We start from the raw sequence: 57060 nt of genomic DNA, 5'->3' as shown, positions 1-57060 counted from the left end.
GTGACCGCCACCTCGTCGGTCGCGATGTTGCCGGCGCCGTCGTGCGCGACCGCCCGCAGCACGTACTCACCGTTCGGAAGGAGCGCCGGGTTCCAAGCCGCCGTGTACGGCGTCGCGGTGAGCTGGGCGATCGCGTAGGTCTTCCCCTTCCAGTCGTCGGCGGTCACCATCACCTTCGACACGAGCCGATCGTCCGCCGCCGCGACCTCGACCGTGGTGCTCTCCGCCAGCACCCCGCCGGCCGCAGGCGCAACGATCTCCACCGTCGGCGGCGCGCCGTCCGCGGTGCCGCCCCCCACCTCGAAGACGAGGTCGTCCCGGTCGTCGAAGCCGCCCGAGGTGCAGACCGCCGCCGCGTCCCCGCCGCGACGGAAGGCCGCGCGGACCGCCTGCGTGCCGCCCGCGGAGAGCGTGTACCAGGCCGTGAGCGTCTGCGGGCCGGAGGCCACCGGCGTCAGCGTGATGAGGTGGCGCCACGAGGGCGGGCTCACCGCCGGCGACGCGTACAGGTCCAGGGAGTCACCCAGCTCGCCGCCGACGATCGCGTCCACCTCCAGCTTCACGTTTCCGCCGACCACGAGCGGCTTCCCGTCGTCGGAGGAGATCCGGAGCTGCTCGATCGACTCGTCCAGCTGGTACACCCCGAGCTCGCCGTCGTGGCAGACACAGCCCGCGGGATCTGCGTCGCACCCGCCGCGGAGCACGCTCGGGGCGTACCGCTCCGGGCCGAGCGCCGCGCGCCCGCGGACCAGGTCCCGCGAGTCGCAGGAGGCGGCGAGCGTCTCGCACCGCGCGATCCGCAGCCCCGGGTCGAGGTGGGCGACGCCCGGGTTGCTCACCGTGACAGAGATCGCCGTCGAGTCGGTCGCGTGGCCGGCCGAGTCGTACGCCCGGACCACGAGGGAGTGCGCGCCGTCGAGCGACGTGGAGGTGTCCCAGGCGATCTCGAACGAGCTCGAGTCGCTGCTGCCTCGCCAGCGCCCGTCGACGAGCAGCTCGATGCGCGTGAGCCCGTGGTCGTCGCTCGCCGTGCCGGTGACGTTCACGGCGCCCGTGAGGGCGTCGCCTTCCACGGGCGCCGTGACGGCCACCGTCGGAGCGGCGTCGTCGGCGGTGGGCGTGAGCTCCACACCTCGCGTGTAGACGAGCCGATCGGGCGTGAACCCGGGCGCGCCCGCCGGAGCGCGGGTCGCGCTCGCGACGAGCACCCGGACGACGTCCTGCGGGGTCGCCGCCGGGTTCCGCGAGAGGAGGAGGGCCACCGCGCCGGTGACGTGCGGCGCCGCCATCGACGTGCCGGAGAGCGGCAGGTCGGCGACCGCCGTCGTGTTCCACGCAGAGACGATCCCGGCGCCGGGCGCGACGAAGTCCACGCAGTCGCCGACGTTCGAGAAGGGCGCGAGCTCGTCCACCGGCGCTCCACCGACCACCGGAGGCGTCCGCTGCTGCAGGGCGGCGACGGTCAGCGCGCCGGGCGCGCGCGCCGGAGAGACGTCGCAGGCGTCCTTGCCACCGTCGCCCGCGGCCACCACGACCACGATGCCGCTCGCGGTCGCCGCCTCCACAGCCGCGTCGATCGCCGAGGATGGGCTGGCGAAGAGGCTGAGGTTCGCGACGGACGGCCGGGAGTGGTTCGCGATCACCCAGTCGAGCCCCGCGACGACGCTCGAGGCGCTGCCGTTCCCGCTGCAGTCGAGGACGCGCACCGACCGGATGCTGGCGCCCTTCGCGACGCCGTAGGGCCCTCCGGCGATGGTCCCCGCGACGTGGGTGCCGTGACCGCTGCAGTCCCCGACGACGCCCTCGCCGAGGGCGTCGAACGCGAAGGAGGCCCGCCCGCCGAACGCGGCGTGTGACGTGAGCACGCCGGTGTCCAGCACGAACGCGTCCACGCCTACTCCGGTCCACCGATCGTCCCAGCCGTACCTGTCGTCGAGCGCGGCGCCGCGCTGGTCGACGCGGTCCAGACCCCAGGTCGGACCGTACTGCCAGGCGACGGCGGCCGCCCGGGCGACGCCGTCCTGCTCGACGCGCTCCACGCGCGGATCGAGCGCGACGGCGCCGGCGGCGGCGAGCCCGGCGCGCATGGAGAAGCCGCGCAGCGCGTGCTGGTAGACGTTCAGCACGGTGGCGCCGTGATCGTTCGCGACGCTCGCCGCGACCGCGGCCACGTCCGCTGCGCCGTCGCCAGCCGCGAGGACGACGAGGTACTGATCCGGGATCGGCTGCTCCACGCGCGCGATCCGCTCGGCTCCGGCGGGGGCGGCCTCCGAGGACCTACCTCGGCTCGAGCAGCCGCCACCGGCGGCGAGCGCCAGCGCGAGAGCTGCCGTTAGACTCACCGTTGAATGCCTGGACATGTCCTCTCCCCGAGGGCCGCCCGCGAAGACCGGCGCCCGTCCCTGCGTACGAGCCGATGGCGCCGCTCGGCGCCCGCCTGCCTACATCCCGGCGATCGCCTTCTCGTCGACCTTCATCGCGGCGTCCCTCACCGCCGCTTCCACGACTTCCCTGCGCGCCCCGGAGCGCCGCTCCGACGTCAGCCGCTGTCGGAGCACCTCCTTCAGGTCGTCGAACGACGGCCGCTGCTCTCGCTCCCGGACGACGAGCTTCACGACGTGCAGCGCGCTCGCCGTCTCGACCACGCGCGGGAGGATCGCCCCGGCCTCGGTCAGCTCGAACGCGGCGGCGGACAGCTCGGGCCCGTACAGCGACGTGAGCTCCTCGCGGCTCATCGGCGGCAGCTCGCCGTTGAGCGCCCGGGTGCGCGGGTCCTCCGAGCGGAGCCGCGCGAGGTTTCCGAACGCGAGCGGGTCGAGCGGGCGCTGCTGCGCCGCCGCCAGCGCGGCCTGGGCCGCGCCCAGCTTCCGCGCCCGCGCGGCGGCGTCCGGAGCCTCGAAGGCGATGACCGCGAGCCGGACCCGCTCCGGCCGCTGAAGCTCCATCTCGTGCTCCGCGAACCAGGCCCGCACCTCATCGTCGCTCAACGGCCGGCCGGCGGCTGACTCCTCGACCTTCTTCTCGACGAAGGCGCTCGACAGCTCCTGCGCGTAGCTCCGCGCGAACTCGCCCGTGCGGTGGAAGCCCTCCGCCTCGGCTCGACGCGCGAGCAGGAGCGTCCGCGTCCAGCCCTCGACGAACTCCTTTCGCGCCGCAGGGTCCGTGAGCTGCGCGCGAAGTGGACCATCCTTCGGCCCGGCGAGCGCCTCGATCTCGTCGGCGGTCACCTTCTCACCGTCGAACCGCGCGAGGACGGCGCCGCTCGACGGGCGGCCGTCGAGCGGGCTGCCGCCACCGCCAGCGTGGCCGATGAAATAGCCCGCGACACCGGCGATCACCGCCGCGATGACGGCGGTCACGACCTGTCGCCTGGAGCTGGTGAGTCCTGCAGGAGTCTCGTTGTCGCTCACTCGATCACCGTTTCTGGCCAGCTAGACCCGCGGTCAATGTGGCGTTGCGGCTGATAATTGCCCGACCGCGATGCCATGACCGCTCCACGACGGGCTCTCATTACTCTCGGTCGGGATGCCTCATTCTCCTTCTCAGGGTCGCAATACCTAGATCGAGCACCACCGCGAGACCCAGTGACACGACCGGGACCCACAGGCGTTGCCCTGGCGCCGAGTGACCACCATTGAGTGCGCGCGCTATTTCTCCGATGCCCCACGTCACGGCGCTGAACAACAAGGACACGACATTCAAAAGACCGCGAACCCCGCGATCGTCATACCGCGTTCCCAGAGCATCGCCCAACCACTGCAACACCAGCCCGAACGCGACATAACTCGTCACGATACGTCGACTGATCAATCCGATCGTTGACGCCACTATCGTCACCTTGCCCTCCCCTGCGGCACGGGGACACCGGGCTGGGCTCCCCCTCCCTGACCGGCTCCGTTAGGCGCAAACGACGCCCTTGGGACTGGGCGGTCGTAACCCGGCGTGCTTACCGGCAGCACCGGAGGCGCAACGCCGGCCGCCTCCAGCAGGCCGGAGACGTAGGAGTTCGAATTGAATCCATCATCGGCCACGAACATGCTTCTATTTGCCGGGTTGGCCTCAGGAAACAGGTCGTAATCCAGGTCGTCGGCGTAGTTGGCGTCGAGTGTCAGGAGTCTATCAATGAACTGATCCTCGCCCACTGGATCTCCTGGCCCGAGCGGCCCGGCCTTCACGTCCGCAGGATTCGGGACCACAATCCCGCCCTGATGAGGCCGTGCGTCCCGCGTCCGATTGTGCTCACTCACGAGACTGCCGTTGATCGCAGGTACGGGCCCAGCTCCGAGGGTCATGAATACACGACCCTGCTCGTCTCGAAGTGGCTGACCTGTCGCCGGATCGCGAAAACGCGGATCGTTCGCCCACCGCGCCTGATTTTCCGGCGTGATGCGAACAAGCGAGTGAAAAGACCCCCGAGCCACTTCATGAAAGTCGACGCGCACCTCGTTGCCGTCAGGGTCCTGGAGAACAACGGGACTCGCGTGGGCGTAGAGGTAGAGAGACAGGTTCTCCGTTCTGAAGATCCCTCCACGCCCAGGAAGGGATTCGCCAACTTCTTGGCCAGGAAGATAGGAAGCCAGCATCGGATCACTGCTCGCCCACCTCGCCCTCACCGGATCCAGGTACCGCGCGCCGAAGTAGTAGAGCCCCGTCTCCTCATCCATTTCCTTGGACGAGAAGAGGAACTGCTGCCGATGCACGGGGTCGCCGTCGGAGTCGTACCGTGCGTCGCGCCAGACCTCGCCGTACGGGAAGTACTCGACGTGCTCGTGGACGCGGCCGTTCTGATCGGTCACCCACGACGTCGAGCCGAGGTGATCCGAGTGGTAGTAGTAGGTCGCCGGCTTGATCTTCGTCGTGTCCGGACGGCGGTCGATGACGGGGTTCGCCGCCGGATCGATCGGGCACTTCTGCGGCTGGTAGGTGCTCGGATCGCACCCGCTGATCGTCTCCGCCGTTCCGGCCAGGATCGGCCCGGAGACCGCCGTCCCCTCGCTCCAGCTCGGCTCCCAGCCCGGCGACGGCAGCAGCTTCGAGGCGACGCGCGTCTCCCCGACGAAGACGTGCTTCGTCGCCGCCTTGCGCCCCTTCAGCGCGAAGAACTGGCCGATCGTGATCGACTCGCCTCCGCGCCCCAGCTTCACGATCCGCTGGCCGCCGGCGTCGTAGATGAAGCGCGTGATGTTCCAGCCGCCGCCGTCGATGACGGCGTTCAGCTCGTTCTCCTCCCCCCAGAAGTACCGGCGCAGCTTGTCGGAGTTCGCCTGGCAGGCCGTGTCGCCGTGGTCGCGGCACTCGCGCAGCGTGTTGCCGTTCGCGTCGTAGACGAGGTTACGGTCCCCGATCTTCGTCGCCTGGTGCGGCCCGGCATCGCCGTAGGCGTAGTCGAAGTCGTGGTTCGTGTGCGGCGGGTGCGCCGTCTCGTCGTCGGGGTCGTTCGCGGTGGTGAGCCAGTGCCTCTGCTCGAGCCGCGTCATGTTGTGAATCTCGTCGCCGAACTCGTAGGCCGTCTTGAACCTGTCGACGACGCCCGGACGCGACAGCGCGGTCCCGGTCGCGGTGGTGAGCCGGTAGAGGTCGTCGTAGTCGTACGTGTACGAGACGGCCCCGGAGCGCCGGCCGGTCGCCTCGCCCAGCGCGTTCGTGAGCGTCTTCACGTTGCCCACGAGGTCGTACGTGTACGTCAGCGCCTGGAGCGTGCGCCCCTGCGACGTGGTGTCCACGTGCTTCAGCCGCTGCGTGTCGGGCTCGTACGTCCAGTTCGTCGTCGCGCCGTTCCCGAGGGCCGCGTGGCGGCGCGCCCCGAACTCGTCGTAGGTGAGCGTGGTGAGGTAGACCTCGGTGGCCTCCTCCCAGTGCTTTGTGGCGGGCCGGTGTCCCTCCGCGTGGTTCACGAGCCCGGCGGCGTCGTACGTGTACGTGAGCTCCTCGCCGTCCGGATACCAGAGCCGAAGCATCCGGCCGAAGGAGTCGAACTCGAACCGCGTCTCGAAGGTCTGGGGCGAGTCGTTCGGCTTCAGCGGCTTCACCGTCCGAGTGGAACGGATCGCCTCTCCGAGCTTCCCGTAGCCGCGCGTCTCGGCGCCGGCGTCGTCGACCACCCGCACGATCCTGCCCGCGCCGTTCTCGGGAGCTCCCGGCGGCCCGTACTCGTACTTCACGTCGGTGCCGAAGGGCTTGTTGACCGCGATGAGCTGGTCGAGGTCGTACTCGTAGAACACGAAGGCCTGGTCTGCGGGCAGCTTGCCACCCTTGGCGGCCTGGACGAGGTTCCCGTCCTGGCGCGACACGAGGTTTCCCATGTCGTCGTAGGCGAAGTCCGTCGTCCCTGCGTCGGGGCTGACGAGCTGCCTCCGCCGGCCGAGCCGGTCGTACTCGACGCGCGTCTCGTTCCCCCTCGCGTCGATCACGGCGCGCAGGTCGCCCAGGGGATCGTACTGATACCGCGTGGTGTGGACGAGCGAGTCGATGTGCTCCTCCACCGCGGAGATCTTTTCGTCGAGGCGCCGGTACATGACCCGCGTCTTGCGGAGCGGGTCAACCACCGTGGCCCGCCGGCGAAGGAAGGGATCCTTCGCCGCGCGCGCGAGGTCGTAGGTCAGCTCGTAGACGCCGCCGTTCGGCTCGACGGTCCGGGTCTTCCGGCCCAGCACGTCGTAGGTCGTGGTGGTCTCGTAGACGGGCGCGTCCTCGCGGAACCCCGGGTCCCGGCCGCCGATGAAGTAGGGGATCCCCTGCTCCGTGACGCGTCCCATGACGTCGAAGCGCTGGCGCCCCGACGCGGTCACGCCCAGCCCCTTGCCGTGGGCCAGCACGGTCTTCTGCGTCTGGAGGGTGCGCCCCAGCCCGTCCGTGTACACGAACGTGTCGAGCCAGCCGCCGTTCCTCGGCAGCAGGTTGTGCGTCGCCGCGCGCGCCGGGCTCGCGTCCGGCGCGTACTCGACGCGGACCGCAGGGATCGTGCTGTCGTAGGGCCCGAACACCTGGAAGATGCGGCCGTTCGCGTCGAGGACGCGGCGCGTGAGGTTGCCGTTGAGGTCGGTCGCCGTCTCGACCTCGCCGAAGCGCTCGTCATACACGGCCGAGGACGCGTACCCGTGCGCGTCCTCGACGCGGGTCGGGAAGTTCCGGGTCACGCCGCTCGTGTCGTAGAGATAGCGGACCCAGTACCGGCCGCTCTTCACCCTGGGCTGGTGCACCTCGAACAGCTTTCCGTCGGCGTTCCAGGCCAGGTCCACCTGCACGTACCTCGTGGCGTCGACGAAGGACTGGAGGTCCTTGAGGTTTCCCCTCGCGTCGTAGTGGCCGATCCGCTTGCGGAGGAAGGCGTCGTCGGCGTCGGTCGCGTGCGCCTTCACCAGCAGCAGCTCCGGGCGCGCGATCGAGTAGAAGGCCCTCGCCGCCTCGTCGTCGGCGTAGTTGACCGTCGCGTGGACGTCGTCGCCCGTGTCGAGGGGATCCGCGTCACCCAGGTCGGTGAAGGTCAGCACGTTCCCGTTCGAGCGGTCGTACGTGTAGCTCTGGTAGGTGACGAGCTTGGCGTTGGGGTCGCCGGTCGTCTCGTGGAGCTCCTGCGTGACGCTGTCGAGCGTGATGACGTGCGAGCCGCACCACTCGTCGAGCGTCGGCCTCAGGAAGAACGGCGCCGCCTCCCGGCACGGGTCGACGGCCGGCGCGGGCCTCGCCTCGGTGTCCGCGAAGCGTGACGGCGCGGACCAGGCGTTGGTCGTCGTGGTCAGCACCCGCCCCGAGACGTCCGAGAGCGTCTCCGTCACGACGAGGCCCTTCCTCAGGACCGAGTCGTTCCAGTAGGTGCGCACGACCTTCGCTCCGTCGCCGCGGGTCTCGGTCGTCGCGTCGAACCCGAGGAAGTCGCGCTCGTAGCGGTGGTAGCGGCCGTCGCCGTAGTCGAACGAGGTGGCGAGGTCGTGACCGGGGGTGCCGTCCGCGCGCCCGTCGTGGACGACGACGCTGGACAGGACCCAGCGGCTCTCCGGCATCGCGACGCTGTTCCCCTTGCGCGCGTAGTCGAGCTCGAAGCTCCCGCCGAGCGGCCGCGAGACCGCCTTGAGCAGGTTCCCCTTCCGCAGCTGGTTGAGCCGGACCCAGACCGCCTCGTTGTCACCGCCCGGGTTCTTCTCCGCCTTGAGGACGTGATCGGCGAGGCCGTCGCCGTCCATGTCCTGGAGCCCCAGCGCGAAGCCGGAGACGCGCTTGAAGGTCTTGTCGCCCCCCACGGAGAAGTGGAGCCAGGGGGTCATCGCGGGCGACAGCGGCCCGACACCCCAGGAGACGACGAAGCCGATGGACGGCAGCTCGCCGTACGTCCCGCTCGCCTCGACGGCGTCCACGCTGGGCGTGTCACCGTTCACCAGCCGGAGCACCTTGTTGACGCCGGCGGCGAGCCCGGTGTCGCGCAGCCACGGCTTCGTCACCGAGGCCGGCCACGGCTGCACTGGGAGCTGCACCTCGTCGTCGAACCCGAAGCCGTTGTTCAGCCGGACGGTGAAGTGGCTCGTCCCGGTGGTCTTTCGGACGTAGTCCGGCAGGCCGTCGCCGTTGACGTCCGCGAGCGAGATGCCGGTCGCCGCGACGCTCGAGTCCCAGTTCACCGAGGCGCCGTAGTTCTCGTAGAGCGTGAAGCCGGCGTTGGCGTTGAGGCTGATCGAGGTGGTCTTGCGCACCCGCTCCGGCGACACGATCTCGTCCGGGAGGGCGCTCCTGAGGCTCCCGATGAGCTCGTCGAGGTTCCCCTCGCTCCAGCTGCCCACCGGGATGCGGTCCGCGGACGCCGCGAAGTGCGAGCCGAGGTTCAGGCGGACCAGGAAGTAGCCGCCGTCCCGGGAGACCTCGTCGGGAAGGCCGTCGCCGTTGACGTCGGCCAGCTCACGCTCCGTCGAGCTGAAGTTGACGCCGATGCCGCCGCCGACGGACGGGTACATGGCGACGAGCGCCTTGACGACGCCGTCGTCGGACATGCGTCGCCACGGGTCGGAGACGCCGAGCCCGAGGCTCGCCGAGCCGTCCTTGCTCACGCGCAGCCGGAAGCCCTCGGTGCCCCTCTGGATGCCGGGCCTGCCCGGATCGCGGATGTCGGTCACGCGAACGGCCGTTCCGTCGTCGGCGCGAGAGACGACGTCGACAACGCGGTCGCCGTTCATGTCGAGGACGTCCGTCTTCTGATAGCTCGCGCCCGTCGCCACGTTGAGGCTCACGCCGACCGGGCCCACCGAAACCCCCGCCGAGAGCGACGTGGAATCGCCTTCGCTCTGCCGGAGCGCCGGCCCCAGCGCGAACATCGCCATGAGCGAGGTGGTCTCCCCCGCCCCGCCGCCCTGCTGGACGAACTCCCCTTCGCGGGAGGCGTGCCAGATCCCCGCCGAGATGAAGGTGGTCCCCTCCCTGCTCACGAAGGACGGGACGCGCGGCGCGAGCCCCGGCTCCGCCTGCGAGACCCAGGTCCCGAGCCGCCTCGGCACGAGGGGCGACGCGACCTCGGTCGTGTCCTTCACGTCCGGGTCCTGGTGCTCGACGTCCACTTCCCCCTGCTCGTAGGCGTCCACCTTCTTGTAGAGCCGCCGGGGATCGAGGTCCTGGTCGTTCGCGGCGCGCCAGGTGCCGTAGTGGAAGAGGTGATGGCCGCCGCCGAAGCGCGAGCGGACCGCGTAGGTGTTCGAGCCGCTCCGGTACGATGAGTACCGCTCGTTGACCTTCACGCTCTCGGTCGACGACAGGCCCGTCGCGTCCCGCACGAACGTGACGACCGGCGTCCACGTCGCGTCGAACTGGGCGTCGGAGAAGATCTCGAAGAAGACCCGCTCTCCGGCGTCGACGTGCAGCTCCTGGATGATGGACTCGTACGGCGAGCCGTAGAGCTGGTCGAAGCGCCGCTTCACGATCAGGGACTTCGCCGTTCGAGCCGCGACGTAGAGCGCGTCGGACGCGTGGTCTCCGACCCGGAGCGCCGGGATGTACCCGCGTGGATCTCGCGGATCCGGGTACTTCGGGTTGACGAAGACCCGGATGGTGCCGGGCTCCGGCGCCACCCACGGCTCGATCGGGCGATCGTCGGGCGCCGCCGAGACGTCGGCGTTCGGGAGGAGGTACCAGCGCGGCGAGATCGCGTTGTGCACCGGGAACCAGGCGTCGCCCGTGAACGACATCGCCTCGGCGAGCTCGGGCGGCGGCGCCTCGCAGCCGTTCGGTCCCAGGCCGCCGGCCGTCTCCATCCGGCCGCCGATCGTCCAGTCGACGACCGCCGGATCGACGGGCAGGTCCGTCTGGATCCGGAACACCAGCTTCTCGCCGGCGAGGACCGAGGCGGTGGCCGCCAGGTCCCACTTCCCGACGGCGTCCGCGGGCAGGATCTCGTCGATGAGGGTGTCGAACCCCCCGTCCTTCTCCTCGCAGCGGAGGTCCTTCACCTCGGCCTTCTGCGCGAAGCGCTGGACGCAGACGCGGACGTCGTCGGTCGACTCCTTCTTCACGAGCGAGGTCTCGATCCGGAGGGCCCCGGTGGCCGGGATCGCGACGGAAGGCGCGGGCTGGCCGGCGATCCTGAAGTCACTGGCCTGGTCGAACTGGAACGTCGCGGCGCCGCTCGGGTCGACGCGGCCCTGCTCCTCGTCGCTCAGGGGACGGCACGCCCCGACACTGCACGGGCCCAGGTGCGAGTAGGAGATCGTCGGCGAGAAGTGGACGTCCTCGAGGGGCGACGGAACGGCCCGATCCACGGGGAAGTCCGCGAGCGTCGAGAGCACGAAGAAGACGCGCAACCCGGGGAACACGTCCAGGTTCGCGATGCCCACCGGGGTCGGCACGCCCGCGTCCGCGAGCGTCTTCACGCGCTCGAAGACCTTCACCGCAGCGTGATCGCGGCTTCCGTCCCAGACGAACGCCTGGATGCGGACTCCGTCCCGCTCCGCCGGGAGGGGGGAAGGCTGGGCGTGATCGACGAAGAAGAGGTTCCCGGCGACGTCGACGCGTCCCGTGAACGGCGCGATCCACTCCAGGACGGCGTCGGAGGGCTTGAGCTGCTCGCGGATGCTCTGCTCGAGCGCCTCCTGGTCCGGGTTGGCGCCGGTGGGCGTCGACGCCAGGCTCGTGCCGGTGACCATCGGCGCGAAGGCGAACGCCTTCGCGGTGCCCGATCGGTGCTGGTTCAGGAGGACACCGGACTCCTGCACGACGTCCACGAGACCGTCCCCGTCGGCGTCTCCCAGGAACTCCGTCGTCTTGGACGAGAAGTGCGAGTAGCCGGCGTTGACCGAGACCGGGCCGTACGACGCCTGCCCCGCCGTGTTCCACCCCTTGCCCTCCTCCTTGCCCAGGGTCGGGAGCGGCACGGACGCCACCTCGCCGTCGCCCGGATCCCCGGCCGGCAGCGCGCGCCGCAGCTCGCGCGACCCGGAGACGAGAGAGCCGCTGTTGAACCGGACGTCGTAGCTTCCGCCTCGGCCCGTGACGCGGTCCGGCAGCCCGTCGCCGTTCACGTCGAGCAAGAGGCTGTTCGTCACCGACCGGTGCTGCGTGCGGCCGACGCGGGCGCCGACGGTGCCGGTGATCTTGTCGTAGGTGAAGCCGATCCCTCCGTAGCCGTGGATCGACCAGCCGCTCTCCTCGGCGTGCGAGAGCGAGAGGTCGTCCGGCGCCTCCTTGAAGCTCCAGGCGACGGGCGCAGCGAAGGAGTTCCTGTAGTCGGCGTCGAACCAGGAGAACGCGTGGGTGTGGAAGAGCTTCCGCGCGGTCCCCTCTCCCGCTCCGAAGACCTCGACCTTCGTCAGGCGCGACTTCCAGAAGCTCTCCGCCTTCCGCTCGTAGGAGAACCGGTACTCCCGGATGGTGTCGGTCCTGCCGTCCCGGTCGAGCTGGACGAGGATCGACTTGAGGCGGCCCGGAGCACCGTCTTGAAGCCGAGCCGGCCCGAGGTGATCTCGTCGGGACGATCGAGGTAACGGCCGCGCGTGTCCTGCTCGCTCCGCAGCTCGACGTGGTAGTGGCCGATCTCCGCCGTCCCGAAGGGATCCCGCGCCCCGTCGTACGCGCGCCCCGTGTACTGGATGCTGCTCAGGTAGAGCTGCCGGAAGTCCTCCTCGTGCGTGGCCGCCGTCTGCTGCGGGTGCCGGACGGTGGGACGCGCCTTCGCGTCCGTGTCGTAGACGAACTGCGTCAGGTTCCCGTTGGTGTCGACGACACGCTCCAGGTACCACGCGCCGATGTTGGCCAGCCCCTCGTAGCTGGTGAGGCGCGCCGCGCCGCTCCTGCCGTAGACGTACAGGTTCCCCTGCTTGTCCTGGACCTGGAACCAGTGGTCGGTCGGGCCGGTCCCGCAGCGGAGGATCCTGCGGAAGCTCTTCTCCACCCGGGCGCGATAGCGCGTCCCCGCCGAGCCGTCCTCGCACCTCGGCGACTCGCTCGTCGGCACGAGCTGCTCGCCGTCGAGGAGGTAGCGGGGCTCGCTGGCGCCGTACTCCGGCGCCCCGAAGCGCGTGTCGATCTGGACGCTCGACGACGGGAGCTCCCAGCCGACGCCGAGCCAGCCGTTGGACCCGCCGGAGTCGTACGCGAGGCGCAGCTCCGGCTGGTAGCCGCCGCGACCCGCCGGCAGGCGGATCGGGAACGCGAGCTGGGCGGTCCCCAGGTTGTTGACGCCGGGGGGCGCGATGAGGTCGATCGCGGCCGACGGATCCGAGGCCTTCAGATCCTTGATGGAGTTCGGGTTGAACGACGACGGCCCCGGGTGCTCGGGGAGCACGAGCACAGCGTTGATCATGAACGTGAAGTGCGTCGTCTCGCTGACGACGCGGTTCGTCGAGCGCTGCAGCTCGGCGCGCGGGAGCGCCGTCCACTGCTCGGCCGCCTCGTCGTAGAACCACGTCTGGATCTCCTCGGGGGCGATCCCCTCCGGGAGGAGCGACGGGTCGTAGGGGAGCCCGACGCGCACGGGCTTCGCGAACTTCTGCCCCTTCGGCAGGAACCGGTACGCGCCGTTGGCCGGCGCCGTCACGTTCACCATCCCCGCGTCGAGCGGCGGGATGAACTCGGGCCCCTTCCGCGTGATGCCTACGTTCGTACGCTTTCCGACGGCGCCCGGCCCCGCCTCGAAGGTGACGTCGGTCCCGAGCATCACCTTCCCTCCGGCGTCGGGATCGATGGTACCCCAGCCGGTCTGGTTCTCCTGCCCGAAGCGCGCGGCATCGGAGAGCAGCGCCGCGCTCCCCGAGGCGCCGGTCAGCAGCTCCGCGGCGCCGTCCCGCTCGAGGACCACCGTGCGCACCACCGTCGTCCCGTCGGGGAACGTGGCCTTGACGTCCACCGTCCACGGGGTCGGTGCCGCCGCGGGGCGGTCGAGCGCGACCCCGAACACTCCCGCGACGCCCACCTCCGCGCCCCCGATCTCCACGCGCCCGACGCCGGCGGGCGACTCCGCCCAGCCGGCGATCCACGCGCGATCGCCGAAGCGCTCACCCACCTCGCGTCCCCCCTCGAACGTGAGGTGGGGCGCGGTCAGGACGATGCGGGCGGCGCCGACCCTCGGACCGACGCCGCTGCCCGCCACCGAGATCTCCGCCACGCTGGCCGCCGGCACGTCGGCGCGCGCGGACGACGGGAAGACGAGCCGCAGCGCGCTCGCCTCGCGCCCCGCCACGGGCAGCGTGCTCGACTCCGTCGCGAGCTCCACGTCCGGCACCCGATCCCAGCCGCTCGCGTCCCGCAGCTCGAGCGCCGCGAGCGTCAACGGCGCCGATCCGAGCCGGACGGAGCCGTCGTCGAGCGCGATCGGACGATCCAGCGTGAGCTCCACGGTCCCGGAGACCGGCGACGGCGTCGCCTCACCGTCCACCGCGTCCGCCTGCTTCAGGTGCGTCTCTCGATCGAAGACATCGAGCCCGTCGTCCGACACCACGAGCAGGCGGAGCCCCGCCACCTGCACCTTCCCCGTCGCGTCGGGTGGCACGCAGAGGGTGACCCCGCTCGCCGTCCCCAGCCGCTCCGGGTCGAGCTCGTCGACGAGCGTCCTCGGCGTCGCGACGTTCCCCACCCAGAATCCGCCCGTCACCGCGTCGCCGTCGAGGATCCGCTCGAGCGCGAAGGCGCGCGGGACGTTTGCCTCGTAGGCGAGGTACGCCCGCCGTGCGCCGGCCACCTCGACCCTGGGGAAGGTGGCCTTCAGGCACCGGGCGCCGCCGTTGCTCTCGGTGGGATCGAGCGTCGCCGCGGCAGGCGTGGCGCCGAGGACGCGCACGTCCTCGAAGGCGGTCGCGTCGGCGCGGGTCGCCTCCGCCATCGCCGCGACGCTCCGCGGCGAGCGCTTCCGACCGGCGCCCCAGACCTCGAGCTCCTGGAGGATCGCCGCGGTCCCCGCGCCGCTCACGCGAACGGTCAGCTCCTTGGCCACGACGGGCGCGGGGAACGAGATCGCCCCCCAGCTGCCCGTGAGCGGGAGCTCGCCCTGCCCCGGGACGGCTACGGAGAGGCCGTCGCCGCGCACCTTCACGGCCCGGATCTCGACGGCGTGGTCGAAGCGCACCACGACGTCGAGCAGCCCGCTGACGGGCGTCCCCGTCGTCGTGTCCCGGTCCGCGACGGCGAAGAGATCGGTCCCCGCGCCGCCCTGCACGCTGACGGGCGACAGGCGCATCGTCGGACCGACGATGTGCTCCGGGGCTGACGACCGGCTGCAGCCGGCGAAGGCGGCGAGGGCGATGAGGCACGCGGCCGGGAGATTTCGATTCGTGCGGACCATGCTTCCATGCCCCCGATTCACGGCGCGGCGAAGCGCGCCGGGGTGTAGCTGTTCTCGGATGCGGAGACGCGCGTCGGCGGAGGACCCGCCGTGACGTCGAAGTCGGCCGCCGCGACGTAGACCTCGTAGGTGAGCCCCGAGGTGAACGTGCCGGCCAGGAAATCCGCGGACGTGCCCGTCACCCACTGCCCGGCGACGTAGGAGCTCCCGAGCCACACGGAAGCGAAGTAGCTCTGGGCGCCCGGGACGCGGGCCCAGGTCACGTGGGCGCCGCCCTTCACGTCGCCGCTGGCGGACACGCCCTCGGGGAGCGGCAGCGGGAGCGGCGGCGCGATGGCGAACTGCGTCGTGATCGACTCGACCCCGTCGCTCGCGACCAGCGTGTAGAGCCCGGGGGTCGGCGGCAGGCCGTAGGCCCAGACCAGCCGCTTCGTGAAGTTGACCGGCAGCTCGAAGCGCAGGGGATCCGACTCCGGCAGGTCGGGACCGGTCACGGTGATCGACCAGACGCCCCCGTCCGGCGCTTCGTCCGGCGCCGAGAGACCGACCCAGATCGCCAGCCCGGGGACGAGGCCGTAGTCGATGCGCCCGCCGGCGGCGCGAAGCACGAGCGGCGCTCCAGAGGCACGCAGGAGCAACCCCAGCCGTGCCTGCGAGACGCGGAAGCTCCGCGGCATCGCTGGAGCGACTCCAGGCGCCAGCGCCGTCGGATCGGCGCCGAGCGCCTGGATCGACGCGAGGTAAGAGCCGTCGGGGAGCGCCGAGACGTCGCAGCCGGCAGCCGCCGAGACCTGCTGCTCCTGGATCGCCCCGTTCGCGGTCAGGACGCACGCGTACGCCTCCGCGCCGGCGACGTCGCCCCACTCCAGGCGCGTCCCGTCGAGAGAGAGCGCGGCGCCGGGCACCGCGAGCGGGATCGCGTCAGCCAGCGTCGCGGCCGTCGCCAGCGTCTGCCCGCCGCTGGATGCGACGATCTGGAAGGCCGCACCTTCGACCGGCGCGACGTCCGGCCAGAGGGAGACCGCGTAGCCGGCGCCGGCTGCGTACGCGGCGGGCCTCCCGAGCGCCGCACCGTCGCGCCCGAGCTCGAGCAGCCAGTCCGATTCCGGCCCCGCGCCCGTGTCGCTCCGGATCGTGGTGAGCACCGCGAGGCCGAGACGCCCCGACCCGTCCTCGTAGGCGCCGAGCGCCGCCGTCGCGGTGTACGGCACGGACTCGCGCGTCGAGCCGCCGCTGCACGCCGCGGCGACGATGCCGCCGAGGACGATCAGGTACCCACGCGTTGCGCGAACCATGCCCACCCCTGAAATCGCATCCGGGGGTGCGCGATCACGCACTCACCGGCATTCGGTCGGCCCTGGGACCGCGTGGGTCCGGGCTTTTGCCTGCTCGCCTTTCGACGAGGTCGCTATTGTCGTGCCGTCGGGGAATAGACTGCGCGCTCATTTCACTCGATGTCAACGCCGGATTCGATCTTCATCGCAACCGGTTGGATCACCCTGGGTTCCAGTCACTCCCGGTGCGCGGCACTCGTCTGACGCTCGACCAGGGGCGCAAACGCACACCGGCGCACAGCTCGCATTGCACGACGAGTCAACGCGCCGAGATCACTGGAGGTGCAGCTCGGCCTTCCACGCGGGCGCGCCGAAGGGTCGCGCCTACCCCTGTGCGATGTGCACGCACGGCGGCGCCCGCTATGCTCGTCGCCGATGCACGGCTTCGCCTCCCCTCCCCCGCCTCCTCGTACGCGCACCGCGCCAGCCGTCACCTGGGCGCTCGCGGCGGTGAATGCCGCCCTCTTCGCGCTCGTCCTGTCGCGCGGCGACCCGAGCGACCCCGCGCTGCTCGTCCGCCTCGGCGCGCTGGAGCGGAGCCGCGTGTGGGCGGGCGAGGCGTGGCGGCTCGTGACCGCCGGGTTCCTGCACGGCGGCTGGCAGCACCTCGCCATGAACCTGGGCGCGCTCCTCCTCGCCGGTCCCATCGTCGAGCGGCGGCTCGGGCGGGTGCGCTTCCTCGCCCTCTATCTCGCGAGCCTCGTCGCCGCCTCGGCCGCTTCGCTCCTCGGCCACGACGCGGTCGTGGCGGGCGCTTCCGGCGGGGTGTTCGGGATGGTCGGCGCCCTGCTCGTGCTGGAGCTGCGCCGGGCAGGGAGCGTGCGGCGCTTCCTCGCCGCGCCGCACGTCGTGCTCGTCCTGGGCGCGCTCGCGCTCGGCTTCGTCGCCTCGCGGCTCTACCCGGGACGCCTCCCGGCGGACGACTTCGCTCACGCCGGCGGGCTCGCCGCCGGGGTCGCGGCCGCGTGGCTCCTCACGCGGCCCGCCTCGAGCGGCGCCTGGCCGTGGCCGGCGCTCGGCCTCGCCCTCGTGGCGCTGGTGCTCCTCGCCGTCTGGCCACGATCCGGGACCACCCAGTTCCAGGCCGAGGAGCTCGAGCGCGAGGTCCACGCGGCGCTCGGGCGCGAGGACGGCGCCGAGGCGCGCCGCCTCCTCTCGATCGCGGAGGCACGCGGCCAGCGCTCGCCCACGCTCGCCTACTTCCGCGCGCTCGTCCGGGCGCACGAGGGAGATCTCGAGGGGGCGCTGCAGGCGCTGCGAGAGCTCGCGACCTCGGCGGGCGCGCCGCTCCGCGACGACGTCCGCCGCTCCGCTGCCCGCGTCGCGCGGATGCTCGGTTACCGCCACGCCACCGGCGACGGCCGTCCGGCGGACGCCGCCCGCGGCCTCGCCTACCTCGAGGAGTCGTGCGCGCTCGGCGAGGAGCAGAGCTGCCGGGACGCGGCCGGGATCCGGGCGGAGGGCCGGTGAGCGACGCGATCGCCGGCCACACCGCCCGATCGCGTGCGACCGCGCGCCTCGAACGGGGATCCGTCCCGCTCGGTCATCGGGTGAATCCCGGAGGCGCCGGCGGAGCGGCGAGGCGCCGGTCCCGCACTCACGGGTGAGGCGCTCGCGGTACTTGTCCGTCGCCGCGCGGCGCGAGATCGTCGGTCCACCGGAGGCGATCATGTCCGCGGACTGGACGCCAGAGCTCACGGTGAACCACACCCAGCTCGACGAGGAGCACGTCGAGATCTTCCGCCGGCTGGAGGACGCCGCGCGATCGCTCGCCGGCACGCGCGAGGGCGCCGAGCGCGCCGTGAGCCGGCTCGCCGACGCCATCGTGGAGAACCTCGCATCGGAGGAGCGGCTCATGGACGAGACGCTCTACCCGGATCGCTCCCGCCACCGGGCCGCGCACGAGCTGTTCATGGCGGACTTCGCGAGCATGCGCGACGAGCTCCGCGAGAAGGGCCCGACGCCCCTCGTCGCGGTCTGGCTCGGCACGCGCCTCCCGGAGTGGCTGCGCTTCCACATCCGCGTGAACGACTCGAAGCTCGCCGTGCACCTGGCGCGGCGCCGCCCCGGCGAGCCGGGGGTCGCGCGCTGGCACCGCACCGGCACGCACCACGTCTCCTGAGCGCTCCCCCGCTCAAGCGGGCGCGGGCACGCCGAGGAGCTCGTCCACCTCCGCGCGCAGGAGCCAGTCCTCCGTGAACGCCGCCGCGGCCTCGCGGATCTCCGCGAGCCGCTCGCGTGACGGCGCGCCCGCCTCCCGCAGGCGCCGCACCTCGGCGTAGAGCGCGGCGAGCGGCGCAGGGAGCGCCTCGGCCTTCCGCGCGCGCGCCCGCGCCTCGCCCTCTCCCTCGGTGAACGACGCCAGCTCGCCGAACCAGCGGTCCCACGTGCCCGGATCCGCGGGGCCGCCCGCGACCGAGCTGAGGTCCTCCGAGACGAAGAGGAGCGACCACGAGGGCAGGTCGAGCGGCCGCCCCGCGATCGCGCCGCGCAGGTTCACCACCTCGCCGCCGCCGACCGCGAACCCCTGGAGCGAGAGGCCGGAGGGGAAGGTCACGCCGAACGCCCCGCGCTCCGGGAGCTCCGCGCGCCCGAAGGCGACCACGACGTCGCCGGGCCAGGGCTTCCCCTGCGCGATGCCGCCCCGCGACACGAGCACCGGGCCGTCGAGCCGCGCGAGCGCGCTGCGGAGGCCGGGCCCGACCCTCGCGAGCGCCTCGACGCGCCCCACCACCCGACCCGACAGCTCGCGCCCACCGGAGAGGACGAGGTGGTTCACGGAGCGGGCGCGCCGCGCCTCCTCGAGGCCGTGATCGCCGCCGCGCCGCCACGAGAGCGTCTTCGAGAACTCGTCGAGCACCTCGAAGAGCTGGTCGAAGTCGCGCGCCACGAAGAGCTGGGGCTGCATGCGCGTGATGTCGTAGGCGACGTCGGCGCACGCCGCCGTGAGCGGGACCTTCTTCACCGCGGGCGTGAGACAGTGGACGGCCTCGCCGATCGAGGAGAGGAGGCCGGCGCCGTAGAGCCGCGGGGCGTCGAGCGCCCCGACGAGCCCGTACTCGGCGGTCCACCAGTACAGGCGGCTCGCCCGCGTGGACTCGGACACGTAGCGGACGCTCGCCGCGGCCTCCGCCAGCCGCCGCTCGGCGAGGGCGACCTCCTCCGGCCCCGCCGTCGGGTCCTCCTTCACGACGGAGAGGTTCCGGATCGCCTCGAACACCGCCTGGTCCTCGACCGAGGCGATCGCGCGGAAGCCCACCTCGCCGCAGCGCTGCAGGTACTCGGCGTAGGTCGGGTCCGCGACGAAGGGGGCGTGGCCGGCGCTCTCGTGCACGATGTCCGGCGCCGGCGTGTACTCGATGTGCTCGTGGGTGCGGACGTCCGCGGCGATGGCGAGGACGCGCCGGCTCTGGAGCTCGGTGAACACCGCCGGCGGGATGAACCCGCGCACCGCCACCGCCGACCAGCCCACCCGCTCGAGCTTCACGTTCATCTCGTCGAGCCTGGGGATGCGCTCCACCTCGATGCCGGTGGCGTCGAGCCCCGCGAGGTAGCGCGGGTGGGCGCGCTCGCGGAGGTGGGCCGTGAGCCGGCGCAGGACGTGGCGCCAGACGGCGTGGTCCCGCGGCGTGTACGCGTCGTACTCCTGCGAGACGACGAACCGGCGCAGGTGCGGCGGGAGGCTCGCGATGGCGCGCTCGCTGGGGGTCATGGTCTCGCTCCCGTGGAAACGTTGCGACTGCAGCCCCCTCGCCGGTAGGGCGCACGGGCCACGCGCGGCGCCTCTCGATTAACGGGCGGACCGCCGGGCGCCAGGTCCTCCCGCGCGAGAACCTCCCCGGAATCGGCCCGACGCGATGCGCCAAACGTCGCGACCCCCGTTCGAGCGCTCCGGAGGAGCCGCGATTCTGCTGTGCTGCCCCGGCAGGCACGGCGCGAGAGACCGGAGACCAGAGCCCATGGCCCACCACGCATCGCGATCCGTCTACGAGCGCCTCACGGAGCGGCTGAACCGCTCCCCGCAGGGGGCGCCGCCCTCTCGGAGCCTCTTCGAGATCCTGAGGCTCCTGTTCAGCGAGCGGGAGGCGGAGCTCGTGTCCGTCCTCCCCCTGAAGCCGTTCACCGTGGCGAAGGCCGCGGCCGTCTGGAAGACCACCGAGGCGGAGGCGCGCAAGGTCCTCGAGGCGCTCGCGGCGCGCGCGCTGCTCGTGGACATCGAGGGCAAGGACGGCTTCCGCTACGTGCTGCCCCCGCCGATGGCGGGGTTCTTCGAGTTCTCGATGATGCGCGTGCGGGGCGACCTGGACCAGAAGGCGCTCGCGGAGCTCTTCTACCAGTACCTCAACGTGGAGGAGGACTTCGTCCGGGCGCTGTTCGCCGGCGGCGAGACGCAGCTCGGGCGGACGTTCGTGAACGAGGAGGCGGTCGCGGAGGACGACGCCCTGCACGTGCTCGACTACGAGCGCGCGAGCGAGGTGATCCGGACCGCGAGGCACCGCGCCGTCGGCCTCTGTTACTGCCGCCACAAGATGCAGCACCTCGGCCGCGCCTGCGACGCGCCGCAGGACATCTGCATGACGTTCAACGTCTCCGCGGCCTCGCTCGTCCGGCACGGCCACGCCCGGGCCGTGGACGTGGCGGAGGGGCTCGACCTCCTCCAGCAGGCCCGCGACCGCGGCCTCGTGCAGTTCGGCGAGAACGTGCGCGAGTCGGTGAACTTCATCTGCAACTGCTGCGGCTGCTGCTGCGAGGCGATGATCGCAGCGCGGAAGTTCGCGGTGATGCACCCCATCCACACGACCGCGTTCCTCCCGGCCGTGGACGAGCGGGCCTGCAACGGCTGCGAGAAATGCGTCCGCGCCTGCCCGGTGGAGGCGCTCTCGGCGGTGTCGGCGAACGACGCGCGCCACCCGAAGCGGACGGTGGCGCGGCTCGACGAGGAGCGCTGCCTCGGCTGCGGCGTGTGCGTCCGCGCCTGCACTCCCGGGGCCATCGCGCTGCGCCCGCGCGCCCGCCGGCGGCTCACGCCGCTCAACGGCGCGCACCGCGCGGTCCTCATGGCAATCGAGCGCGGCAAGCTGCAGGAGCTCGTCTTCGACGACCGGGTGCTCTTCAGCCACCGGGCCCTCGCCGCGCTCCTCGGCGTGGTCCTCCGACTCCCTCCCGCGAAGCGCCTCCTCGCGACCGAGCAGGTGCGGTCGCGCTACCTCGAGGCGCTCTGCCGCCGCGCCTGAGCGGCCCCTCCCCGGCGCGCTACTCCGGCGCGACCCGTCCTCCCGCGATGCGCCACCGCTCCGCTCGCGCGTCCGCGCCCGGCGCGCCGGCGCGCTCGCCCAGCACGCGCGCCGCGAACGCGTCGTCGTGCGTGACGAGCAGGATGGCGCCCGGGTACGCCTCGAGCGCGGCCTCGAGCCGCTCCACGGTGGGCAGGTCGAGGTGGTTGGTCGGCTCGTCGAGCACGAGCGCCCAGGCGTGCCGCCCGAGCCCGAGCGCGAGGAGGAGCTTGCGCGCCTCGCCCGGCGACGGATCGCGCGACGCGAGGAGCCGCGCCGGGTCGCTCCCGAGCGCGGCGACGAGCGAGAGCACCCTCCCCTTCGGCTCCGGCGCGAGCGCGCGGACCTCCTCGAGGAGGCGCGCCCGCGCGCCGGGAGGGAGCTCCTGCGGCAGGTGGAGGAGCTTCTCCGGCGGGAGCGTCGAGCCGGTGAGGAGCGCCTCGACGAGCGTCGTCTTGCCGGCGCCGTTCGGCCCTTCGACGCGAACGCGCGCCTCGCGCCGGAGCCGCACGTGCACGTCGCGCAGCACGGGCGCGGGCCCGGCCCGCACGACGTCCGCGTCGAGCGCGAGGAGCACCGGGCGCGGCGCTCGCTCGAACCCGAGGGAGATCGCCCCGCCGAGCACCGCGGCGCCCGGCGCGTCCGGGACGGCCGCGTCCGCGCGCTCCGCCGCCGAGCGGAGCCGGTTCACGTGGGCGCCGAGCCCGTCCTCCGCCCACGCGCGCCGCGTCTTCGCGCCGAGCGTGCGCGCGTCGCGATCCTTCGGATCGCGCCCTCTCCCGCTCATCGCGCGCTCCGCCGCCTCGCGCTCCCGGCGCGCCTCGTCGAGCTTCCGCGCGCCCCTCCGCGCCGCCTCCTGCGCCGCGCCGCGGCGGTCCCAGGCCGCGCGGAGCTCCTCCTCCCACCCTGCGCGCGCCGCGCCGTACGGGAGCGGCCACAGCCGCGCCTCGCCGCGGTGGAGCCGGAGCGTGCGCGGCGCGATCGCCTCGAGGAGCGCGCGATCGTGCGAGACGACCACGCCCACTCCGCGGAAGCGCCGGAGCGCCGCGACGAGGAGCGCGCGGGCGTCCGCGTCCGCGTGGTTCGTCGGCTCGTCGAGGAGCAGCACGTCGGGCTCCGCCGCGAGGGCACCGGCGACCTGCCAGCGCTTGCGCTCGCCGGGCGAGAGCGATCCCCAGCGCCCGAGCTCCTCCGGGGCCAGCGCGAGCGACGCGCGCAGCCGGCGGGACTCGCCGTCGTCGCGCCCGGCGAGCGCGAGGACCGCCTCGCCCGGCAGGTGCACCTCCTGCGGGCAGAGCGCGACGAGCGCACCCTCCGGGTCCGCGCGCACGCGGCCCTGGCCCGGCGCGAGCGCGCCGGCGAGGAGCGCGAGCAGCGTGGACTTCCCCGCGCCGTTCTCGCCCACGAGGGCGGTGAAGCCGGACGGCAGCAGCAGATCGACGTCGGAGAGGATGGGGCTCGAGTCCGCGTAGGCGAACGAGAGCCGCTCGAGGCGGACGGAGGGCATGATCGTGCTCCAGGAGGGACCGGGGCGCGCGGGGGTGACCGCGTCGCGGGGAGGAGAGAGGCCTCGGGTTCCGGAGCTAGGCGAGCATGGACGCGCCGCGCGAGCGGCGCGCGCCATTCGTAGCCCGGCGAACGGGCGCGCGCAAGCGGGCGCAGCCGCGGCGACGCCCGCGTGCGCACGTTCGAGGCATGACCGAGCTCGACATCCGCCACCTCACCCCGCCGGGCCCCGGCGCGCGGCTCCTCGCCTTCGGGACCTTCGCCGGCGCGACCGCAGCGGTGTCGGCGCTCGGCGCGGCAGCGACGCGGCGCTCCGTGCAGAGCCGTTGGTACCGGCGCCTCGAGAAGCCGCGGTACCAGCCGCCCTCTGCCGCCTTCCCGCCGGTCTGGACCGCGCTCTACGCGCTCATGGCGACGTCCGGGTACCGCGTGTGGCGGAGCAGGTCGCCCGTCCGCCGCCGCGCCCTCGCGCTGTGGAGCGCGCAGCTCGCGCTGAACGGGGCATGGTCGCCGGTCTTCTTCGGCGCGCGCCGGCCGCGCGCGGCGCTGGGGGTGCTCGCCGCGCTCCTCCCGGTCGTCGGCGCGTACGCCTGGAAGGCGCGCCGCGTCGACCGGGCCGCCGCGGTGCTGATGCTGCCGTACCTCGGCTGGTCCGGCTTCGCGCTCGTCCTCAACGCGAGCATCGTCCGGCGAAACGCCCCGTAGCCGGCGCTCGCCCGGCGGGGTGAGCCCCGCGATCCTGGGACCTCGTCGAGCTTGCCCCTCGCGGGGGCGAGCGTTATCCAACCGGGCGAGCGGATGAGCCCCGAGCCAGCCAGGATCCTCGTCGTCGACGACAGCGCCGCCCTGCGCGAGAACCTGCAGGAGTGCCTCGAGCTCGAGGGCTACCTCGTCACGCTGGCCGAGGACGGCGCGCGCGCGCTCGAGACGCTCGCCGAAGGGCCGCCTCCCGCCATCGTGCTCCTCGATCTCGTCATGCCCGGCATGGACGGGCGCGAGCTCGTCGCCCGGATCCGCGAAAACCCACGCCTCGCCGGCGTGCGCATCGTCATGTCGAGCGGCCACACCTCCTCGCGGATGCGGCAGGGGATCGAGTTCGACGCGTTCCTGCCGAAGCCGTTCGGCGTGGAGGAGCTGCTCGCGGCGCTGCGCGGCCTGACCGCATGAGGCGCGGCGCATCCCTCCCGCCCGCCGCGGCTCCCACCGGCGCATGAGCTCTCCAGACCCAGCAGCCTCGCGCCTCGCGGGCGCCTACCGGCGCCTCCGCGGGACCCGCGCTGCGAGGTGGGCCGTCGATCTCGCCTTCGTGCTCGCGGCCGTGCTGCTCGTGGGAGCGTGGCAGACGCGCGGCCACCTCGAGCGCGGAACCGCGCCTTCGATCGTCCTCCCGTCGCTCACCGGGGAGCGCGTCGCGCTCGACTCCCTGCGCGGCAAGCCGGTCCTCGTGGCCTTCTGGGCGCCGTGGTGCCCGGTCTGCAAGGCCGCCTCCGGCAACCTGTCCTGGGTGAGCCGCCTCGCCGGCGCTCGCGCCCGCGTCGTCACGATCGCGGCGGCCTACGAGGACCTCGCCGACGTACGGGCCTACGTGCGCGAGCAGGGCGTCGAGCTCCCCGTGCTCCTCGCGGACGACGGGGCGCTGCGCGCCTTTCGCGTCGACTCGTTCCCGACGTACTACTTCCTCGACGCGCAGGGCCGCGTGAAGCGCTCCGCCGCCGGCTACACCACGACGGTCGGGATGCTGCTGCGGCTCCTCCTCTGACGAGACCCGCGGCTCGAGCCGCGACCGAGGCGCGTCGAAGGCGCGCGGGTCGCCCCGAGCGCGTGCGGCGCGAGGCCAGGCGGGGAAACGACGAAGCGGCGGGTCCCGCGGCCGTCACCCCGCGGGCGGTGCGCCGTCGTTGCGCCGCGGGAGGAACCGCGAGACCTGCAGGCCGATCGCCGCGAGCGCGACGAATGCGCCGGACAGCGCCGAGCCGAGCGCCGCCTTGTAGAAACCCAGGGTCGGTTCAGCGAGGGAGCCGGACCGTCCGAACACCACGATCCCCACGAGCGGCGCGAGGAACAGCATCACGTTCGCATAGCGGACCCAGAACCCCGCGCGCTCGGGCGTCCCGCACACGTCGGTGAGCACGGCGCGCAGCGGGCGCGTGAGCACCGCGGTGATGCCCACGCTGCAGAGCAGTGCCGTCAGCACCTCGATCGAGAACATCGACGCAGAAGTCATCCTCTCCTCCCCTCTCCCTGCCGCACGCCGGTCGATTCGCTCACCGGTAGTGCCTGCCGAGCTCGGACGCCCACTCGATCCCGAGCCCGTCCGCGTGCGCGGCGAGCCACTCCGTGAAGCTCGTGACGGCGGTGGGCGGCCCGCCGGAGACGAGCAGGTTCGCGGTGAGCCCCTCGACCTCGTCCTTCGTGAGCACGACGTCGCCGAGCGGCGCGCGGAGCGCGCGGGCCGCGCCGAGGAGCAGCCACCGCGGGACCGGCACGATCGCGGCCCGCGAACGTACGGCCGCGCGGACGAGCCGGACGAGCTCGTCGAACGCGAACACCTCGGGGCCGACCGCGTCGAGGACCACGTCCCCGCCGCGCTCTCCCTGCTCCACGGCGAGCCGCGCCACGTCCTCGACGTGCACCGGCTGGATGCCGTAGGCACCGCGCGCCACCCCGAACACGGGGAGCCGTCGCAGCAGCCACGCGATGTTGTTGATGAGCACGTCCCTGCCGCCGAAGAACACCGCGGGGCGAAGGATGGCGTGGGAGAGCCCCGACTCGCGGAGCGCCCGCTCGACTTCGGCCTTGCCGCGGAAGTACGGCAGGGGCGAGCCCGACGCGGGGTTCGTGATGGAGACGTGGACGACGCGCTCGACGCCGGCCTCCGCCGCCGCGCGGAAGAGCGCGCGGCTGTTCTCGACCTCCCGCGCGAACGTCGACGCGCCGTGATCGAAGCGGACCCAGTAGGTGTTGTAGAGGACCCTCACGCCCGCGAGCGCCTCGCGCATCCTGGACGGATCATCGAAGCGGAAGGGCTCCACCTCGACGCGTCCGCCGAAGGGATCGGGGCGGTCCGGGTGCCCGGTGAGCGTCCTCACGCGCTCGCCGCGCGCGAGGAGGAGCCGCGCGATCTCCCTCCCGCTGTAGCCGAAGGCGCCGGTGATCGCGTGGACGTGTGGGCGGCTCATGGGCTTTCCTCCTCATCGACCATCAAGGTTCAGAATTTTATGAACGTCGTGGGTACGCCGATTCCCTTCCGCGCCCGCGAGGCGGCCCGAGCTACCCCTTCCCGTTCTGCCTTCGGCCGAACGGCATCCCGGCGATGAACGCCAGGGCCGAGCGGGACGACTGCGGGTCCTGGAGGAACCGGTTCACGACGCCCTCCACGGTGGTGAGGAGGTCCGCCATCTGCTCGAGCCGACCGCGGACCGCACCGGTCGCGCCCGGCGCGTCCACGAGCGCGTGGATCGCCTCCAGGGCCGGATCGAACTCCCGCCGCTTTCGCTCCTTCAGGATGCGGAAGAACATGAGCCAGACGTCCGGCTCGGTGACGTAGAAGTCCCTGCGTTCGCCGGCCACCTCGACCTGCCGCACCACGCCGAACGTCCGCAGCTCGCGCAGCGACATCGAGGCGTTGCCCTTGGAGATCTGGAGCCGCTCGGCGATCTCCTCGAGCGCGAGGGGCTCCTCGGTCGCCATGAGCAGCGCGTGCACGCGCGCCACCGACCGGTTGATGCCCCAGAGCGAGCCCATCGCGCCCCAGGCCTCGACGAAGCGCTGCACTGTCTCGGGAGTCGCCGCCGGCATCGTGCGTTCAGAATATTGAGAACGATCGTCCGACGTCAACGCCCCCGCGAGGGGCGGGCTCGACGGCGAGAAGAGGACGGCTAGAACCGGTGCACGAACAGCCCCGACCTCAGCTTCGGCTCGAACCAGGTGCTCTTCGGCGGCATGAGCTTGCCGGCGTCGGACACCGCGATGAGCTGCTCGATGCGCGTGGGGAAGAGGTGCAGCGCGAGCGACCAGCCCTCCTCCTTCACGCGCCGCTCGAGCTCCTCGTGGCCGCGGATGCCGCCGACGAAGTCGACGTCCTTCGAGGTGCGGGGGTCGGCGATGCCGAAGATGGGCGCCAGGATCTGGTCCTGCGCGATCGCGCAGTCCAGCGAGGCGACGGGGTCCTGCGCCGGGTACGAGCCCGGCCGCACACGGGCGAGGTACCAGCGGCCCGCCGCGTAGATGCCGAAGGCGAGCGGGCCGGGCGGCCGCGGGTCGCTCGCCGGCGAGACGTCCATCACCTTGCCGATCTCGCCGAGCAGCTCGCCCGCGGTCCGGCCGCGCGGGTCCCGCACGAGCCGGTTGTAGGCGAGGATCTGCATCTGGTCGTGGGGGAACACGACGGCGAGGAAGGCGCCGTGCTCGCCGGGCTGACCAGCGCGCTTCGCGTGGACGCGCGAGGCGGCGGCGGAGCGGTGGTGGCCGTCGGCGACGTAGAGCGCCGGCACGCCCGCGAAGAGCGCCTCGAGGCGCGCCCCGATGGCGGCGGGCACGACCCAGAGCTGGTGGCCCACGCCGTCCGGCGTCACGAGGTCCACCTCGGGCGCGGCGCGCTTCACCTCCTCGATCGCGCTGTCGATCTCCGGCGCGGCCCGGTAGGTGAGGAACACCGGCTCGTCGTGCGCGGAGAGCGTGTCGATGTGGCGGACGCGGTCGTCCTCCTTGTCCGCGCGCGTCTTCTCGTGCTTCTTGATGACGTCCCGGTCGTACTCCTCGACGGAGGCGCAGGCGACGAGGCCGGTCTGCCGGTGCGCGCCCATCCGCTGCGCGTACACGTAGAAGCGCGGCTCGGGATCGGCGCGCAGCACGCCGCGCTGGACGAGCTCCGCGAGGTTCTCGGCGCCCTTCGCGTACACCGCGTCCGCGTGCTCGTCCGTGCCCTCGGGCAGGTCGATCTCGGGGCGCGAGACGCGCAGGTAGCTGTCGGGGTTGCCCTTCGCGAGCGCGCGCGCCTCCCGCGTCGAGACGACGTCGTAGGGGGGCGAGGCGACGCGGGCGGCGAGATCGGCGGGCGGGCGCAGCGCCCGGAACGGCTTCATGGTGGCCATGCGGTCCTCCGGCGAGGCCGGTCGTTCTAGCAGAACGCCGGCCGTCGCGCTCGGGACGCCGCGGGCCTAGCCCCAGAGCTTGTCGTCGCGCGTCGGCAGCACGCGGCCGCAGATGGCGCAGATCTTCACCCGCGCGCCGGTCGTGGCGTGCCGGCCGTCCGCGTAGTTGTGATCGCACTCGTCGAGGAGCTTGGCCTCTTCCGCGCGCAGCGCGGCGAGCATGCCCTCGTGCTTGGCGATCTCGGCCCGCAGCTCGTCGCGGCGGGCCAGCCGTTCCGTCTGAGTCACGGCGTGCCTCCGATAGGGTGAAGGGCGAGTGTACGCCAGCGGGGTAGCCGGCGACATGCGGCCAAATGGACCTCGGCGCTGGACCCCGGCGCTGCACGCAAGGGTTGCGTGAGGGCTCCACCTCGCGCGGAGCCTGCGCGCGGGCGCACGCTCGCCTGGCGCACCTCGGTGGACAGCTCGCGACCAGAACGAGCGTACGTGCCCGTCACGAGGAGGGTGCGACATCTGCGACCTCCTGAGCGCCCACAACGCCTCACCCCTTCGGGGCACAACGGTTGCTAGCAGTGAAGCTCCCCGCGCGTCCGGACCGTCGTCCTGCGCGCCTCGCCGCCCGGAGAGTCGATGGCCCACCCGAAGCGCCTGATCCTCTGCGTCGCCCTCGCCGTTCTCGCCGCCACCGGCTGCGACGGCGCGGCCCGCCCCGTCGACGGCCAGCCCGGCTCGGGCGAGGGCTGCACGACCTGCCACGGCGACGCGACGCGCGTGACGGACTCACCGCTCGTGAAGGCCGCGCCGGCGACCGGCGCCCACCTCGCCCACCTGCAGGGCTCCACGTTCCGTGATCCCATCGCCTGCGCCGAGTGCCACCCGGTGACGACCAGCGCCGCGCACTCGAACCAGACCGTGGACTTCGCCTGGGGACCGCTCGCCAGCGCGCGGGGCGCGACGCCGTCGTACGACCCGGCGAGCGGCACCTGCACCAACGCGTGCCACGGGGCGGCGCCCTCGCCGGCCTGGACGGCGGACGTGACGCTCGACTGCACGAGCTGCCACGGTCACCCGCCGGCCTCCGCGCCGCACGATCCCTCGAAGCAGGACTGCTCCGTCTGCCATCCGGGCACCGTCCTCGCGACGGGCGAGCTCAACCGCGAGGCGAAGCTCCACCTCGACGGCGAGATCGAGGCGGGCGGGATGCATCCGACCGGCTGGAGCGATCCGGCCCGGCACGGGCAGGCCGCGATGACGGGGCTCGCCGGCTGCGCCGCCTGCCACGGCGCGGACTACGCGGGCGGGACGAGCGGCATCTCCTGCACCGCGTGCCACGCCGCCGCCGGCCACGCGGGCTGGGCGACGGAGTGCACCTTCTGTCACGGCGACCGCGCGAGCGGACGCGCGTCGCCCCCCGTGGACACCCACGGGCTCTCCCTCGTCACGAACGTCTCGGTCGGCGCCCACGACGCGCACGTGGGGGCGACGCTCTCGAGCCCGGTGGCCTGCGAGGCGTGCCACCCCTCGCGGGTGGGGAGCGACGTCCGGACCGACGCGGCGCACGTGGACGGTGACGGCGTCGCCGAGGTTCAGTTCGGCGCGCTCGCGAAGACGGGCGGCAAGACGCCCGTGTACTCGCGGGCGAGCGCGACGAGCGCGAGCTGCGCGTCCACGTACTGCCACGGCAACTTCAGCGGCGGCACGGTCGCCACGACGAGCTGGACGAGCACGACGCCGATGACCTGCACCTCCTGTCACGGCAGCCCGCCCGATACCGGAAAGCACACGTTCCACGTCGGCGGCTTGGGACTCCAGTGCGCCAACTGCCACGCGAGCGTGGTGGACGCGGCGAGGGCGATCACGGCCCCGGCGCTCCACGTGAACGGCACGAAGGAGGTCCAGTTCGGGGGAACCTGGGGCACGGTCTCGGTCAAGGGAACCTGGTCCTCCGCCTCGCGCTCCTGCTCGAGCCTCGCCACGGGATGTCACGGTCAGAAGAGCTGGTAGTCCTCGGCAGGTGAACGGACCGCCGCGCCCCGGGGTGAATCCAGGGCGCGGCGGTCCCGTGAGCACGCGACACGGAAGAGCGACGCCGTCTGGGTACATCGGCGTATACTCTTGCGCGCGGTCAACGAGGTTCGTCCGCGCCCGCGGCATCCTCCGGCAATCCGCCGGGCCAATCGCGCCCGCGACTCGCTCTCCCGAGGTTCGACACACATGGTCAACCCGCGCTTCGCCCTGCTCGCCCTCACCGCGAGCGGCATCATGCTCGCCGCTTGCGACGACGCCCGGACGCTCGAGGCCCGCGAGGAGGGCGCGACCGCCGGGACGTGTGCCGCGTGCCACGGCTTCCCGCCGCCCGCGCCGCACCCCCAGTCCCAGAGCTGCTTCGTCTGCCACCCGCAGACGGTCGACGCGAACAGCGACATCATCCCCGGCGGCGCGCACCAGAACGGGCGGGTCGACCCGGCCGACGTGAGCTTCGGGCACCCCGCGAACTACCTCGCGGAGCACAGCAGCGACGCGATCCGCGACATCCGCCGCTGCGCCGAGTGCCACGGCGCGAGCTACGACGGCGGCTTCGCGCAGGTGTCCTGCAACGGGTGCCACGGCGTGATCGGCTTCGCGAGGTGGCAGTCGAACTGCACGTTCTGTCACGGCACGCGTGACACGGCCTTCACGCTCGACCGCCTCGCCGAGGCCGCGCCGCCCGGAAGCGTCGCCGGCGCCACCGCCACCACCGACCCCGGCGTCGGCGCGCACCAGAAGCACCTCGGGAACGGCAGCGTCCTCTCGAACGGCTTCCAGTGCCAGACCTGCCATCCGGTGGGAGGCAGCCTCGACCACCTGACGGGCAAGGCGGAGGTGACGTTCGAGTTCCTCCCGCTCGCCTCTGCCGGCGGCGCCACGCCCGCGTTCACGGAGGGGACGCAGACCTGCAGCGTCTACTGCCACGGCGCGACGCTCGCGGGCGGCACCGCGACGTCGCCTCGCTGGACGCAGGCGCTCACCTCCTGCGACTCCTGCCACGGCATCCCGCCGGCGTCGGGCTACCACGCGACCCACGCCGCGAAGGTGACCTGCGCGGAGTGTCACGTCGGCTACACCAACACCTCCGTGGACAAGGACACGCACGTGAACGGGGTGCGCGACGTGAACGAGGTCATCATCGGCGCCGACCTGTCGCACACGGTCGTGGCCGACGCTCGCGTGCAGGGCTGGAACTGCGCCGCCTGCCATCCTTGACGCGCGTCCTCGCGCGCGCCTGACGAGGGCCGGGGGAGACCCCGGCCCTCTCCTTTTCCCCAAGCCGGTACGCACCCTCGCGACGGGCCGCGCCGCCGTACGCCGTCCCGCGTCGGCCGGGTCGCGCACGGACGTGCGATGGCATCGGCGTCTGGGATGGCTCGCCCAGCCCCAGCCGAGACGAGATCAGCCCCCCGGCGCGGCGCTCCCCTCGGGACCCCCCGCGCGCGGCGCTGCCGCCCCCGGCTGAACGGTCCCATCTTGCGGGTCGTGCAGGCCTCGCGGCGCGACCGGCTCGCTCCCCTGACCGGGCTCCGCTTCGCCGCGGCTCTCGGCATCCTCCTCTACCACTATGGCGCCCCGCTCGTGGCGGGGCTCCCGGCGTGGGTGGAGCGCGTCCGGGTCGGCGGACACGTCTGGGTCGGGCTCTTCTACGTGCTCTCGGGATTCGTGCTCGCCTGGGCCCATCCGCTGCCGATGGCGCCCGCCGAGCGGCGGACGTTCTACGTGGCGCGCTTCGCCCGGCTCTACCCCGCCTACCTGCTCGCGTTCCTGCTCATCGCGCCGTTCGCGCTCGAGCGCTGGCAGGGGGGCGGCCCCGTGGCGCTCGCCAAGGCGGCGACGGTCGCGACGGCGTGCCTCCTGCTCGCGCAGGCCTGGGCGACCCCCATCGCCCGGCTCTGGAACCCGCCGGGCTGGTCCACCTCGGTCGTGGCGGCGTTCTACGCGGCGTTCCCGTTCGTGGCGGCGCGGCTCTCGCGCCTGTCGCGCCGCGGCCTCGCGCTCGCGGCGCTCGGCGCCTGGACGGCGAGCCTCGCCTTCCCGCTCCTCTACCTCGCGCTGCGGCCCGACGGTCAGGTCGAGCCGGCCACGCTCACCTGGGAGGAGCCGCTCTGGCTGGAGGCGCTGAAGTTCCACCCCGTCGCTCGCGCCGGCGAGTTCGGCGTCGGCGTCGCGCTCGGCCTGCTCCACCACCGCGGGGTGGGCCTCGGGCGGCTCGGGGGCGCGGCGGCCGCCGCTGCGCTCGGCGCCGTGATCGTCCTCCTCGCGTGGGGCGGCGCGCCCTACGTGCTCGTGCACAACGGGCTGGCGGTGCCGCTCTTCGCGATCGCGCTGCTGGGGCTCGCGGCCGGCGGGAGCGGCCCGGCGCGCGTCCTCGCGTCGCCCGCGGCACGCTCCCTCGGCGACGCGAGCTTCGCGCTGTACGCGCTGCAGGAGCCGCTCTGGCGGTGGGCGCGCCGGCTCGTACCGGAGGATCCGGGCGCGGCACCGAGCGCCGCGTTCGTGCTCGGGTTCGCGGGGTTCGCGATCGCCGTGTCGATCATCGTGTCGCGCTCGCTCGAGCGCCCGGCGCGGCACGCGCTGCGAGCGCTGCTCGGTGGCGAGCGCGCCGGGACGCGGGCTCCGCCCGCCGAGGTGTCGGGGCTCGCGCCGGCTGAACGGCGCTAGAGTCCCCGGGGTGCCGCGCACCTAGGCGGGGCCACCGGGGCCCTGCTCGCGCGCGGACGCGTCGGCCCGGTCGCTGCCTGCGCGCCGGCCGGGGAGCCCGACCACGCCGCCCGCGAAGCCGAAGAAGAGCGCGGCCGTCCAGACGCTCGAGGTGAGCGGGCACGTCCCGGTGTTGCAGCCGATGAAGTAGGCGTACGCGGCGCCTGCCGCGGCGCCCACGGCCGCGCCACCGGCGGTCCGCCAGTGGGCGCGCGCGATGGCTCGGGCGTTCATCGCTCGTGAGAGCCCCGGAGTCGAGGAGCGGTTCGCCGCGAGCGGGCGGGCGGGTGCACGGCGGGCGGCTCTGCACGGGGATGCGACGGCGTTCTGCTTGACCGCGGGGCGGGCGGGCCTTTTCGTAGGGGCTCCGATGAACCGCGCCCTCCTCGCCTCGCTCACGCTCCTCGCCCTGGCGCTCTCCGCGTGCCGCTCCGCCGACGTCCGGCCCGCCGCCGCGCCGGGATCGCCGCCCGCGTGGGAGGCCGACAACCCGGTCCGGCCGCTGCCGGCGCCTCCGCTCGGGAGCCCGGCGGACTTCTCGACGGTGCCGTGGGTCACCCCGCAGAAGGTCCGGCTCGGGCGCTGGCTCTTCTACGACCGGCGCCTCAGCGCGGACGGCACGATCTCCTGCGCCACCTGCCACCGGCCGGAGCACGCGTTCTCGGAGCCCACCGCGGTCTCGACCGGCATCCGCGGCCAGCAGGGCCGCCGCAAGTCGCCGCCGATCCTGAACGCCGCGTGGCCCGTGTACCCGCGCTACTTCTGGGACGGGCGGGCCGCGACCCTGGCGGAGCAGGCGCAGGGGCCGCTCGCGAACCCGGTCGAGATGGGCAACACGCTCGACCACGTGGTGCTCACCGTCTCGCGCGTCCCCGGCTACGCGCCGTACTTCCGCGAGGCGTTCGGCGATCCGCGCATCGACGTCGCGCGCGTGAGCGAGGCGATCGCCGCCTACGAGGCCACGCGGCTCTCGGGGAACTCCGCCTACGACCGCTTCGCCGCCGGGGACGAGGCGGCGCTCTCGCCGGAGGCGCGGCGCGGGATGGAGCTCTTCTTCGGCCGCGCGCAGTGCGCGCAGTGCCACCTCGGCCCGAACCTCTCCGACTCGCAGTTCCACAACCTCGGCGTCGGCTGGCGCCCGCCCGCGGACGCGGTCCAGCCGCTCCTCGAGGGCTTCGCGGACAAGGGCCGCTACGAGGTCACCCGCGACGTGAAGGACGTGGGTGCGTTCAAGACACCCACCCTGCGCGACTGCTCGAGGCACGCGCCCTACATGCACGACGGGTCGATGGCGACGCTGGAGGAGGCCGTGCTGCACTACTGGCGCGGCGGGTTCGCGAACCCGTGGCTCTCGGAGCGCATCGTGCCGGTGCCGATGACGCGGGCCGAGCTCTCCGCGCTCGTCGCGTTCCTGCGGGCGCTCGACGGCGAGGGCTACGCCGACGTCGCGCCGGGGGTCTTCCCGCAGTAGCGGCGCCGCGGCAGTCCGGCGAGGCGGTGTCAGACCGGCTTGCCACACTTCGATGCGTGTGGCGCTTCGTGACGCTGGATCTCGAGACTGTCCCCGACGAAGCCCTCGTCGGCGCGGTGGACGGCGAGCCTTCTCGTCCGTACTCCGAGCAGCTCCGCCGCGTGGTCGCCGATCGCCGCGCCCGCACCGGCGGCAGGAGCGACTTCCTCCCCCTGCCCTACCACCGGCCCGTGGCGGGCTGCCTGCTCGAGGCGGTGGAGGACGGCGGGATCGTGCGGGTCGTGGACGTCTCCGCGTGGACGGATCGCCGCGGCGACGAGGCGGCCTTCCTCGCGCGCACCTGGGAGCGGCTCGAGGGCGCCGCGCTCGTCACGTTCCACGGCAAGGGGTTCGATCTCCCCGTGCTCGAGCTCCGCTCGCTCAAGCACTCCGTGCCGACGCCGGCGTGGTTCACCGGCGGGAGACGCTTCGGCGCGGCCGATCACTTCGACCTGAAGGAGCTGCTCGCGGCGCAGGGCTCGGGCGGCGCGGCGCCGCTCGACCTGTACGCGAAGCTCGTCGGCCTGCCGGGCAAGGAGGACGTGGCCGGCGCGGACGTGCAGGCGCTCTATGCGGCGGGCGCGCTCGATCGCATCGCGGCGTACTGCATGACCGACGTCGTGCAGACGTTCCTCTTGTTCCTGCGGTACCGGCTCGTCGAGGGGTCGCTCACGCCCGACGGCTACGCCGAGAGCGCCGCGCTCGCGCGCACCGCGCTCCCGCCGCTGTTCCTGCGGCGGCTGCCGCTCGGGGAGCAGTCGGCGCTCGACGGTTTCCTGGATCGCTGCGCGGGGTACTTCGGCGAGGGGCCCGATGACGCTCGCCCCCGGATCCCGGCGAGCACGGCGCGAGCGGGCTGAGCTCCCGCTCCACTCGACGGCCGGGAGCGAGCGGGCCAGAGCGCGATCGCGTCGTGCGCCAGGCCCTGCCCGCCGTCGTCTCCGCGGCTCGGCGCTACTTGGGCGAGCGCTTCGCCTTGCGCTTGCGCTTCACCGACAGCGCGCGCTTGCGGGTGGCGGTGGCGCGCTTCGTCTTCGAGCGGTTCGCGACCTTGCGCTTCGAGCGGTTCCCCTTCTGTGCGGGCATGCGTCCCTCCTTTTGAGGCGTGTGAGCGCGGGAGTGTCGCCGCGAGCGTGCGCGCCGTCAACTCCGCGCGGCGGCGCGGGGGAGCGGGCGGCGGCTACTCGAGCCAGTCGCGGTCGCGCAGCTTCCGCGGCAGGTACTCCTCGGTGATGAAGCTGATGCCGCGGCGGGAGAGCGCCTCGAGCTCGAACTTGAGGCCGGAGCGCACCATCTCCTGGATCTCCCGCTGCCACTGCTTCGCCTGGAACCACGGGTAGGCGAGCATCTGCTTCGCGCGGTTGTTGTCGCCGTCGTCCATCCTGATCGCGACGTTCACGGGCAGCTTGTACTTGTCCTTGTCGAACGACGACAGCCCGACGAAGCGGGCGTCCGGCACCGCCATGCGCATCGACTCGTAGGCGAGGTTGATCGAGCCCTGCTTCATGACCGAGTAGATGTAGAAGCCCCACGGATCGTTGTCGACGAGCACGTAGACGGGGAGCTTCAGCTCGGAGTGGAGGCGCTGCACGAGGCGGCGGACGCCGCGCGGCGGCTGGCCTCCGCCCTGCAGGATGATGCACTTCTCCCGCTTCCAGAACTTGTCCTCGTTGAAGCGCGTCCAGACGGCGTCCTTCTCGATGAGGAGGATGTACTTCGCCTCGTGGCGGACGAACTCGATGACGTTCTCCTCCACGATCGAGGGGACCGCCCACCCGCCGGAGCCCATCCGGCGGAGATCGATGGTGTCCCCGGTGTCGCGGATGGTGATGGGGCCGACCATCGAGCCCTTCCGCGAGGCGAACAGGTGCAGCTCCTCGCGGAGCGCGTCGAGCGCGACCTCGAGGTCCTCGATGATCGGGTCGGACTCGTCCTGCTCCTCGAAGGTGTTCTGCTTCGTGTCGCCGATGGTGTGCTTGGTGATGTAGTAGAGGTCGCGGATGCTCGTCGTCTTGCCGCCCTCGATGAGCTCCTTGCAGGCGTCCGACACGAGGAACGTCTGCATGAACTTCTTCGCCATCGCGACGTTGAAGAAGTAGCGCTTCTGGCGCTGCGACCCGAGCTCGATGAGCCGCCGCTTCTCGTTGAACTTCACGTTCGCGAGCGAGCGGATGGGGATCTCGACGAAGGGGTTCTTGCCGCCCTTGACCGAGCGGACGACCGTCTCGGCGAGCTTCTCGATCTTCTGGGCGGTCTGCTTGGAGACGGCGTCGAGCCTGGCCATGGTCGTTCCTTACTCGTCCTCGTTCTCGGCCCGGCGCGGGCGCTTCGTGAGCTTCTTCGACTGCTCCTCGAGCGCCGCGTCCACCTCCGCGAGCTCCGCCTCCGTGACCCGGTCGGCGAGCCGCAGGAACTCGCGCTTGATGGGCTCCGGGCTCTTGCCGGTGATCTTGCCGATCGCCTGCGCGACCTCCTGGATGTAGAGCTCGAAGATGCCGCGGCGCTGCGCCTGGTAGTCCGCGTGCTGCTTCTTGCGGATGTGCGCGGCGAGCTTGCGGCCGCACTCCTGCGCCGCGAGCTGGATCTCCCGCATGATCTCCGGGTAGTGCGCGACGGCCTCCTTCGCCTCGCTCGTGAACGGCACCCACACCGACGCGATGTGGACGAGGAGCGCCATGGGGCCGACCGGGAGCGAGCCCTTCGGCTGCGAGAGCAGGTAGTTCCGCCAGTCGGTCTTGACGATGGCCTCGGTCGTGCCGCACGCGCCGCGCTGGAAGAGCAGCGGCACGCGGTTCGCGAACCGGAAGAGCTCGATGGGCTTGTCCGCCGGCCAGGAGCCGCCGTAGGCGAGCCCGACCTCCACCTGGAACGGGTTGCCGCGGTAGACCTTGGGCGGCCGCGTCACCGTCGCGATGAAGTAGTTGTGCCCCTTGATCTTCTCGACGCCCTCCTCGGGCGGCGCGTCGGGCACCTCCGGCGCGGCGGCCTTCGCCGCCTTCTCCTTCCGGGAGGCCTTCTTCTTCGTGGCCTGGTCGAGGTCGAGCTGCTCGTCCGCCTCGGGCCCCTCCGTCTCGACCACGTTCAGGAACGAGATGAGCCCGCGCTTCATGAGCTCGTCGCCGATGGGCGACAGGCAGTTCGTCGGCGGATTCATGATCTTGGTCGCGCCGATGGCCCGGTGGAGCTTCTCCGCGAGCGTTCGGTCCTCGCCGAGGTCGCGCGGGCGCACGCGCCCCTTGAACGCCGCGCGCTTCACGATCTCGTCCGCGACCTGACCCGAGACGCGCGAGAAGCCGCTCTGCAGGAACCCGCGCACGTCGCGCGCCTTCGACTCGGCCGCCATCAGCATGAGCGCCCCCAGCTCGACGCCGTGCGGGTGCGGCTTGATCTCCACCGCCTCCTTGGGGAGCTCCTCGGTCGCGCGCGGGAACGTGAGGAGCTGCTGGCGCGGGCGCAGGTAGTGCACGGTCGCGTGCGGGTTCGAGAGCGCGGTGTGCTCGACGTAGCGGTTCACGAACCGCTGGCCGGCCTGCCAGTTCGCGACGATCTCGAGCTCGACGCGGGTGCCGTGCTCCTGGTGCCACTCGTCGAGCTGGCGGTCCTCGGTGACGACCGGGTTGTTCTTCCGCGTGTCGATCTGGATCTCGAAGAAGTGCGCCGGCTTCCCCTTGCCGGTGCGCGACGTGACGCGGATCGGTCGGCCGGTGGTGAGCTGGCCGTACATCGCCGCGGCGCTGATGCCGATGCCCTGCTGGCCGCGAGACTGCTTCAGCCGGTGGAACTTCGAGCCGTAGAGGAGCTTGCCGAAGATCTTCGGCGCCTGCGCCTTCACGATGCCGGGGCCGTTGTCCTCGATGACGACCACGAAGCGGCCCTCGCCCTTCGTGAGCTCGGCCTTCGGTGCGGGGGGAACGGCACCCCCCGCGCGCTTCGGGGCGGGCTCCTCCGCTTCGGTGCTCTCGAGCCCGAGGTCGCGGACCTCGATCGTGATCTCGGGGAGGATCCCGGCCTCCTCGCAGGCGTCGAGGGAGTTGTCGACCGCCTCCTTGATCGTCGTGAGGAGCGCCTTCGAGGGGTTGTCGAAGCCGAGGAGGTGGCGGTTCTTCGTGAAGAACTCGGAGATCGAGATCTCGCGCTGCTTCGACGCCATCTGCTCGGCGGTGGCCCGCCGGCGAGGCGCCTTGGGCGCCTCGGGCGCCTCCTCCGCCTCGGCCGCAGGCTCGATCGCCGGCAGGAGCTCCGGCTCGGGCTCCGGCCGGGCTCGCGCCCTGCGCGGAGCGGCCGCGGGCGCGGCCTTCGTCGTCCTCGCGCCCCCACGCCGGGCGGGCGCCGGCTCGACCTGGACGAGCTCGAGCTGCGCCTTCTCGACCCTCGCCGCGGGCCGCCCCTTCCCCTTCGCCGCTGTCGCCTTCCGAGATGCCATGACCGGGCTAACCTCGCGATATCGCCTGGGCCGGCTTTAGCACGGGAGCCCCACGGGCGCGAGAAAGCATCGACGCGGCGGGCCTCCGCCCGCCCGCCGCGTTTGACGCGGCCGCCCGGGTGGTTACCTACTCTCCATATGGCCTGGAACGAAGCGACGACGCCGCGCGGAATGAACCGACCGACGGGCGGATTCGGCCGCAACTACCTGAAGACCGCCATGCTGATGGCCTTCCTCATCGCGATCCTCGCGATCGGCGGCCAGATGGTGGGCGGCACGGGCGGGATGCTCCTCTTCGGGGCGATCGGCCTGGTGTTCAACTTCCTCTCCTACTGGTTCTCCGACCGGATCGCGCTCATGGCGCACCGCGCCCGGCCGGTCACGCGAGAGCAGCTCCCGGACGTCTACGAGATCGTGGAGCGGCTCACGCGCAAGGCGGGCATCCCGATGCCGGCCGTCTACGTGATCCCGTCGCCTACCCCGAACGCGTTCGCGACCGGGAGGAACCCGAGCCACTCTGCGGTCGCCGTGACCGAGGGCATCCTGAGCATCCTCGACCGCCGCCAGCTCGAGGGCGTGCTCGCGCACGAGCTGTCGCACGTGCGCAACCGGGACGTGCTCATCGCCACCATCGCCGCGGCGGTGGCGGGCCTCATCGCCTCCCTCGGCCACATGATCCAGTGGGGCGCGATCCTGGGCGGCTTCGGCGGCCGCTCCGACGACGACCGCGGCGGCAACGTCTTCGCCGCGCTCGCCTGGGCGCTGCTCGCGCCGATCATCGCGATGATCGTGCAGCTCGCGGTGTCGCGCTCGCGGGAGTTCGGCGCGGACGCCTCCGGAGCGGAGCTCACCGGCGACCCCGACGCGCTCGCCGACGCCCTCCTCTCCCTGGAGCGCGGCAACGAGGTGCGGCCCTACGCCTACGGCGGCCCCGCCACCGCGCACCTGTTCATCGTGAACCCGTTCCGCGGCGCGGGCGGCAAGATGCTCCAGCTCTTCTCCACGCACCCGCCCATCGAGGCGCGCGTGGAGAGGCTGCGCCAGATGCGGCGCGGCGTCCGTTATGCCTAGCCGCCGGCCGGCAGCCCCCCGCTAGAAGGCACAGCTCGTCGACCCGCTCGCGACGACGTCGAGCCTCCTCGAGATGGTGGTGTTCGTCGCCGGGTTGTAGACGAGGATCTCGTAGGTCCCGACCTGCGAGGGCGCGGCGAAGGTGCAGTTGATCGCGTTGAGGTCACAGCCGGGCGGGCACGAGTTCGCGTTCTCGCAGGCCTCCACCACCGGGTCGAGCTGGATGGTCCCGCTCGAGGTCGCCTGCGACAGGTCCACGTCACAGCTCGCGGCGCTCTGATTGCACGTCGGGCAGAGCCGGAGCGGCACCGACACCGTCGAGCCGGGCGTGGCGGTGCAGCCCGCGACCGCGTCCACCCGCGGCGTCTCGGTGGGGCACTTCTCGCCGCAGGCGGAGAGCCCGACGGCGGCGGCGCAGGCGCCGATGGCGATGATGCGTCGAAGCGTCATGTCCCGTTCCTCCCTGGGCTCGGCCGTCACGGCTCGAGCACGATCTTCCCGAACTGCGCCCGCTCGGAGAGGAGCGCGTGTCCCTTCACGGCGTCCGCGAGCGCGAGGGTCCGGTCCACCACGGGCCGGAGCTTCCCCTCGCCCACGAAGCGAAGCACCTGCACGAGCTCGGCCGCGGTCCCCATCGTGGAGCCCAGGATGGAGAGCTGCCGGAAGAACACGTGGCGGAGGTCGGTGAGCGGGTCGTACCCGGTCGTCGCCCCCACGGTCACGATCCTGCCCCCGATCCCGGCGGAGAGGATCGACTTTTCCCACGTCTTCTTGCCCACGTGCTCGAACACGACCTCCACGCCCCGCCTGTCGGTGAGCCGCCTCACCTCCTGGACGAAGTCCTGGGTCTCGTAATTCACCACCTCGTCCGCGCCGAGCTCCTTCGCGCGCCGCAGCTTCTCGTCCGAGCCCGCCGTCGCGATGACGCGCGCCCCGTGGAGCTTCGCGATCTGCACCGCCGCGACGCCCACGCCCGAGCCTGCGGCGTGCACGAGCACGGTCTCCCCGAGCCTCACCTGCGCCCGCGCGACGAGCGCGTGCCAGGCGGTCATGAAGGTGAGCGGGACCGCGGCGGCCTCCACGAACGAGAGGTTCTCGGGCTTCGGGAGGACGTTCCGCGCGGGCAGGAGGAACTTCTCGGCCATCCCGCCCGACACGTGCTCGCCCAGGATCGCGAAGCGGCGGCAGAGGTTCTCGTGGCCGGCGAGGCAGCGTTCGCAGTGCCCGCAGCCCAGGCTCGGGTTCACGACCACCGCGTCGCCTGCCTTCACGCCCTCGACGCCGGGGCCGACCGCCTCCACGACGCCCGCCACGTCGGACCCGAGCACGTGCGGGAACGCGAGCTTCAGGCCCTGCCAGCCCTTGCGCACCCAGATGTCGAGGTGGTTGAGCGCCGCCGCCTTCACCGCCAGCACCACCTGCCCCGGCCCCGGGGTCGGGTCCGGCAGCTCGACGAGCTTCACCACCTCCGGGCCGCCGTGCTCGCGGATCGCGATCGCCTTCATGTCGTCGTCCTCGGGGGTGTCAGGGTGGGGGCTGCCCGCGCAGGAAGCGGCTCGCGCAGATCTTGGCGTCGATCGCGCTGCCGCTCGACGTCCATGCCGGATCCTGCCGCATCACCCGCGCCTCGCACACGAGCCAGCACCCGAGCGGCCCGCAGAGGCCCGGGTCGTTGGGATACCAGTAGTAGAGCACCTGACACTGCGGGTCTGCGGCGCTCGAGGCGGCGCAGGTGTCGTTGCCGCCCATCGGCGCGAGCGCCGCGTTGCAGAGCGGGCCGACGACGACGGGGTAGCTGCCGCTCCGTACGTCGAAGGCCTGGTTCGAGTCGCGGAGGGTCGCCCCGGCCCCGACGAGTCCCCTGCAGTCCGCCGCGATGCGATCGAACGCGCGCTCCTCGCGGCCCGAGCCGCACGCCGCGGCGACGAGGACGAGCACGAGGGCGAGGGGCCGGCGCGGAAGCATCTCCACACGATTACACGGCTCACGCACGGGTGCCACGCGCCCGTGGGGGCAGGCGAGCGGCGGTGGGTCCGGGTGGGGATCCCGCCCCCTCGTGCTCCCCCCGCGCGCTACATTCGCCGCGTGATCGTCCGCATCGACGTCGTCCCGATCGTCCTCGAGATGCGCCGCGTGATCGTCGCCGAGATCGTCGGCGGCTACCACGGCCAGGCCCAGCTCGGCCGGTGGTGGCTCCCGTCCGGCCTGCTCGGCGAGGACGAGCAGCCCGGCGACGCCGCCCGCCGCATCGTCAAGGCGCACCTGGGCCTCGAGCTCGAGGGCGCCGTCGTGGTGGGCACGCGATCCGCGCCGGTGGGCGACGCGCGCCACCTCGCGCTCGCCGTGGCGGGCGCCGTGACGGGCGGCGAGCCCGCGCTCGGCCCGACCGTCTCCGGGTTCGCCGCGCGGACGCTGCCCGAGCTGCCCGACCAGGTGGGCTTCTGGCATCGGGACGACGTCGCCGTGCTCGTGGCGCGCTACGAGAAGCTGCGCGCCTGAACGCCGGGCGGTAGCAGACCGCGCGCCGGCTCGCCCGCGCGTCGCCCTGCGAAGGGCATGGCGCCCTCGGACCGGGAGCGGATCATCCGCCCAGGAGGTCGCGATGCCCGTCTACGAGTTCTTCTGCCGCAAGTGCCAGAAGCCGTTCACCGAGGTGATGCACGTGTCGGAGCACGAGGCCGGCGTCGCCGAGTGCCCGGAGTGCCACAGCAAGGCCGACGTCGAGAAGCGGCTCTCCACGTTCACCGCGGTGACGAGCCGGAAGTCCGCCGGGCTGTGAGGGGCGCCGTGACGTCGCGGTGACCAAGCGTGAAGCTCCGCGAATCGTCCTCGCTTCAGCGCTCGACCAGCCGGAGCGGCTCACCCTCCGGCACGTGCCTCATCGCGGCGGAGTTCATGCAGTAGCGGAGCCCCGTCGGCGGAGGGCCATCGGGGAAGACGTGGCCGAGGTGCCCCTCGCAGCGCGCGCAGCGGACCTCGGTGCGCACCATGCCGTAAGAGCGGTCCTCGACCTCGGTGAGCGCGTCGTCGGCCACCGGCCGCGTGAACGACGGCCAGCCCGTCCCGGACTCGAACTTCTCGCCCGAGCGGAAGAGCGGATTCCCGCAGGCGGCGCACACGTACGTGCCGGGGTCCTTCGTGCCCAGGAAGCAGCCCGTGAACGGCCGCTCCGTGCCGTGGTGCCGGAGCACCTGGTACTCCTCGGGCGAGAGCCGCCTCTTCCACTCCTCGTCGCTCAGGAGAAGCTTGCCGGGCATGCGGTCGGACCTCCAGGGGCGCTTCCGCGCCCGGCGGTCATAACGGCGCGCCCGCGCGCCTGCCCCCGCGCGCGCATTGCCCGCCCGCCCGGGGACCGCTAGGAAAGCCGTCGGAGAACCCCCGAATGAAGATCCCCCTCCTCGCGATGCTGCTCGGCTCCGCCGCCCTGAAGGTCGGCGACAAGGCCCCCGACTTCACCCTGCCCGACACCGAGGGCCTACCGGTCAGCCTGTCGAAGCTGCTCGAGAAGGGACCGGTGATCCTGGCCTTCTACCCGAAGGCCTTCACGCCCGGCTGCACGAAGCAGAACGCGAACTTCCGCGATCGCTACGGGGACGTCTCCGCGAAGGGCGCCCAGGTCGTCGGCATCTCGACCGACGACGTCGAGACGCAGCGCAGGTTCAAGGCGGAGATGAAGCTGCCCTACCCGCTCCTCTCGGACGCGGGCGGCAAGGTGGCGAAGCAGTATGCCGGGACCATGGCGGTCATCGGCGTCGCGAACCGCGCCAACTTCGTCATCGGGCAGGACGGCACCGTGAAGGAGATCGTGGAGGGCGGCGACGCCGTCGACCCGACCGCCGCCATCGCGGCCTGTCCGCTCAGGAAGGGGACGTGATGAAGCTCCTCGACGTGCTGGTCCGCGACCTCCGCCGCCGCCTCCTCGGCATCTCGCCCGAGGAGATCCGCTACACCTTCGAGGACGTGCGCTCGGAGATCCGCTCCGTACGCGCGGAGCTGAAGCAGGAGATCGAGGCCGTCCGCAAGGACATCGACTCGCTGCCTTCGCGCCAGGACCGCCCGGCCGGACCCGAGATCCCCGTCGCCGAGGCGTGACGAGCGCCGTTCGCGCAGCACCGTCGCGAGCTGCACGGGGCCCGTGGACTACAGCTCCGGCTCCTCGACGAGGACCCGCCGCACCGTCGCCGGCTCGCCGCCGGCGTCCACGACCGCACCGCACTTCCAGTGCGCGCGGCGCAGGTAGCCGAGGCCGATGCGCCCCTCGGGCGTGTCCGCGGCGCTCGTCACGACGCCGACCTCCTGGCCCGCGGCGGTGAGCCTCGTGCCGGGGCCCGCGCCCGCCGGCAAGGCGAGCTGCACGAGGCCGCGCTGGAGGTGGCCGCGGGCGGTCGCGCGGAGCACGACCTCCTGGCCGATGTAGCAGCCCTTCGTGAACGAGATCGCCGCGCGCGTGAGCCCGGCCTCCATCGGCAGGCGCGTCGAGTCCACGTCGGCGCCGAACCGGGGGACGCCGCCCAGGATGCGGAGCGCCTCGAGGTCGGAGTCCTCGAGCGCCACCGCGCCCTCCGCGACGAGCTCCGCGCGCAGCGCCTCGGCCTCCTGCGGCGGGAGGATCACGTCGACGCCGGGCGTGCCGCGCCGATCGTGCGCGAGCCGCTGCGCTCCCGGCGCGCGCCCCTCGACCCGGCGCGCCGCCTCCGGCCCGAGCACCGGCACGACGCGCAGCGCCGACGAGAGGTCCTCGAACACGACCTCGTCCATGATGACGAGCCGCTCGAGGTGGGCGAGCGCGTCGGGGAGCGCCTGCGGGGCGAGGTCGAGGAGGAGCCCCTCCTCCTGCGCGAGCACGTGCCCCTCCGCGAGGAGGTGGCCCTTCGCGTTGAGGAACGTGGAGTACGCGGACTCGCCCGGCCGTAGCCGGTTCAGGTCCTGCGTGGACATCCGGTGCAGGTAGTCCTTCGCGTCCTTGCCGGTCGCGCGCACGAGCGCGCGCGCCTCGACCGGCCCGACCGCCCACGTCTCGCGGGCCGCCCGGAGCTTCTCTGAGAGCGTCGTCACGCCCGAACGAATAGCGTCCCGGGGGGCGGCGCTCAAGGCCGAGTCCCGTCGCGCCCGCGGAGCGGCCTTCGCGAAGCCGGGCCCGCAACCCTCCCCGGGCGGGCGGACGCGGCGCTCAGCGCGAGGCGAGGGCCACCGGCGTGAAGGCGCCGACGCTCGCGACGAGCGGTCCGCCCTGCGGGCTCTCGAAGCGGATCGGCACGCTCACGCGGCGCGTGACCGGGACGCCGGCGAGGTCCGTCGCGGGGGTCCAGGTGCAGCGTGAGAGCGCGCCGCGGAACTGCGTGTCGAGCGCCTCGCGCCCGGCGCGCGCGTCCGACGTGACGCCCTCGATCTTCCCGTCGTGCGTCACGGTGAAGTCGAGCGTGGTCTGGTCCGGCAGGAAGGCCACGAGCTCCCTCGGGATGCGCACCTCGTCGGCGAGACAGCCCGGCCGCTGCTCCACGGGGCGAGACAGCGAGATCTGCGGCGCCGCGGCGGCCACTCCCGAGTACAGCAACGCAGCGAGCGCGAGCTTCGGTGAGAGCGTCATGTTCCTTCCCTCCTGCAGTACCCGACGCTCTGCCGCGGGCCATGTGACGCGGCGACTCGGGTTCCCTCGGGCGGTGCCGCGCGTCGGCTCGCCCGCGCACGGTCAGGAGGACGCCCGCGAGCACATCGGAGGCTCGACCATCCGGCCGCCGCGGGCCGCACGCCGCTCACCCGCCGAGCGCCTCGAGCGCCCAGCGCGCCGCCGCGCGGACGCCCTCGTGCGGGCTCGAGAGCCACGCCTGGACGGCCCCGAGGCGGCGCGGGTCGCCCTCACGCCCGGCGGCGAGGAGCGCGTTCCGCACGAGGCCGTCGTGGCGTGCGCGCGCGAGGGAGGTGCCGTAGAAGCGGCGACGGTACTCCTCCTCGGTGAGCGCGAGGAGGTCGTCGATCGCGAGCGCGGCCTGCTCCGGCCGCGGCGCGAGGTCCGGGTCCACCGCCGGCTGCGCGTGGCGGTTCCACGGGCACACCGTCTGGCACGCGTCGCAGCCGAACACCCAGCGCCCGAACCGCCCGGCCAGCGCGTCGGGGATCGCGCCGCGGCGCTCGATGGTCCAGAACGAGATGCAGCGGCGCGCGTCCACGAGCCCGGGCTGCGGGATCGCCTCCGTGGGGCAGGCCGGGAGGCACGCCTCGCAGGTGCCGCAGCGCTCCGGGTGCGGCGGGTCGGGCGCGAGCTCACGATCGAGGATCACCGTGGCGAGCAGCACCCAGCTCCCGTGCCGCTCGGTGATGAGGCAGCCGTTCTTGCCGACCCAGCCGATCCCGGCCCGCTCCGCCCAGGCCTTCTCCATCACGGGCGCGACGTCACTCGCGGCGAACGCGCGCACGTCGGGATCGGCCGCGCGCAGCTCCGCGACGAGGTGCTTGAGCTTCTTCTTCATGACGGCGTGGTAGTCGCGGCCGCGCGCGTAGCGTGCCACCTCCCCCGCCCCCGGCGGCGGCTCGGCGCCTGCGCCGTCGTAGCCGAGCGCGAGCGCGACGACGCTCCGTGCGCCGGGCAGCAGGCGCGACGGGTCGAGCCGCTCCTCCCGCTGCGTCCCGAGCCACGCCATGTCGGCCTCGCCCCCCATGGCGAGCAGCCGGTCGAGCGGCCCCGGATCGAGCCGCTCCGCGCGCGCGATCCCGCAGGCGGCGAAGCCGCAGCGGCGGGCGGCCTCCTTCACCGCGGCTGCATCGAGGGGAGCGCTCACGCGGGTCCTTCTTAGCCCGTTCACGGCGCGGATTCGACAGCCGCGCGGCCGCCTCCGCGATCGGCACCTCGACGGCGCGGCCCGCCCGAACCTGGCCGCCCCTGCTCCTCCCGTTAGTACGCTCGGCATGAGCTCCGTGCGCCCGGGCCACGCCCTCCCGCTCCTCGCCGTCCTCCTCGCCGTGCCGCTCGCGGCGCGCGGCGCGCGCCCGCCCGGGGATGCTGCGCGCGGGGCGACGCTCTTCCGGGAGCGCTGCGCGCTCTGCCACGGCGAGGGCGGCGGGCGGGGACCCGACCTCGAAGGCGTCGTCGGGCGCCGCGCGGGCTCCGCGCCCGGGTTCGGGTTCTCGCACGGGCTGCGAGACGCAGGCGCGCGCGGGCTCACCTGGAGCGCGCGCACCCTGGACCGGTACCTCGCCGCGCCGGGAAAGCTCGTCGGCGGGACGACCATGTCGCTCGCGACGCCGGGCGCGCGCGACCGGCGCGACCTCGTGGCGTACCTCGCGACCCTCTCGGCTCGCCGCGAACGGGCCGCGCCCTCCGCGGAGTCCGCCTCGGGCGCGCCCGCGCCAGCGCCTCCGGACGCGGGCGCCGGTCGGACGCCGCAGGCGGCGCCGAGCGGCGACTGGCGCGGCGACGCGCCCGGCGTCCGCCATCGCCTCACGGCCGACCGCCTGCCGCGCCCGAACGCGACCCCGTCGGCGCGCCGGCCGCCCCGCGTCGTCGATCCGCCCCGGGACGCGCGCCTGCGGGCACCGTCCGGCTTCGCCGTGGAGCGGTTCGCGGAGGGGCTCGAGGGCCCGCGCCTCCTGCGCGTCGCGCCGAACGGCGACCTGTTCGTGGCGGAGACCGCCGCGGGCCGCGTGCGGGTCATACGCGCGGCGCAGGGCGCGGCGCGGCCGGAGCGCGTCGAGGTGTTCGCGTCGGATCTCGACGGTCCCTTCGGGATCGCCTTCCACCCTCCCGGCGCGGAGCCGCGCTGGGTGTACGTCGCGACCGAGAACGCGGTCGTGCGGTTCCCGTACCGGAGCGGCGACCTCACGGCGCGCGGCCGGCCGGAGACCATCGTGCCGCGCCTCGCGGACACGGACGGTGGGCACACGACGCGCGACGTCGCGTTCTCGCCGGACGGGCGGCGCATGTTCGTGTCCGTGGGGTCGGCGTCGAACGTCGCGGAGGACCTCCCGAGGAAGACGCCGGAGGCGCTCCGCGCGTGGGAGGCGGAGCACGGGCTCGGCGCCGCGTGGGGAGAGGAGACGTGGCGCGCCGACGTGCTCGCCTTCGACGCGGAAGGCCGGAACCGGCGGCCGTTCGCGACCGGGCTGCGCAACTGCGTCGGCCTCGCCGTCCACCCCCGCACCGGGGATCTCTGGTGCACGGTGAACGAGCGGGACGGCCTCGGCGACGACCTCGTCCCCGACTACGTGACGCGCGTCCGCGAGGGCGCCTTCTACGGCTGGCCCTGGCTGTACCTCGGCCAGAACGAGGACCCGCGCCACCGCGGCGCGCGCCCCGACCTGGCGAGCAAGGCGACGGTGCCCGACGTCCTGCTCCAGGCGCACTCCGCGGCGCTCGGGCTCGCGTTCTACGAGGCGCCGCAGGGCGCGGCGGCGCGCTTCCCGGACGCGTGGACGGGAGACGCCTTCGTCGCGCTCCACGGTTCGTGGAACCGCCGCGAGCGCACCGGCTACAAGGTCGTGCGGGTGCCGCTCCGGGACGGCGTGCCGGCCGGCGAGTACGAGGACTTCCTCACCGGCTTCGTCGTGGACGACGCGCGCGTGTGGGGCAGGCCCGTCGGCGTGGCGGTCGCGCGGGACGGCGCGCTCCTCGTCAGCGAGGACGGGAACGGGACCATCTGGCGGATCGTCCACGTCGGGGCGCGGTGACGGCGCGCGCCGATCAACCCTGGGTGTGGCCGAAAACTGGCGATATCGATCGGCGGCCCTACGATTCGTGGATATGGCTCGACGGCTGGCGCTTCATGCGTGGGACGGTCTGCCGAACACGGCAGAGCAGGGGAAGGGGTGGGCGCTCGTGCAGGGGGACTGCATCGAGGCGCTCGAGGCGCTGCCGCCGCACTCGGTGGACGTCGTGTTCGCCGATCCGCCCTACATGCTCTCGAACGGCGGGACGACCTGCCAGAGCGGGCGGCGGACGAGCGTGAACAAGGGGGGCTGGGACGCCTCGCGCGGAGTCGTCGAGGATCACGCCTTCCAGACGCGCTGGCTCACCGCCGTGCGCCGCGTCCTCAAGCCCAGCGGCACGCTGTGGGTCTCGGGCACGCAGCACGTGATCTTCTCGATCGGCTTCGCGATGCAGGAGATCGGCTACCACCTGCTCAACACCATCACCTGGTACAAGCCGAACGCCTCGCCGAACCTCGCCTGCCGCTTCTTCACCCACTCCACCGAGATCCTCCTCTGGGCGAGCCCGATGAAGACGCGCCCGCTCGGCCACCGCTTCAACTACAAGGCCATGAAGGCGGAGAACGGCGGCAAGCAGATGCGGGACCTCTGGCAGATGCCGCAGCCCGAGGGCGAGCAGGTCGTCTGGAGCGTCCCCACGCCGGGCCCGCGCGAGAAGGTGCACGGCCGCCACCCGACGCAGAAGCCGCTCACGCTCCTCGAGCGCGTGCTCGCCTCGAGCGCCGCGCCCGGCGATCTGGTCCTCGATCCGTTCTCGGGCTCGGGCACCACCGGCGTCGCCGCGGTCCAGGCGGGTTGCCGCTTTCTCGGCCTGGAGCGCGACCCGACCTACATCGACCTGGCGGCCCGGCGAATGCGCGCTGCCCAGCTCGACCCGGAATGAGGTAGACTGCGCGCCCCTCGCGGTCTCGACGCAGGTTTCCTTCCAGTGGATAAATTGTCGCCCGTGACGCCTTCCGCGGTAGAGGCCCTCGCTCCGCTCCTGGGGCTCGTCGCGTTCCTGTTCTCCACGCTCGTCTACTACTCGATCAAGGCGGCGATCTTCGGGCGCAAGCGCGAGGCCTACATCGAGAACCGCGAGCGAACGATCCTCGCGAAGCTCTTCCAGGAGTGGTGGATCTGGCTCTGGACGCCGATCGAGCGGTTCTGCCTGCGGCTGCGGATCTCCCCCGACGCGATCACCACCGCGGCCACGGTCGTCGTGGCCGTCTCCGCGGTGCTCATCGCGTTCGGCCACTTCTCCCTGGGCGGCTGGGTCTTCCTCTTCGGCTCGAGCTTCGACTTCATCGACGGGCGCGTCGCGCGGGCGACCGGCCGGGTGAGCCGGGCCGGCGCGTTCCTCGACTCCACGCTCGATCGGGTCGGAGAGCTGTTCTTCTTCGGGGGCCTCGCGGTCGCCTACCGGGACTCCTGGGTGCTCTTCGCCGCGCTGCTCGCCGCGGGCGCCTCGACCGTCGTCTCGTACGCGCGGGCGCGCGGCGAGGCGGTGAACGCCGGCGACATGGTCAAGGTGGGCGGGATGCAGCGGCCGGAGCGGATCGTGCTCACCGGCATTCCGTGCGCGCTCACGCCGATCTTCGACCTCTCCTTCGGCGCCGGCGCCGGCCGGACGGTCGTCTCGCTGGCCCTCGCGGTGCTCGCGGTGCTCACCACGCTCACCGCCATCCGCCGGACGTGGTCCATCTACCACGCGCTGCGCGTGCAGGACCCCACCCCCGCGAAGCCGCCCTTCCGGCTGGCCGACGTGTTCGGCCTCGAGAGCGCTCGCCGCAAGAAGGCTGCGCGGTAGCCCCCCCGCCTCGCTGACGGCCGTCGCCGCGCGGCGTCGTTAAGATCGGACTGCACGAGTCGGCGCCGCCCGCAGGCGCGCCGCTCGCACGTTCGATGCGCCCGACCTCCGATTTCACACCCTTGGATGCCCGCTGCGCGGCGATTGCCGCTCCCCGGGTCGCATGGTAGGAGGGGAAGCCGTGAGAGGCCCGCCCCCCCGCCACCCCGACGAGCAGCGCGAGCAGCTCCCCGCCGTGGAGGGCGTGATCGCCGACGCCGCCGAGCTCCAGCCCGGCAACCGCGTGGTCTACCCGAACCAGGGGGTCTGCGAGGTCGTGGGCGTCGAGGAGAAGGACATCGCCGGGCAGAAGCTGCAGCTCGTGCGGATGCGGCGCGAGGAGGACGGCGCCGCGGTCCTCGTCCCGAAGAACAAGGTCCCGTCCATCGGGCTTCGCCGCGTCGCCACGGGCGAGCAGATCGAGGGCGTCTTTCACTTCCTGGCCGCGCAGTTCGAGGACCCCGAGCTCGACTGGAAGGTCCGCCATCGGGACAACGCGGACCGGCTCATCGCCGGCGGCGTGCTCGGCGTGGCCGAGGTCGTGAAGGGGCTCCACTCGCTCTCGCGCATCCGCCCCCTGCCCGCCAAGGAGCGCGAGCAGTACGACAACGCGCGCCACCTGCTCGTGCACGAGGTCGCCGTCTCGCTCGGCGTCCCGCCCGCGCTCGCGGAGGACTACATCGACTACGCCCTCATGCCGCCGGCGGGGGTGAAGTTCGACCTGAAGCCGCCGCCCACGCCGGTCCTGCTGCCGTCGCGCCCGAAGCGCCGCCGCCCCGCGGCGACCGAGGAGGAAGGCATCGAGGATCTCGGGCTCGGCGATCTCGGGCTCGGGGACCTCGACCTCGGCGAGGCGCTCGCCGCCGTCCCGGAGGGCGAGGCCGCCGAGGGCGAAGGCGCCGAAGGTGCCGAGGGCGCGGAGGGCGAAGCCGAGGGCGAGGCGCCCGCGGAGGGCGCCGCTGAAGGGGCCGAGGCAACGCCGGGGGCCGAGGAGACCGAGGAGGAGGCCGCGCCGAGGAAGGCGCGCAAGGCGGCGGCGCCCAAGGTGCCCGCGCCGAAGGCCGAGAAGCGCGAGGCGAAGCGCGCCGCCGCGAAGGAGCCGCGCCGGAAGGCGGAGAAGCCGGCCAAGGCCGAGAAGCCCTCGAAGAAGCCCGCCGCCCGGAAGGCCGCCGCGCCGGCGAAGAAGGCGGAGAAGCCGGCGGCGAAGAAGACGGCCCCGAAGCCCGCGGCGAAGCGCGGAGGGAAGAAGAAGTGATCCGCGTCGTCACGCTCGAGAAGATCGACCCCGCCGACATGGCGTTCCTCACGGCCACGCTCTACCGGGCCTTCGGCCTCGGCACCGAGCACGCCGGGGATCGCCCCGTGCCGCGCGACGCCGAGATGGACGACGGCCGGCTCGACGCCGTGAAGTTCCTGCAGGACGTGGCGCCGGTCAGGACCTTCGCGGACGACAAGGTGCTGTACATCACCAGCGCCCCGCTCGCGCTCCCGCCCGGTCCGCTCGGCGAGCCCCCGTGCTGGGGGTTCTCCCAGTACGGCGGTGAGCGCGCGGTGATCACCACCTCCAAGCTGCCCGAGCGCGGCGTCACCGAGGCGTCCATCGAGACGTGGCGCCGTCGGCTCGCCCGCGAGGCCATCCACGCCATCGGGCACCTCTGGGACCTGCACCACTGCTACGACGCGAAGTGCGCGATGCACCCGTCGTGGTCGCCCGCGCTGCCGGCGAACCCCGAGATGGATCTCGACACGTTCTGCCGCGAGAAGAGCGAGCGCCGCATCCGCCTCGCGAAGACGTAGCCCAGCGCCGGCGTGACCCCGGACCCGAACACGCCGGGCAGCGGCGGCGCCGGCCTCGCGCGCCGCCTCGCGCGCGCCGGCGTGCAGAGCGCCGCGCGGAGCTTCGCCGCGCTCTCCGCTCGGCTCCGCGCCTTCGGCGCCCGCGCCTGGGCGCGACGCCCCGCCCCCGCCCGCACCGGCGCGATCCTCTTCGCCGCCGGCGCCGCCGCGCTCGGCGCGCACGGCATCCTCTTCCAGGCCGGGCTCTCCGCGCGGCTGCCCGCGCGCATCGACTGGGCGGCGGCGCGCGCGCTCCTCGAACGCGACGCGCGGCCGGGCGACGCCGTCGCGCTCGCGCCCGCCTGGGCCGAGCGGGCGCGCGAGGTCATCCCGCCCGCGCTCCCGGTGCTCGCCCGCACCGGCCGCGGCGAGGACCTCCCGGGCGTCCGGCGCGTGTGGCTCCTGTCGCTGCCCGGGGCGCCCGGCTACGACTGGCAGACCGAGCTCGGCCTCATCTCGCGCGCGGCCCGCTCCACCGCGGCCCAGCGGCTCGGCGCGCTCGAGGTGACCCGACACGAGCTCGCCTCCCCCACCCTGCCGCTCGCGTTCCTGCCGGACCGCCTCGCCCAGGCCGAGGTCTCGCTGGGCAACGCCCCGTGCACCGCGGAGGGGAACGCGTTCTCCTGCGCGGCGACCCCCGCGTTAAGCGTCGAGCGCACGGTGCGCGAGGTGGACGGCGTCCCCCGTCCCTGCCTCTCGGCCACGATCGACGCGCCCCCCGGCGCCCCGCTCGCGCTGCGGTTCCCCGGGGTCCCCATCGGCCACGCCCTCCGCGGGCACGCGGGCGCAGCCGGCGGAGGGAGCCGCGCCCTCGGGGCGCCGCTCCGGGTCGCCGTGCAGGTCGACGGCGAGGAGGTGGGCGCGGCCGAGATCTCGGGGGTGGGGTTCGCGCCCTTCGAGCTGAGCACCGGTCACCTCGCCGGCGGTCTGCACGACGTGACGCTCGTCCTCACCTCGGCGGGCGCCCCGGGCGCCCTGTGCCTCGACGCGGAGACGCTCCCGTGAGCCCGGCGCGCCGCCTCGCCAGGCCCGGCCCGCGAGCGGGCGCCGTCCTCGCCGCGGTCGCGACCGCCGCCGTGCTCGGCCTGCTCGCGGGGGCCCCGGGGATCTCGCGCGACGAGGCGCGCGTGCTCGGCGCCGCCGAGCGCGTCGCCGGGGCCGCGCCGCTGCCTCGGGCCGAGGCCACGTCGCCTCCGCTCGCGCGCGAGGCGGCCGGGCTCGCCCACGGGCTCTTCTCGCGGCTCGGCGCGTCCCACCTGCGGGCGTTCCGGCTCGGGACGGTGGCCTTCGCGGCCGTGCTCTCCGCGCTCCTCGCCCTCGCCGGTCACGCCCTCGCGGGCGCGTCCGGCGCGGTGCTCGCGCCGCTCCTCTTCTGGCTCGCGCCGCGCCACCTCCACGCAGGCCTCGTCGCCACGCCCGACCTCGCGGCGGCGGCCCTCTGGCTCGCGACGGCATGGGCGTACCGGCGCGCGGACCGCGCGGCGGGCAGCGCCGAGCGGCGCGGAGCGGCGGCAGCCGCGGGGATCCTCTTCGGCGCGGCGCTCACCGCGCGCACGGACGCGTGGATCCTCCTCGCCGCGCTCGCGCTGCACGCGATCGCCGCGCCCCGGGTCACGCCGCGCCCGGGGGCGCCGGTCGCCCTCGACGCGTCCCCTCCGCGTCGAGGCGGTCCACTCGCGATCGCCGCGATGGTGCTCCTCGGCCCGGCGATCCTCGTCCTGTCCTGGCCCTGGCTGCGGGCGGACCTGCACGGGCGGCTCGCCGCCGCGTTCGCGCCGGGCGGCGGCTGGCACCTCGCCGGCGCTCCCGCCGCGGGCCTCCACGCGCTCCTCGTCACCGCGCTCACCGTGCCCGCCGCGATCCTCTGGGTCTTTGCGGGCGGGGCCCTCCATGCGACGGCGCAGGCGGTCCGCGGCGGGGTCCCGGACGCGCGCGGGGGCGGCTCTGCCGCGCGGGACGCGCTCCTGCTCGTGCTCTGCGCGGTCGCGCCGTTTGCGGCCGCCGCGGCCGGGCTCGCTCCGGGCGCGCCCGGCGTCCGCCCCTTCCTGCCGGCGATGCCGTTCCTCGCGCTGCTCGGCGCGCGCGCGCTCGTCGCGGTCGCTGCGTCGGCGTGGCCCTCGCGCCGCGCGCCGCTCCTCGCGGCGCTCTCGGTGCTCGTCCTGTGGCCGGCGCTCCGCCAGGCGGTCCACGCGTTCCCGTCGGGCGCGTCCGCCTGGAACGAGCTCGCGGGCGGCGCACCCGGCGCCGCGTCACGCGGCCTCCGCCGCCAGGACGGCGGCGAGGCGGCGGCCTCCGTGCTCGAGCCGCTCAACGCCCGGGCCCGGCCCGGCGCGCGCGTCTGGTGGCCGAGCACTGCGCCGGAGGCCGTGGAGGCGTGGGTGCGGGACGGGCGGCTACGGCCGGATCTGCGCCGGGCCGACGGCCCCGAGGACGCAGACGTCGCCGTCGTCGCGCTCGACGGCGCGAGCCGCGACGACGAGTACCGGGCCTGGGCGGCGTTCCGGACGGCGCGTCCGGCCGCCGGCGCCTACCTCGACGAGGTCCCGCTCGCGCTCGTGTACGCGCGCAGCGGCGCGTGGCAGTGACGGCTCGCGCCGCTCACGCGGCGTGATACGTCTCCGCCTCGTCCGGCAGCGGCACGCGGGGGCGGACGACGATGACGGGGCACGGCGCCTCGCGCGCCACGCGCGCGGCGACCGACCCGAGGCGGCGCCCGCCCGGCGCGCGCCCGCGCGCACCCAGCACGAGGAGCCCGCTGCCCCGCCGCGCGAGCCGCAGGACCTCCGTCGCAGGATCGCCCGCCACCACCTCCGTTCGAACCGGCGCGCCGACCCTCCGCTCCGCCTCGGCGCTCCAGACCCCCATGTCGCGGTGCAGGTCCACGGAGGCCATCGCGAACGCCTCCGGCTGCACCTCCCCCTCGGGGACCGGATGAACGTGGATGAGCGTCAGCTCGGCGCCGCTCCAGCGCGCGAGCTCGGCCGCCTCGACGAGCGCGAGCAGCGAGGCCTCGGAGAAGTCGATGGCGCAGCAGATGCGAGCAGCCATCGTCGTCACCTCCCTCCGCCCGGGCCGCCGCGCGCCGGCGTCCGGGCCTACGCGTAGATCTCCGCTTCAGCGGCGATGTCCCGCGCGTCACCGGGGACTCTCGCGCGCGCGACGAGCACGGGACAGGGCGCCTCGCGAAGCACGCGCTCCGCGACGGAGCCGAGGATGAACCGGCGAATCCCGGTGCGGCCGTGCGTGCCGAGCACGAGCAGATCCGGCCCGTGCTCGCGAGCCCAGCGGACGACCTCTCCCGCCGGGTCTCCGACCAGGGCCGCCGCTCCCACCGCCCGCCCGAGGAGCTTCTCCGCGTCCACGCGCCAGCCGGCGAGGGTGCGCTCCATCTCGTCGGCCGACATCCGCGCGATCTCGGCCGGAGAGACGATCACGTCGGCCGGGTTCGCGGGCGGCGGCACGTGCACGTGGACCAGCACGAGCTCCGCGCCGGTGCGGCGCGCCTGCTCCACGGCCTCGTCCAGCGCGAGGCGCGACGGGTCCGAAAAGTCCACCGCGCAGCCGATCTTCTTCCACTCGCTCATCGCCTGCCTCCTCCTCGCCTGCCTGGCGGGGTCGGCCACGACGACCCGATGGGATCGTACGCCTCCCGCGCGGAGCCACGCGCGCCGCGTCGGGTCGCCCCGCTGGCAGGGACGGGCTACCCGCGGCGCGCAGCGCCGCACGCTCGCGCCGGAGCTGCGAAGCTGCGCCGCGGCCCACCCGAGCGCGCGCCGGGGCGCGCAGGTCGGAGCAGAGTTCCGCCGGGAGAGGAGCATGGATGCCGGCGCAGCCGCCGCGCTCGTCGCCTCCGACGCCGCCGTCGCGCTCGGCTCCGGCGAGGACGGCCTCGCCCCGGAGGAGGCGGCGCGCCGCCTGCGCGCACACGGGCCGAACGAGCTGCCGCCGGCGCCTCGGATGCCTGCCTCGCTGCGGATGGTCGCGCAGCTCACCCACTTCATGGCGCTCCTCCTCTGGGCGGCGGGCGCGCTCTCGTTCTTCGCGGGCCTGCCGGAGCTGGGCTGGGCGATCTTCGCGGTGGTGCTCGTCAACGGCGCGTTCGGCGGCTGGCAGGAGCACCGGGCCGAGCGGGCGCTCGAGGCCCTGGAGAAGCTCGTGCCGAGGCGCGCCCGGGTGGTGCGGGCAGGGCACCGCGTCGAGATCCCGGCCGCGGCCGTGGTCCCGGGCGACGTCCTCGACCTCGAGGAGGGGGATCGCATCGCCGCCGACGCGCGCATCCTCTCGGCGACGCTCCTGCGCCTGGACGTCTCGCTCCTCACCGGCGAGTCGCTCCCGGTGGAGCGCGACGCACGGCCCTGCTCGCCCGGAAGGTCGATCGCGGGCGCGACCTGCCTCGCACCGGCCGGCGCCACGGTCGCGACCGGCCGGGCGCGAGCGCTGGTGTTCGCGACCGGCCCCGGCACCGAGCTCGGGCGCCTCGCCCGGCTCGCCACCGCGACGCGGCGCCAGCCGTCCACCCTCGAGGTGCAGGTCGCGCGGCTCGTCCGCGTCGTGACGGTGATCGCGGTGGGGATGGGGGGCGCCGTGTTCGCGCTCCTCGCCCTCCTCGGCGCCGCGCCGGGCGAGAGCCTCCTCTTCGCCATCGGCATCCTCGTGGCGAACGTGCCGGAGGGGCTCCTGCCGACCATCACCGTGACGCTCGCGACGAACGTCCAGCGGATGGCGCGCCGGCGCGCCCTGGTGCGGCGGCTCTCCGCGGTCGAGACGCTCGGCGCGGTGGACGTCGTGTGCACCGACAAGACCGGGACGCTCACCCGGAACGTCCTCGCCGCGCGGGAGCTCTGGACCTGGGACGGGACATGCGCGCTCCCCGAAGGCGGCGCCGGGGGCGCCGCGGCGCTCGCGCTCTCGGCGGCCGCGCTCGCGAGCGACGCGCGGGGCGGACCGGGCGCGCACCGCGGCGACCCGATCGACCGCGCGCTCCTCGAGGGCGCGCGCGCCGCCGGGCT

Annotated in this window: 49 protein-coding genes (1 of these 49 only partly in view); 24 read left to right on the top strand and 25 right to left on the bottom strand. The window is 73.5% G+C overall.

What is annotated here, in order from left to right:
- From MNY60_RS06995 to MNY60_RS06975, 5 genes are all read right to left on the bottom strand, one after another.
- On the bottom strand, positions 1–2234 hold the start of the coding sequence (locus tag MNY60_RS06995) for an Ig-like domain-containing protein (protein WP_242360256.1). It extends 2749 nt beyond the left edge of the window; the window shows 2234 of its 4983 coding nt (coding positions 1–2234); the start codon lies at positions 2232–2234; the stop codon falls past the left edge of the window.
- A 207-nt stretch (positions 2235–2441) separates the two neighbouring features.
- On the bottom strand, positions 2442–3359 hold the full coding sequence (locus MNY60_RS24185) for a peptidyl-prolyl cis-trans isomerase (protein ID WP_242360255.1): 918 nt from the start codon (positions 3357–3359) through the stop codon (positions 2442–2444).
- Between the two features lie 474 nt (positions 3360–3833).
- Entirely contained in the window at positions 3834–11516 is a 7683-nt protein-coding gene (locus MNY60_RS24180; RefSeq protein WP_242360254.1) for an RHS repeat domain-containing protein, read from the bottom strand.
- 263 nt (positions 11517–11779) lie between these two features.
- Positions 11780–14746: a SpvB/TcaC N-terminal domain-containing protein gene (locus MNY60_RS06980; protein WP_242360253.1), complete on the bottom strand. Its 2967-nt coding sequence runs from the start codon at positions 14744–14746 to the stop codon at positions 11780–11782.
- Between the two features lie 17 nt (positions 14747–14763).
- A complete protein-coding gene (locus MNY60_RS06975) occupies positions 14764–16041 on the bottom strand; it encodes a hypothetical protein (RefSeq protein WP_242337469.1) in 1278 nt (425 codons plus the stop codon).
- Between the two features lie 414 nt (positions 16042–16455).
- Here MNY60_RS06975 and MNY60_RS06970 point away from each other — a divergent pair, with 414 nt between their 5' ends.
- Both MNY60_RS06970 and MNY60_RS06965 read left to right on the top strand, forming a co-directional pair.
- Positions 16456–17550 (top strand): rhomboid family intramembrane serine protease, encoded by a 1095-nt coding sequence (locus MNY60_RS06970; RefSeq protein ID WP_242337467.1) that lies wholly within the window; start codon positions 16456–16458, stop codon positions 17548–17550.
- A 151-nt stretch (positions 17551–17701) separates the two neighbouring features.
- Entirely contained in the window at positions 17702–18202 is a 501-nt protein-coding gene (locus tag MNY60_RS06965; RefSeq protein WP_242337465.1) for a bacteriohemerythrin, read from the top strand.
- Positions 18203–18214: 12 nt separating this feature from the next.
- Here MNY60_RS06965 and MNY60_RS06960 read toward each other — a convergent pair whose 3' ends face one another.
- Complete coding sequence (locus tag MNY60_RS06960; protein ID WP_242337463.1) at positions 18215–19792, bottom strand: aromatic amino acid hydroxylase; 1578 nt, start codon at positions 19790–19792, stop codon at positions 18215–18217.
- Positions 19793–20039: 247 nt separating this feature from the next.
- Here MNY60_RS06960 and MNY60_RS06955 point away from each other — a divergent pair, with 247 nt between their 5' ends.
- A complete protein-coding gene (locus MNY60_RS06955) occupies positions 20040–21314 on the top strand; it encodes a 4Fe-4S dicluster domain-containing protein (RefSeq protein WP_242337461.1) in 1275 nt (424 codons plus the stop codon).
- A gap of 19 nt (positions 21315–21333) precedes the next feature.
- On the opposite strand, the gene MNY60_RS06950 is transcribed toward MNY60_RS06955, so the two are convergent.
- Positions 21334–22860 (bottom strand): ATP-binding cassette domain-containing protein, encoded by a 1527-nt coding sequence (locus MNY60_RS06950; protein WP_242354824.1) that lies wholly within the window; start codon positions 22858–22860, stop codon positions 21334–21336.
- Between the two features lie 188 nt (positions 22861–23048).
- Between MNY60_RS06950 and MNY60_RS06945 the strand changes: the two genes are divergently transcribed.
- From MNY60_RS06945 to MNY60_RS06935, 3 genes are all read left to right on the top strand, one after another.
- Complete coding sequence (locus MNY60_RS06945) at positions 23049–23564, top strand: TspO/MBR family protein (protein ID WP_242360252.1); 516 nt, start codon at positions 23049–23051, stop codon at positions 23562–23564.
- A gap of 93 nt (positions 23565–23657) precedes the next feature.
- A complete protein-coding gene (locus tag MNY60_RS06940) occupies positions 23658–24026 on the top strand; it encodes a response regulator (RefSeq protein WP_242337455.1) in 369 nt (122 codons plus the stop codon).
- A gap of 43 nt (positions 24027–24069) precedes the next feature.
- The gene (locus MNY60_RS06935) at positions 24070–24618 is read left to right on the top strand and encodes a TlpA disulfide reductase family protein (RefSeq protein ID WP_242354832.1); all 549 of its coding nucleotides are present in this window, start codon (positions 24070–24072) and stop codon (positions 24616–24618) included.
- Between the two features lie 114 nt (positions 24619–24732).
- Here the strand turns inward: MNY60_RS06935 and MNY60_RS06930 are convergent, their stop codons facing one another.
- The 5 genes from MNY60_RS06930 to MNY60_RS06910 all read right to left on the bottom strand — a co-directional run bounded on the left by MNY60_RS06930 (position 24733) and on the right by MNY60_RS06910 (position 28240).
- Positions 24733–25083, bottom strand: a complete 351-nt coding sequence (locus MNY60_RS06930) for a hypothetical protein (RefSeq protein ID WP_242337452.1) — start codon at positions 25081–25083, stop codon at positions 24733–24735.
- Between the two features lie 40 nt (positions 25084–25123).
- Positions 25124–26038, bottom strand: coding sequence for an SDR family oxidoreductase (locus MNY60_RS06925; protein ID WP_242360251.1), 915 nt, complete (start codon positions 26036–26038; stop codon positions 25124–25126).
- Between the two features lie 91 nt (positions 26039–26129).
- Complete coding sequence (locus tag MNY60_RS06920) at positions 26130–26657, bottom strand: GbsR/MarR family transcriptional regulator (RefSeq protein ID WP_242337448.1); 528 nt, start codon at positions 26655–26657, stop codon at positions 26130–26132.
- 80 nt (positions 26658–26737) lie between these two features.
- On the bottom strand, positions 26738–27952 hold the full coding sequence (locus tag MNY60_RS06915; protein ID WP_242354836.1) for a DUF1015 domain-containing protein: 1215 nt from the start codon (positions 27950–27952) through the stop codon (positions 26738–26740).
- Positions 27953–28018: 66 nt separating this feature from the next.
- Positions 28019–28240, bottom strand: a complete 222-nt coding sequence (locus MNY60_RS06910; protein WP_242337444.1) for a hypothetical protein — start codon at positions 28238–28240, stop codon at positions 28019–28021.
- 342 nt (positions 28241–28582) lie between these two features.
- Between MNY60_RS06910 and MNY60_RS06905 the strand changes: the two genes are divergently transcribed.
- The 3 genes from MNY60_RS06905 to MNY60_RS06895 all read left to right on the top strand — a co-directional run bounded on the left by MNY60_RS06905 (position 28583) and on the right by MNY60_RS06895 (position 32644).
- Complete coding sequence (locus MNY60_RS06905) at positions 28583–29956, top strand: CxxxxCH/CxxCH domain-containing protein (RefSeq protein WP_242354838.1); 1374 nt, start codon at positions 28583–28585, stop codon at positions 29954–29956.
- A gap of 210 nt (positions 29957–30166) precedes the next feature.
- Entirely contained in the window at positions 30167–31195 is a 1029-nt protein-coding gene (locus MNY60_RS06900) for a CxxxxCH/CxxCH domain-containing protein (RefSeq protein WP_242360250.1), read from the top strand.
- A gap of 270 nt (positions 31196–31465) precedes the next feature.
- Positions 31466–32644, top strand: a complete 1179-nt coding sequence (locus tag MNY60_RS06895) for an acyltransferase (protein WP_242337483.1) — start codon at positions 31466–31468, stop codon at positions 32642–32644.
- 21 nt (positions 32645–32665) lie between these two features.
- On the opposite strand, the gene MNY60_RS06890 is transcribed toward MNY60_RS06895, so the two are convergent.
- Positions 32666–32917: a DUF6132 family protein gene (locus tag MNY60_RS06890; RefSeq protein ID WP_242337438.1), complete on the bottom strand. Its 252-nt coding sequence runs from the start codon at positions 32915–32917 to the stop codon at positions 32666–32668.
- Between the two features lie 136 nt (positions 32918–33053).
- Between MNY60_RS06890 and MNY60_RS06885 the strand changes: the two genes are divergently transcribed.
- The gene (locus MNY60_RS06885) at positions 33054–34154 is read left to right on the top strand and encodes a cytochrome-c peroxidase (RefSeq protein ID WP_242337436.1); all 1101 of its coding nucleotides are present in this window, start codon (positions 33054–33056) and stop codon (positions 34152–34154) included.
- Positions 34155–34222: 68 nt separating this feature from the next.
- The gene (locus MNY60_RS06880; protein ID WP_242360249.1) at positions 34223–35053 is read left to right on the top strand and encodes a 3'-5' exonuclease; all 831 of its coding nucleotides are present in this window, start codon (positions 34223–34225) and stop codon (positions 35051–35053) included.
- Between the two features lie 94 nt (positions 35054–35147).
- On the opposite strand, the gene MNY60_RS23680 is transcribed toward MNY60_RS06880, so the two are convergent.
- From MNY60_RS23680 to MNY60_RS06870, 3 genes are all read right to left on the bottom strand, one after another.
- Positions 35148–35279: a hypothetical protein gene (locus tag MNY60_RS23680; RefSeq protein WP_255821210.1), complete on the bottom strand. Its 132-nt coding sequence runs from the start codon at positions 35277–35279 to the stop codon at positions 35148–35150.
- Positions 35280–35373: 94 nt separating this feature from the next.
- Positions 35374–36477 (bottom strand): DNA topoisomerase IV subunit A, encoded by a 1104-nt coding sequence (locus MNY60_RS06875; RefSeq protein WP_242337432.1) that lies wholly within the window; start codon positions 36475–36477, stop codon positions 35374–35376.
- Between the two features lie 9 nt (positions 36478–36486).
- Positions 36487–38616, bottom strand: a complete 2130-nt coding sequence (locus tag MNY60_RS06870) for a DNA topoisomerase VI subunit B (protein WP_242337430.1) — start codon at positions 38614–38616, stop codon at positions 36487–36489.
- A gap of 138 nt (positions 38617–38754) precedes the next feature.
- Between MNY60_RS06870 and MNY60_RS06865 the strand changes: the two genes are divergently transcribed.
- The gene (locus MNY60_RS06865; RefSeq protein WP_242337428.1) at positions 38755–39687 is read left to right on the top strand and encodes a zinc metalloprotease HtpX; all 933 of its coding nucleotides are present in this window, start codon (positions 38755–38757) and stop codon (positions 39685–39687) included.
- Between the two features lie 21 nt (positions 39688–39708).
- On the opposite strand, the gene MNY60_RS06860 is transcribed toward MNY60_RS06865, so the two are convergent.
- Genes MNY60_RS06860 through MNY60_RS06850 form a run of 3 tightly spaced genes read right to left on the bottom strand, consistent with a single transcriptional unit; the run spans position 39709 to position 41652 of the window.
- Positions 39709–40137: a hypothetical protein gene (locus tag MNY60_RS06860; RefSeq protein ID WP_242337426.1), complete on the bottom strand. Its 429-nt coding sequence runs from the start codon at positions 40135–40137 to the stop codon at positions 39709–39711.
- 26 nt (positions 40138–40163) lie between these two features.
- On the bottom strand, positions 40164–41192 hold the full coding sequence (locus MNY60_RS06855; protein WP_242337424.1) for a zinc-binding dehydrogenase: 1029 nt from the start codon (positions 41190–41192) through the stop codon (positions 40164–40166).
- A gap of 19 nt (positions 41193–41211) precedes the next feature.
- Positions 41212–41652 carry a hypothetical protein gene (locus MNY60_RS06850; protein ID WP_242337422.1) on the bottom strand — a complete coding sequence of 147 codons (441 nt, stop codon included), beginning with the start codon at positions 41650–41652 and terminating at the stop codon, positions 41212–41214.
- 120 nt (positions 41653–41772) lie between these two features.
- On the opposite strand from MNY60_RS06850, the gene MNY60_RS06845 reads away from it, so the two are divergent.
- Together MNY60_RS06845 and MNY60_RS06840 are read left to right on the top strand one after the other, a co-directional pair.
- The gene (locus MNY60_RS06845; RefSeq protein ID WP_242337420.1) at positions 41773–42186 is read left to right on the top strand and encodes a hypothetical protein; all 414 of its coding nucleotides are present in this window, start codon (positions 41773–41775) and stop codon (positions 42184–42186) included.
- A 103-nt stretch (positions 42187–42289) separates the two neighbouring features.
- Positions 42290–42466, top strand: a complete 177-nt coding sequence (locus tag MNY60_RS06840) for an FmdB family zinc ribbon protein (RefSeq protein WP_242337419.1) — start codon at positions 42290–42292, stop codon at positions 42464–42466.
- A gap of 55 nt (positions 42467–42521) precedes the next feature.
- Here MNY60_RS06840 and msrB read toward each other — a convergent pair whose 3' ends face one another.
- Complete coding sequence (gene msrB, locus MNY60_RS06835; RefSeq protein WP_242337417.1) at positions 42522–42944, bottom strand: peptide-methionine (R)-S-oxide reductase MsrB; 423 nt, start codon at positions 42942–42944, stop codon at positions 42522–42524.
- Positions 42945–43069: 125 nt separating this feature from the next.
- On the opposite strand from msrB, the gene MNY60_RS06830 reads away from it, so the two are divergent.
- Positions 43070–43561, top strand: a complete 492-nt coding sequence (locus MNY60_RS06830; RefSeq protein ID WP_242337415.1) for a peroxiredoxin — start codon at positions 43070–43072, stop codon at positions 43559–43561.
- Positions 43561–43779 (top strand): hypothetical protein, encoded by a 219-nt coding sequence (locus MNY60_RS06825; RefSeq protein WP_242337413.1) that lies wholly within the window; start codon positions 43561–43563, stop codon positions 43777–43779. The genes MNY60_RS06830 and MNY60_RS06825 overlap by 1 nt, the downstream gene beginning before the upstream one ends.
- Before the next feature lie 48 nt (positions 43780–43827).
- On the opposite strand, the gene MNY60_RS06820 is transcribed toward MNY60_RS06825, so the two are convergent.
- The 3 genes from MNY60_RS06820 to queG all read right to left on the bottom strand — a co-directional run bounded on the left by MNY60_RS06820 (position 43828) and on the right by queG (position 46463).
- Positions 43828–44742, bottom strand: a complete 915-nt coding sequence (locus tag MNY60_RS06820; protein WP_242360248.1) for a folate-binding protein YgfZ — start codon at positions 44740–44742, stop codon at positions 43828–43830.
- Positions 44743–44857: 115 nt separating this feature from the next.
- Positions 44858–45274 (bottom strand): energy transducer TonB, encoded by a 417-nt coding sequence (locus MNY60_RS06815; RefSeq protein WP_242354863.1) that lies wholly within the window; start codon positions 45272–45274, stop codon positions 44858–44860.
- 166 nt (positions 45275–45440) lie between these two features.
- Positions 45441–46463 carry a tRNA epoxyqueuosine(34) reductase QueG gene (queG, locus tag MNY60_RS06810; protein WP_242360247.1) on the bottom strand — a complete coding sequence of 341 codons (1023 nt, stop codon included), beginning with the start codon at positions 46461–46463 and terminating at the stop codon, positions 45441–45443.
- A 127-nt stretch (positions 46464–46590) separates the two neighbouring features.
- Here queG and MNY60_RS06805 point away from each other — a divergent pair, with 127 nt between their 5' ends.
- From MNY60_RS06805 to MNY60_RS06775, 7 genes are all read left to right on the top strand, one after another.
- Entirely contained in the window at positions 46591–48348 is a 1758-nt protein-coding gene (locus MNY60_RS06805) for a PQQ-dependent sugar dehydrogenase (RefSeq protein ID WP_242360246.1), read from the top strand.
- A 73-nt stretch (positions 48349–48421) separates the two neighbouring features.
- The gene (locus tag MNY60_RS06800) at positions 48422–49270 is read left to right on the top strand and encodes a site-specific DNA-methyltransferase (RefSeq protein ID WP_242337403.1); all 849 of its coding nucleotides are present in this window, start codon (positions 48422–48424) and stop codon (positions 49268–49270) included.
- A 63-nt stretch (positions 49271–49333) separates the two neighbouring features.
- Positions 49334–50176 (top strand): CDP-alcohol phosphatidyltransferase family protein, encoded by an 843-nt coding sequence (locus MNY60_RS06795; RefSeq protein ID WP_242337401.1) that lies wholly within the window; start codon positions 49334–49336, stop codon positions 50174–50176.
- Between the two features lie 181 nt (positions 50177–50357).
- Positions 50358–51470: a CarD family transcriptional regulator gene (locus MNY60_RS06790; protein WP_242360245.1), complete on the top strand. Its 1113-nt coding sequence runs from the start codon at positions 50358–50360 to the stop codon at positions 51468–51470.
- The gene (locus MNY60_RS06785) at positions 51467–52012 is read left to right on the top strand and encodes a hypothetical protein (RefSeq protein WP_242360244.1); all 546 of its coding nucleotides are present in this window, start codon (positions 51467–51469) and stop codon (positions 52010–52012) included. Before MNY60_RS06790 ends, MNY60_RS06785 begins: the two co-directional genes overlap by 4 nt.
- Positions 52013–52024: 12 nt before the next feature.
- On the top strand, positions 52025–53056 hold the full coding sequence (locus tag MNY60_RS06780; RefSeq protein ID WP_242360243.1) for a hypothetical protein: 1032 nt from the start codon (positions 52025–52027) through the stop codon (positions 53054–53056).
- Entirely contained in the window at positions 53053–54636 is a 1584-nt protein-coding gene (locus tag MNY60_RS06775) for a glycosyltransferase family 39 protein (protein WP_242360242.1), read from the top strand. Before MNY60_RS06780 ends, MNY60_RS06775 begins: the two co-directional genes overlap by 4 nt.
- 13 nt (positions 54637–54649) lie before the next feature.
- On the opposite strand, the gene MNY60_RS06770 is transcribed toward MNY60_RS06775, so the two are convergent.
- Together MNY60_RS06770 and MNY60_RS06765 are read right to left on the bottom strand one after the other, a co-directional pair.
- The gene (locus MNY60_RS06770; protein ID WP_242360241.1) at positions 54650–55099 is read right to left on the bottom strand and encodes a universal stress protein; all 450 of its coding nucleotides are present in this window, start codon (positions 55097–55099) and stop codon (positions 54650–54652) included.
- 47 nt (positions 55100–55146) lie between these two features.
- Complete coding sequence (locus MNY60_RS06765; protein WP_242338420.1) at positions 55147–55635, bottom strand: universal stress protein; 489 nt, start codon at positions 55633–55635, stop codon at positions 55147–55149.
- 232 nt (positions 55636–55867) lie between these two features.
- On the opposite strand from MNY60_RS06765, the gene MNY60_RS06760 reads away from it, so the two are divergent.
- Positions 55868–57060: HAD-IC family P-type ATPase (locus MNY60_RS06760; RefSeq protein ID WP_242360240.1), on the top strand; the 1193-nt coding region annotated here is incomplete at its 3' end.

It is taken from the genome of Anaeromyxobacter sp. SG17 (assembly GCF_022690695.1).
GTDB lineage: Bacteria > Myxococcota > Myxococcia > Myxococcales > Anaeromyxobacteraceae > Anaeromyxobacter > Anaeromyxobacter soli.
This window is presented reverse-complemented; position numbering and strand designations above follow the sequence as displayed.

Excerpts from the sequence above, each read along its gene's own strand:
- MNY60_RS23680 (WP_255821210.1), bottom strand. The coding sequence starts at position 35,279 with ATGCCCGCACAGAAGGGGAACCGCTCGAAGCGCAAGGTCGCGAACCGC.
- MNY60_RS06935 (WP_242354832.1), top strand. The coding sequence starts at position 24,070 with ATGAGCTCTCCAGACCCAGCAGCCTCGCGCCTCGCGGGCGCCTACCGG.
- MNY60_RS06945 (WP_242360252.1), top strand. The coding sequence starts at position 23,049 with ATGACCGAGCTCGACATCCGCCACCTCACCCCGCCGGGCCCCGGCGCG.
- MNY60_RS06870 (WP_242337430.1), bottom strand. The coding sequence starts at position 38,616 with ATGGCATCTCGGAAGGCGACAGCGGCGAAGGGGAAGGGGCGGCCCGCG.
- MNY60_RS06860 (WP_242337426.1), bottom strand. The coding sequence starts at position 40,137 with ATGACGCTTCGACGCATCATCGCCATCGGCGCCTGCGCCGCCGCCGTC.
- MNY60_RS06970 (WP_242337467.1), top strand. The coding sequence starts at position 16,456 with ATGCACGGCTTCGCCTCCCCTCCCCCGCCTCCTCGTACGCGCACCGCG.
- MNY60_RS06955 (WP_242337461.1), top strand. The coding sequence starts at position 20,040 with ATGGCCCACCACGCATCGCGATCCGTCTACGAGCGCCTCACGGAGCGG.
- MNY60_RS06980 (WP_242360253.1), bottom strand. The coding sequence starts at position 14,746 with ATGGTCCGCACGAATCGAAATCTCCCGGCCGCGTGCCTCATCGCCCTC.
- MNY60_RS06975 (WP_242337469.1), bottom strand. The coding sequence starts at position 16,041 with ATGGTTCGCGCAACGCGTGGGTACCTGATCGTCCTCGGCGGCATCGTC.
- MNY60_RS06770 (WP_242360241.1), bottom strand. The coding sequence starts at position 55,099 with ATGGCTGCTCGCATCTGCTGCGCCATCGACTTCTCCGAGGCCTCGCTG.
- MNY60_RS06885 (WP_242337436.1), top strand. The coding sequence starts at position 33,054 with ATGAACCGCGCCCTCCTCGCCTCGCTCACGCTCCTCGCCCTGGCGCTC.
- MNY60_RS06815 (WP_242354863.1), bottom strand. The coding sequence starts at position 45,274 with ATGACGCTCTCACCGAAGCTCGCGCTCGCTGCGTTGCTGTACTCGGGA.
- MNY60_RS06925 (WP_242360251.1), bottom strand. The coding sequence starts at position 26,038 with ATGAGCCGCCCACACGTCCACGCGATCACCGGCGCCTTCGGCTACAGC.
- MNY60_RS06850 (WP_242337422.1), bottom strand. The coding sequence starts at position 41,652 with ATGCTTCCGCGCCGGCCCCTCGCCCTCGTGCTCGTCCTCGTCGCCGCG.
- MNY60_RS06915 (WP_242354836.1), bottom strand. The coding sequence starts at position 27,952 with ATGGCCACCATGAAGCCGTTCCGGGCGCTGCGCCCGCCCGCCGATCTC.
- MNY60_RS06805 (WP_242360246.1), top strand. The coding sequence starts at position 46,591 with ATGAGCTCCGTGCGCCCGGGCCACGCCCTCCCGCTCCTCGCCGTCCTC.
- MNY60_RS06940 (WP_242337455.1), top strand. The coding sequence starts at position 23,658 with ATGAGCCCCGAGCCAGCCAGGATCCTCGTCGTCGACGACAGCGCCGCC.
- MNY60_RS06825 (WP_242337413.1), top strand. The coding sequence starts at position 43,561 with ATGAAGCTCCTCGACGTGCTGGTCCGCGACCTCCGCCGCCGCCTCCTC.
- MNY60_RS06865 (WP_242337428.1), top strand. The coding sequence starts at position 38,755 with ATGGCCTGGAACGAAGCGACGACGCCGCGCGGAATGAACCGACCGACG.
- MNY60_RS06960 (WP_242337463.1), bottom strand. The coding sequence starts at position 19,792 with ATGACCCCCAGCGAGCGCGCCATCGCGAGCCTCCCGCCGCACCTGCGC.
- MNY60_RS06890 (WP_242337438.1), bottom strand. The coding sequence starts at position 32,917 with ATGAACGCCCGAGCCATCGCGCGCGCCCACTGGCGGACCGCCGGTGGC.
- MNY60_RS06800 (WP_242337403.1), top strand. The coding sequence starts at position 48,422 with ATGGCTCGACGGCTGGCGCTTCATGCGTGGGACGGTCTGCCGAACACG.
- MNY60_RS06950 (WP_242354824.1), bottom strand. The coding sequence starts at position 22,860 with ATGCCCTCCGTCCGCCTCGAGCGGCTCTCGTTCGCCTACGCGGACTCG.
- MNY60_RS06900 (WP_242360250.1), top strand. The coding sequence starts at position 30,167 with ATGGTCAACCCGCGCTTCGCCCTGCTCGCCCTCACCGCGAGCGGCATC.
- MNY60_RS06855 (WP_242337424.1), bottom strand. The coding sequence starts at position 41,192 with ATGAAGGCGATCGCGATCCGCGAGCACGGCGGCCCGGAGGTGGTGAAG.
- MNY60_RS06930 (WP_242337452.1), bottom strand. The coding sequence starts at position 25,083 with ATGACTTCTGCGTCGATGTTCTCGATCGAGGTGCTGACGGCACTGCTC.
- MNY60_RS06920 (WP_242337448.1), bottom strand. The coding sequence starts at position 26,657 with ATGCCGGCGGCGACTCCCGAGACAGTGCAGCGCTTCGTCGAGGCCTGG.
- MNY60_RS06830 (WP_242337415.1), top strand. The coding sequence starts at position 43,070 with ATGAAGATCCCCCTCCTCGCGATGCTGCTCGGCTCCGCCGCCCTGAAG.
- msrB (WP_242337417.1), bottom strand. The coding sequence starts at position 42,944 with ATGCCCGGCAAGCTTCTCCTGAGCGACGAGGAGTGGAAGAGGCGGCTC.
- MNY60_RS06905 (WP_242354838.1), top strand. The coding sequence starts at position 28,583 with ATGGCCCACCCGAAGCGCCTGATCCTCTGCGTCGCCCTCGCCGTTCTC.
- MNY60_RS06875 (WP_242337432.1), bottom strand. The coding sequence starts at position 36,477 with ATGGCCAGGCTCGACGCCGTCTCCAAGCAGACCGCCCAGAAGATCGAG.
- MNY60_RS06840 (WP_242337419.1), top strand. The coding sequence starts at position 42,290 with ATGCCCGTCTACGAGTTCTTCTGCCGCAAGTGCCAGAAGCCGTTCACC.
- MNY60_RS06765 (WP_242338420.1), bottom strand. The coding sequence starts at position 55,635 with ATGAGCGAGTGGAAGAAGATCGGCTGCGCGGTGGACTTTTCGGACCCG.